54 protein-coding genes, 1 tRNA gene and 1 riboswitch (2 of these 56 cut by a window edge) are annotated in these 57,671 nt (G+C 44.0%); of the genes, 50 read left to right on the plus strand and 5 right to left on the minus strand.

Features of this window, described 5'->3' with window-relative positions; translation table 11 throughout:
• The 38 genes from putP to H8716_RS08345 form a co-directional block, all read left to right on the plus strand.
• Window positions 1–752, plus strand: the final stretch of a protein-coding gene (putP, locus tag H8716_RS08160; RefSeq protein WP_249308080.1) for a sodium/proline symporter PutP. It extends 766 nt beyond the left edge of the window; the window shows 752 of its 1,518 coding nt (coding positions 767–1,518); its start codon lies beyond the left edge, outside the window; its stop codon occupies window positions 750–752.
• An 84-nt stretch (window positions 753–836) separates the two neighbouring features.
• The gene (locus H8716_RS08165; RefSeq protein WP_249308081.1) at window positions 837–1,787 is read left to right on the plus strand and encodes a tetratricopeptide repeat protein; all 951 of its coding nucleotides are present in this window, start codon (window positions 837–839) and stop codon (window positions 1,785–1,787) included.
• Window positions 1,788–1,802: 15 nt separating this feature from the next.
• Window positions 1,803–3,062: a GTPase HflX gene (hflX, locus tag H8716_RS08170; protein WP_249308082.1), complete on the plus strand. Its 1,260-nt coding sequence runs from the start codon at window positions 1,803–1,805 to the stop codon at window positions 3,060–3,062.
• 147 nt (window positions 3,063–3,209) lie between these two features.
• On the plus strand, window positions 3,210–3,410 hold the full coding sequence (locus H8716_RS08175; protein WP_040781595.1) for a cold-shock protein: 201 nt from the start codon (window positions 3,210–3,212) through the stop codon (window positions 3,408–3,410).
• Window positions 3,411–3,570: 160 nt separating this feature from the next.
• On the plus strand, window positions 3,571–4,233 hold the full coding sequence (locus H8716_RS08180; protein ID WP_249308083.1) for an RluA family pseudouridine synthase: 663 nt from the start codon (window positions 3,571–3,573) through the stop codon (window positions 4,231–4,233).
• Between the two features lie 61 nt (window positions 4,234–4,294).
• A complete protein-coding gene (locus tag H8716_RS08185; RefSeq protein WP_249308084.1) occupies window positions 4,295–4,876 on the plus strand; it encodes a hypothetical protein in 582 nt (193 codons plus the stop codon).
• A gap of 140 nt (window positions 4,877–5,016) precedes the next feature.
• A complete protein-coding gene (locus H8716_RS08190; protein ID WP_249308085.1) occupies window positions 5,017–5,469 on the plus strand; it encodes a type 2 periplasmic-binding domain-containing protein in 453 nt (150 codons plus the stop codon).
• Window positions 5,451–5,810, plus strand: coding sequence for a response regulator (locus H8716_RS08195; RefSeq protein ID WP_249308086.1), 360 nt, complete (start codon window positions 5,451–5,453; stop codon window positions 5,808–5,810). The genes H8716_RS08190 and H8716_RS08195 overlap by 19 nt, the downstream gene beginning before the upstream one ends.
• Before the next feature lie 130 nt (window positions 5,811–5,940).
• The gene (locus H8716_RS08200) at window positions 5,941–7,122 is read left to right on the plus strand and encodes a class I SAM-dependent methyltransferase (protein ID WP_249308087.1); all 1,182 of its coding nucleotides are present in this window, start codon (window positions 5,941–5,943) and stop codon (window positions 7,120–7,122) included.
• On the plus strand, window positions 7,103–9,553 hold the full coding sequence (locus H8716_RS08205; protein ID WP_249308088.1) for a hypothetical protein: 2,451 nt from the start codon (window positions 7,103–7,105) through the stop codon (window positions 9,551–9,553). The genes H8716_RS08200 and H8716_RS08205 overlap by 20 nt, the downstream gene beginning before the upstream one ends.
• Window positions 9,554–9,564: 11 nt before the next feature.
• Window positions 9,565–10,386: an undecaprenyl-diphosphate phosphatase gene (locus H8716_RS08210; protein ID WP_249308089.1), complete on the plus strand. Its 822-nt coding sequence runs from the start codon at window positions 9,565–9,567 to the stop codon at window positions 10,384–10,386.
• A 73-nt stretch (window positions 10,387–10,459) separates the two neighbouring features.
• Window positions 10,460–11,785, plus strand: a complete 1,326-nt coding sequence (locus H8716_RS08215; protein ID WP_249308090.1) for a CCA tRNA nucleotidyltransferase — start codon at window positions 10,460–10,462, stop codon at window positions 11,783–11,785.
• 82 nt (window positions 11,786–11,867) lie between these two features.
• On the plus strand, window positions 11,868–12,845 hold the full coding sequence (locus H8716_RS08220; protein ID WP_249308091.1) for a CotS family spore coat protein: 978 nt from the start codon (window positions 11,868–11,870) through the stop codon (window positions 12,843–12,845).
• A gap of 124 nt (window positions 12,846–12,969) precedes the next feature.
• The gene (locus H8716_RS08225; protein ID WP_249308092.1) at window positions 12,970–13,242 is read left to right on the plus strand and encodes an HU family DNA-binding protein; all 273 of its coding nucleotides are present in this window, start codon (window positions 12,970–12,972) and stop codon (window positions 13,240–13,242) included.
• 6 nt (window positions 13,243–13,248) lie between these two features.
• Window positions 13,249–13,488, plus strand: coding sequence for an RNA-binding S4 domain-containing protein (locus H8716_RS08230; RefSeq protein ID WP_249308093.1), 240 nt, complete (start codon window positions 13,249–13,251; stop codon window positions 13,486–13,488).
• 107 nt (window positions 13,489–13,595) lie between these two features.
• A complete protein-coding gene (gene yabP / locus H8716_RS08235) occupies window positions 13,596–13,880 on the plus strand; it encodes a sporulation protein YabP (RefSeq protein WP_249308094.1) in 285 nt (94 codons plus the stop codon).
• A gap of 11 nt (window positions 13,881–13,891) precedes the next feature.
• A complete protein-coding gene (yabQ, locus tag H8716_RS08240; RefSeq protein WP_330606533.1) occupies window positions 13,892–14,215 on the plus strand; it encodes a spore cortex biosynthesis protein YabQ in 324 nt (107 codons plus the stop codon).
• Between the two features lie 51 nt (window positions 14,216–14,266).
• The gene (locus H8716_RS08245) at window positions 14,267–14,563 is read left to right on the plus strand and encodes an FtsB family cell division protein (protein WP_249308096.1); all 297 of its coding nucleotides are present in this window, start codon (window positions 14,267–14,269) and stop codon (window positions 14,561–14,563) included.
• A gap of 77 nt (window positions 14,564–14,640) precedes the next feature.
• Window positions 14,641–14,714, plus strand: a tRNA-Met gene (locus H8716_RS08250).
• Window positions 14,715–14,803: 89 nt separating this feature from the next.
• A complete protein-coding gene (gene trpS, locus H8716_RS08255; protein WP_249308097.1) occupies window positions 14,804–15,865 on the plus strand; it encodes a tryptophan--tRNA ligase in 1,062 nt (353 codons plus the stop codon).
• Window positions 15,866–15,902: 37 nt separating this feature from the next.
• Window positions 15,903–16,259 carry an Hpt domain-containing protein gene (locus tag H8716_RS08260; RefSeq protein ID WP_249308098.1) on the plus strand — a complete coding sequence of 119 codons (357 nt, stop codon included), beginning with the start codon at window positions 15,903–15,905 and terminating at the stop codon, window positions 16,257–16,259.
• 183 nt (window positions 16,260–16,442) lie between these two features.
• Window positions 16,443–18,125, plus strand: a complete 1,683-nt coding sequence (locus tag H8716_RS08265) for a phospho-sugar mutase (RefSeq protein ID WP_249308099.1) — start codon at window positions 16,443–16,445, stop codon at window positions 18,123–18,125.
• Window positions 18,126–18,235: 110 nt separating this feature from the next.
• Window positions 18,236–18,355, plus strand: a riboswitch (FMN riboswitch).
• Window positions 18,356–18,568: 213 nt separating this feature from the next.
• Window positions 18,569–19,186 carry an ECF transporter S component gene (locus H8716_RS08270; RefSeq protein WP_249308100.1) on the plus strand — a complete coding sequence of 206 codons (618 nt, stop codon included), beginning with the start codon at window positions 18,569–18,571 and terminating at the stop codon, window positions 19,184–19,186.
• Complete coding sequence (locus H8716_RS08275; RefSeq protein WP_249308101.1) at window positions 19,183–19,977, plus strand: creatininase family protein; 795 nt, start codon at window positions 19,183–19,185, stop codon at window positions 19,975–19,977. Before H8716_RS08270 ends, H8716_RS08275 begins: the two co-directional genes overlap by 4 nt.
• 167 nt (window positions 19,978–20,144) lie before the next feature.
• Entirely contained in the window at window positions 20,145–21,527 is a 1,383-nt protein-coding gene (locus tag H8716_RS08280) for a SpoIIE family protein phosphatase (RefSeq protein ID WP_249308102.1), read from the plus strand.
• 390 nt (window positions 21,528–21,917) lie between these two features.
• Window positions 21,918–23,000 carry an ABC transporter substrate-binding protein gene (locus H8716_RS08285; protein ID WP_249308103.1) on the plus strand — a complete coding sequence of 361 codons (1,083 nt, stop codon included), beginning with the start codon at window positions 21,918–21,920 and terminating at the stop codon, window positions 22,998–23,000.
• A 113-nt stretch (window positions 23,001–23,113) separates the two neighbouring features.
• The gene (locus H8716_RS08290; protein ID WP_249308104.1) at window positions 23,114–24,187 is read left to right on the plus strand and encodes a FecCD family ABC transporter permease; all 1,074 of its coding nucleotides are present in this window, start codon (window positions 23,114–23,116) and stop codon (window positions 24,185–24,187) included.
• A complete protein-coding gene (locus tag H8716_RS08295) occupies window positions 24,187–24,951 on the plus strand; it encodes an ABC transporter ATP-binding protein (protein ID WP_249308105.1) in 765 nt (254 codons plus the stop codon). Before H8716_RS08290 ends, H8716_RS08295 begins: the two co-directional genes overlap by 1 nt.
• Before the next feature lie 37 nt (window positions 24,952–24,988).
• The gene (locus H8716_RS08300; RefSeq protein ID WP_249308106.1) at window positions 24,989–25,333 is read left to right on the plus strand and encodes a CGGC domain-containing protein; all 345 of its coding nucleotides are present in this window, start codon (window positions 24,989–24,991) and stop codon (window positions 25,331–25,333) included.
• A 181-nt stretch (window positions 25,334–25,514) separates the two neighbouring features.
• Window positions 25,515–26,909 carry a tRNA lysidine(34) synthetase TilS gene (tilS, locus tag H8716_RS08305; RefSeq protein ID WP_249308107.1) on the plus strand — a complete coding sequence of 465 codons (1,395 nt, stop codon included), beginning with the start codon at window positions 25,515–25,517 and terminating at the stop codon, window positions 26,907–26,909.
• Window positions 26,885–27,412: a hypoxanthine phosphoribosyltransferase gene (gene hpt, locus H8716_RS08310; RefSeq protein WP_249308108.1), complete on the plus strand. Its 528-nt coding sequence runs from the start codon at window positions 26,885–26,887 to the stop codon at window positions 27,410–27,412. Before tilS ends, hpt begins: the two co-directional genes overlap by 25 nt.
• A gap of 27 nt (window positions 27,413–27,439) precedes the next feature.
• Window positions 27,440–29,254: an ATP-dependent zinc metalloprotease FtsH gene (gene ftsH, locus H8716_RS08315; RefSeq protein WP_283243044.1), complete on the plus strand. Its 1,815-nt coding sequence runs from the start codon at window positions 27,440–27,442 to the stop codon at window positions 29,252–29,254.
• Window positions 29,255–29,627: 373 nt separating this feature from the next.
• On the plus strand, window positions 29,628–31,775 hold the full coding sequence (locus H8716_RS08320) for a glycoside hydrolase family 13 protein (RefSeq protein ID WP_283243049.1): 2,148 nt from the start codon (window positions 29,628–29,630) through the stop codon (window positions 31,773–31,775).
• A gap of 70 nt (window positions 31,776–31,845) precedes the next feature.
• Window positions 31,846–32,298: a MarR family winged helix-turn-helix transcriptional regulator gene (locus H8716_RS08325; protein WP_249308110.1), complete on the plus strand. Its 453-nt coding sequence runs from the start codon at window positions 31,846–31,848 to the stop codon at window positions 32,296–32,298.
• Between the two features lie 252 nt (window positions 32,299–32,550).
• Window positions 32,551–33,186: a bifunctional 4-hydroxy-2-oxoglutarate aldolase/2-dehydro-3-deoxy-phosphogluconate aldolase gene (locus H8716_RS08330; RefSeq protein WP_249308111.1), complete on the plus strand. Its 636-nt coding sequence runs from the start codon at window positions 32,551–32,553 to the stop codon at window positions 33,184–33,186.
• Window positions 33,187–33,241: 55 nt separating this feature from the next.
• On the plus strand, window positions 33,242–34,339 hold the full coding sequence (locus tag H8716_RS08335) for a sugar kinase (protein ID WP_249308112.1): 1,098 nt from the start codon (window positions 33,242–33,244) through the stop codon (window positions 34,337–34,339).
• Window positions 34,340–34,538: 199 nt separating this feature from the next.
• Window positions 34,539–35,249 carry a FadR/GntR family transcriptional regulator gene (locus tag H8716_RS08340; RefSeq protein WP_249308113.1) on the plus strand — a complete coding sequence of 237 codons (711 nt, stop codon included), beginning with the start codon at window positions 34,539–34,541 and terminating at the stop codon, window positions 35,247–35,249.
• Window positions 35,250–35,833: 584 nt separating this feature from the next.
• Complete coding sequence (locus H8716_RS08345; protein WP_330606524.1) at window positions 35,834–36,694, plus strand: PD-(D/E)XK nuclease family transposase; 861 nt, start codon at window positions 35,834–35,836, stop codon at window positions 36,692–36,694.
• Window positions 36,695–36,763: 69 nt separating this feature from the next.
• Here the strand turns inward: H8716_RS08345 and H8716_RS08350 are convergent, their stop codons facing one another.
• A complete protein-coding gene (locus tag H8716_RS08350) occupies window positions 36,764–37,426 on the minus strand; it encodes a GntR family transcriptional regulator (RefSeq protein WP_249308114.1) in 663 nt (220 codons plus the stop codon).
• Window positions 37,427–37,769: 343 nt separating this feature from the next.
• Here H8716_RS08350 and H8716_RS08355 point away from each other — a divergent pair, with 343 nt between their 5' ends.
• The 7 genes from H8716_RS08355 to H8716_RS08385 all read left to right on the plus strand — a co-directional run bounded on the left by H8716_RS08355 (window position 37,770) and on the right by H8716_RS08385 (window position 46,237).
• Window positions 37,770–38,834, plus strand: coding sequence for an alcohol dehydrogenase catalytic domain-containing protein (locus H8716_RS08355; RefSeq protein WP_249308115.1), 1,065 nt, complete (start codon window positions 37,770–37,772; stop codon window positions 38,832–38,834).
• Window positions 38,835–38,915: 81 nt separating this feature from the next.
• Window positions 38,916–39,923 (plus strand): C4-dicarboxylate TRAP transporter substrate-binding protein, encoded by a 1,008-nt coding sequence (locus tag H8716_RS08360; protein ID WP_249308116.1) that lies wholly within the window; start codon window positions 38,916–38,918, stop codon window positions 39,921–39,923.
• 105 nt (window positions 39,924–40,028) lie between these two features.
• Window positions 40,029–40,559: a TRAP transporter small permease gene (locus tag H8716_RS08365; protein ID WP_249308117.1), complete on the plus strand. Its 531-nt coding sequence runs from the start codon at window positions 40,029–40,031 to the stop codon at window positions 40,557–40,559.
• Complete coding sequence (locus H8716_RS08370) at window positions 40,556–41,842, plus strand: TRAP transporter large permease (RefSeq protein WP_249308118.1); 1,287 nt, start codon at window positions 40,556–40,558, stop codon at window positions 41,840–41,842. The genes H8716_RS08365 and H8716_RS08370 overlap by 4 nt, the downstream gene beginning before the upstream one ends.
• 66 nt (window positions 41,843–41,908) lie before the next feature.
• Window positions 41,909–43,228 carry a nickel pincer cofactor-dependent isomerase, group 22 gene (locus H8716_RS08375; RefSeq protein ID WP_249308119.1) on the plus strand — a complete coding sequence of 440 codons (1,320 nt, stop codon included), beginning with the start codon at window positions 41,909–41,911 and terminating at the stop codon, window positions 43,226–43,228.
• A gap of 21 nt (window positions 43,229–43,249) precedes the next feature.
• Window positions 43,250–44,749 carry a tagaturonate reductase gene (locus H8716_RS08380; RefSeq protein WP_249308120.1) on the plus strand — a complete coding sequence of 500 codons (1,500 nt, stop codon included), beginning with the start codon at window positions 43,250–43,252 and terminating at the stop codon, window positions 44,747–44,749.
• 9 nt (window positions 44,750–44,758) lie between these two features.
• Window positions 44,759–46,237 carry a UxaA family hydrolase gene (locus H8716_RS08385; protein ID WP_249308121.1) on the plus strand — a complete coding sequence of 493 codons (1,479 nt, stop codon included), beginning with the start codon at window positions 44,759–44,761 and terminating at the stop codon, window positions 46,235–46,237.
• Window positions 46,238–46,331: 94 nt separating this feature from the next.
• Here H8716_RS08385 and H8716_RS08390 read toward each other — a convergent pair whose 3' ends face one another.
• The 4 genes from H8716_RS08390 to H8716_RS08405 form a co-directional block, all read right to left on the minus strand.
• Complete coding sequence (locus H8716_RS08390) at window positions 46,332–47,012, minus strand: hypothetical protein (protein WP_249308122.1); 681 nt, start codon at window positions 47,010–47,012, stop codon at window positions 46,332–46,334.
• 21 nt (window positions 47,013–47,033) lie between these two features.
• Window positions 47,034–48,752: a dihydroxy-acid dehydratase gene (ilvD, locus tag H8716_RS08395; protein ID WP_249308123.1), complete on the minus strand. Its 1,719-nt coding sequence runs from the start codon at window positions 48,750–48,752 to the stop codon at window positions 47,034–47,036.
• A complete protein-coding gene (locus tag H8716_RS08400) occupies window positions 48,749–49,492 on the minus strand; it encodes a FadR/GntR family transcriptional regulator (RefSeq protein ID WP_249308124.1) in 744 nt (247 codons plus the stop codon). Before H8716_RS08400 ends, ilvD (H8716_RS08395) begins: the two co-directional genes overlap by 4 nt.
• Before the next feature lie 227 nt (window positions 49,493–49,719).
• Window positions 49,720–51,096 carry a GntP family permease gene (locus tag H8716_RS08405; protein WP_249308125.1) on the minus strand — a complete coding sequence of 459 codons (1,377 nt, stop codon included), beginning with the start codon at window positions 51,094–51,096 and terminating at the stop codon, window positions 49,720–49,722.
• Window positions 51,097–51,654: 558 nt separating this feature from the next.
• On the opposite strand from H8716_RS08405, the gene H8716_RS08410 reads away from it, so the two are divergent.
• From H8716_RS08410 to uxuA, 5 genes are all read left to right on the plus strand, one after another.
• Entirely contained in the window at window positions 51,655–52,674 is a 1,020-nt protein-coding gene (locus tag H8716_RS08410; protein WP_249308126.1) for a zinc-binding alcohol dehydrogenase family protein, read from the plus strand.
• Between the two features lie 22 nt (window positions 52,675–52,696).
• Window positions 52,697–53,965, plus strand: coding sequence for a lactate racemase domain-containing protein (locus tag H8716_RS08415; protein WP_249308127.1), 1,269 nt, complete (start codon window positions 52,697–52,699; stop codon window positions 53,963–53,965).
• Between the two features lie 20 nt (window positions 53,966–53,985).
• Complete coding sequence (gene ilvD / locus H8716_RS08420; protein WP_249308128.1) at window positions 53,986–55,743, plus strand: dihydroxy-acid dehydratase; 1,758 nt, start codon at window positions 53,986–53,988, stop codon at window positions 55,741–55,743.
• A gap of 32 nt (window positions 55,744–55,775) precedes the next feature.
• Window positions 55,776–56,873: a sugar kinase gene (locus H8716_RS08425; RefSeq protein WP_249308129.1), complete on the plus strand. Its 1,098-nt coding sequence runs from the start codon at window positions 55,776–55,778 to the stop codon at window positions 56,871–56,873.
• Window positions 56,874–56,956: 83 nt separating this feature from the next.
• Window positions 56,957–57,671, plus strand: the 5' portion of a protein-coding gene (gene uxuA, locus H8716_RS08430) for a mannonate dehydratase (RefSeq protein ID WP_249308130.1). The gene runs 341 nt beyond the window's last position; 715 of the gene's 1,056 nt are visible here — the first part of the coding sequence; it begins with the start codon at window positions 56,957–56,959; its stop codon lies beyond the right edge, outside the window.

The raw sequence follows: 57,671 nt of genomic DNA on the forward strand, positions 1-57,671 counted from the left end.
GGCTTGGATATTTTGGAATGCCTCACATCCTGCTTCGATTTATGGCAATTGAAGATGAGAAGAAACTGACACTGTCCCGCCGTATTGCCATTGTGTGGGTAGTGATCTCTATGGCAGTGGCAGTATTTATCGGTGTGATCGGATATTCCATGAGTAAAGTGGGAGCCATTGATGTGCTGGAAGGCTCCAATTCAGAAACCATTATTGTGAGAATTGCAGATCTGCTCAGTCGTCACGGTGTGATTTTTGCACTGTTGGCAGGTGTTATTCTGGCAGGTATTCTGGCATCTACCATGTCTACCGCAGATTCACAGCTGCTGGCAGCATCATCTGCAGTGTCTTCGGATATGTTGAACCGAAATGGAAAGAGCGGTATTATTGCAGCCAGAATTACGTTGTTGCTGATTGCAGTATTTTCTGTGATTCTTGCCCGCAATCCGAACAGCTCTGTATTCCAGATCGTATCCTTTGCGTGGGCAGGGTTTGGAGCTGCTTTTGGACCGGTGGTTCTGTTCTCTCTGTTCTGGAGAAGAACGAACAAATACGGAGCACTGGCAGGAATGCTCTCCGGAGGCGTAATGATTTTTGTGTGGAAGTATCTGGTTCGTCCGCTGGGTGGAGCATGGAATATTTATGAATTGCTCCCTGCATTTATTGTGGCATGTGTGGCAATTGTAGTATTCAGTCTGGCAACACCTGCACCGGATCAGTCCATTCTGGATGAATTTGACCGTGCAGCATCAGGAAAATAGTCACTTTGCAAGAAAAGTAAAGTATGTTATGATGATGGGGATCAGGAAACTGATCCTCATTTTAGTATGGAGGAACAGATTAATATGAAAAAAAGAAATTTCTGTGTGCTGGCGGCGGTAATGCTTTTGCTCACAGGATGTGGAAATAAGACAAGAGAACAGTTGGAAAGTGATCGTGATGCAGGTATCACATATATGGATCAGGCACAGTATGAACAGGCAGTGACATCCTTTGAGTCTGCCTATGCATTATGTGACGAGAAGATGCCGGAGACCAAGACAGATATTTCACTGTACGAGGCGGCATGTCAGATGAAGCTGGAGGATTATGAAAGTGTGAAGAATACCTGCACCAGAATTCTGGAGCTTGGGGAAAACGCAGAAGCATATTATATGCGTGGAGTGGCATTTTTAAAGCTGGGAGATACGGATGCAGCTAAGGCGGATTTTGATGGCGCGGCGGTGATGGAGCCAAATGATTATGAGATGTTTCTGAACATCTATCAGCAGTATGAAGCTATCAATCAGTCTGCGGTGGGTGATCAGTATCTGCAGCAGGTACTGAATAATGAATCTACAGGTCTGGAGGATGATTACCAGAAGGGCAGTATATACTATTATCTGGGAGATTATGAGAAGGCAGCCACAGCTCTCGCCAGACCGGTGGAGGCGAAGAAAGAAGATGCCATGCGGCTGATGGGTCAGGTTTACCTGGCACAGGGAGATACCCAGTCAGCATGGGTAGTTTATCAGCAGTATAAGGAGACTTTTGGAGAGACTGCAGAGAGCTATAATGGTATTGCACTCTGCGATATTGCAGACGGAGATTATGACACAGCACTGCAGGATATTCAGCAGGGACTTTCTCTGGATGTATCGGACTCATCCAAACGGGATCTGCTCTACAATGAGATTGTAGTATATGAGAAAAAGATGGACTTTGCCACGGCAAAACAGAAGGCAGAGGAATTTATGCAGCTGTACCCGGATGATGAAGCGGGACAAAAAGAGTATGATTTTCTGATTACCAGATAGGAAAACGGAGCGTATATGACAGGATTTGAGATATTACAGGAAGTAGAAGAAAGAGTCATTCTGGTCGGTGTCAGTACAGGAGAGGGAGACGATACGGAGCAGTCTCTGGATGAACTGGAAGAGCTTGCAAAAACAGCAGGAGCAGTGACGGTTGGAAGAGTGATTCAGAACCGGGAACAGATCCATCCGGGTACTTATATTGGAACCGGCAAGATTGCGGAGGTGCAGCAGCTTGCATACGAAGTGGAAGCAACAGGCATTATCTGTGACGATGAACTGTCACCTGCCCAGCTTAAGAATCTGGAAGAGGAACTGGATCTTAAGGTGATGGACCGGACATTGATTATTCTGGATATTTTTGCATCCAGAGCGTCCACCAGCGAAGGAAAGATTCAGGTAGAACTGGCGCAGCTGAAGTACCGGCAGGCAAGACTGGTAGGCCTGGGAAGCTCACTGTCCAGACTGGGCGGCGGTATCGGAACCAGGGGACCGGGAGAGAAGAAGCTGGAGATGGACCGACGGCTGATTAAGAGCAGAATTGCCCAGCTGAACCGGGAACTGGAAGAGGTGAAGCGGCACCGGGAAGTGGCAAGAAGCCGGCGTAGCAGACAGTCTACGGCCGTGATTGCCATCGTGGGTTATACCAATGCAGGTAAGTCCACACTCTTGAATACTCTTACGGGAGCACAGGTTTTGGAAGAAGACAAGCTGTTTGCCACACTGGATCCGACGACCAGGATCCTGGAACTGCCGTCCGGTCAGGAGATTCTGCTCACGGATACGGTAGGATTTATCCGTAAACTGCCCCATCATCTGATCGATGCATTTCGCAGTACCCTGGAGGAAGCAAAATATGCAGACATTATTCTTCATGTGGTGGATGCATCCAGCCCACAGATGGATCAGCAGATGTATGTAGTTTATGAGACACTGAAGAATCTGGGAGTGACCGATAAGAAGATTGTCACTTTGTTTAATAAGCAGGATAAGATGACAGAGAATCAGTCACATCGTGATCTGAAGGCAGAAAAGACAATATGTATATCAGCAAAATGGGGAGAAGGACTGGGAGAAGTAAAACAGATTCTGGAAGACCTCCTGAATGAAAAAAATGTGTTGATTGAACGATTCTACGATTACAGAGATGCGGGCGTCATTTCTCTGATAAGAAAGTATGGACAGCTTCTGGAAGAAGAATACAGGGGAGATGGAATCTATGTAAAAGCATACGTCCCGATGGAGATCTACGGAGCCGTTACACCGGACAGAAAATGACGAAAAACTGGTGATTGTGACGAGCAAAGCGGATAAAATCAACTTGACATTTGTAGTATATTCGCATATAATTGGGGACGTAGTTATGATTTAGGCAAGGTGTCAACAGAGAAGACATTTGCTCAATATTTTTATGGAGGTACCGAAATGAACAAGGGTACAGTTAAATGGTTCAACGCAGAAAAAGGTTATGGATTTATCACAGGTGAAGACGGAGCAGATGTATTCGTACATTTCTCAGCTATCCAGGGTGAAGGATTCAAGTCTCTGGAAGAAGGTCAGGCTGTTTCTTACGATTTAACAGAAGGTGCTCGCGGAATGCAGGCAGCTAACGTAGTTAAATTATAATAGAGAGTAATCTAACGAAGCGTCGAAAGGATTCCCATTTATGGGGATCCTTTTTTCATAATATGATGTCGGGGTCAAAAGCCTCTGACTTTGATGCCTACGGATTTTATGTAAATAGTCCGGGGATATCATCCCGGACGTTGACAGGAAAGGAACGAACATGAATTATATCATATACGAAGACTCTCACATCTGTGTCTGCCATAAGCCTTCGGGCCTTGCCGTCCAGAATGCATCCTTTGGCAGAAAAGATCTGGAGAGTATACTGAAAACATATTATTTTGAGCAGACTGGCAAGTCGAACCCATATCTTGGCATTGTCCATCGTCTGGATCAGCCGGTACAGGGCCTGGTTGTCTTTGCACGTAATCCCGGGAGTGCTGCCAGCTTAAGCGCACAGGCGCAGAATGGATGCATGAAAAAATACTATCAGGCAGTGACCTGTGGCATACCGGAGAAGAAGAGTGACAGACTGATCGATTATCTGAAAAAGAATGGAAAAACGAATCTGTCTGAAGTAGTTTCCTCCAAAACTGCGGGAGCAAAAAAAGCGGAATTACAGTATCATATCCTGAAAGAAAAGGAACAGATGGCACTGGCAGAGATTGAGTTATTTACCGGACGGCATCATCAGATCCGGGTGCAAATGGCGGCAAATGGAACACCTCTTTACGGAGATCAGAAGTATAACCCGCAGGCAAAAAAAGGTGAGATGATTGCGCTCTGTGCACACCGGTTACAGTTCATTCATCCGGCGACAGGGAAACGGATGGAGTTTACCGTACAGCCATCCGGAAGTGCATTTGAACTGCTGGAAGTGTGACAGGAACCATCTTTTCTGACTGGCATATAGTGTAGGGATATGACTGAAGTCAGGAGCAGATATGAATGAAAAACAAAAAGGATGCTGTGGCCCGGAAGGATGCCCATGTTATCCTAACTGTGACCGTATGATGACAGAAAACTGGAGTCCACGAGCAGAAAAGGCGGTACAGACCGGGCGTCTGGACATGGATAACCGGGAGCTGATGCAGCTTGCAAAACAGGATGAAGAAGATCTGGCAAGGATGAAGGAACTGTATCCGGCAAGGATTCGGGAGATTCTCGCAGAAGTAGAGAGAGCCTGTGATACGATGGAGTATGAAGGCAGTATTATGTTCGATGAGATGCCGGAAAAACAGAGGATTCTGGATATGGCAGATGGAATCCGCCGCAAGATGGAAGGTCAGATGGAAAAATGGGAGCAGGAACAGAGCAGACTGCAGGAAGAGGATATCTATGTGATGAATCACGAATATGGAGTATCCCAGAGAAGACCACCGCAGCCACCGCCAGGACCATCCAGACCGCCAATGCCACCGCAGCCACCTCGTCCATCGGACTGGTTTGGGGATCTGGTACAGGTACTGCTGCAGCATGAGATGTACCACAGAAGGTGCAGGCACCGCAGCTGCCGCAGATGGTAGAGCAGAGACAGCCTGAACAGGTTGATAGCAGATAGTGTGATTGTTATGATAAAAAACAAAGGTATTGTGTAAAGAAAACATCTTAAGACAGAGAAATTGCTGACAGAAGAAACAAAGAGAGAAAGAGCAGGGAAACGGCTATGAAAAAGAAAGCAGTAATAGCGTTACTGGCAACCGTTCTGGTATTTGGCGCGACTGCACAGGCTGAGGACGCATATGATGACGGGGGAATTCTGGACCCTGAAAATCCGGTTACGCTGACAGTCTGGCATTATTATAACGGGGTTCATCAGGCTGCGTTTGATAAACTGGTAGAAGAATTTAACGGTACAGTGGGAAAAGATCTGGGAATCTATGTGGAAGAAACCAGCAAAGGATCTGTATCAGATCTGGAGAGTGCCATTCGGGATGCAGTGAATACAGAAGTTGGAGCAGAGGATATGCCGGATGTATTTTCTACTTATACAGATTCTGCTTATGTGCTGCAGAAGGATGGTGTACTTACAGATCTGACACAGTATTTTACACAGGAAGAACTGGATCAGTATGTGGATGCATACGTGAAGGAAGGATTGTGGAAGATAATGAACTGAATCTGGAGATTATTCAGACAATTTTGTCTGAATATCATATTCAGACAGACAGCGTGGTCAATGGAAAACAGGCTGTGGAACGCATGAAGGTGACGCCGGAAGGAACATATGACATGATCCTGATGGATATCATGATGCCAGTGATGAATGGACTTGAGGCAGCAGAAAATATCCGTGGTCTGGAAAGAGAAGACTGCAGAAACATTCCGATTATTGCCATGAGTGCCAATGCATTTGAAGAAGATGTGAAAAAATTTCTGGCAAGTGGAATGAACGGGCATCTTTCCAAACCGCTGGATATTGGAAAACTTGAGAAAACACTGCGAAAATATCTGAAATAAACTCAAAAGAGTGAAAGACGTCAGGCAAAAAGCCACGTTGTTCACTCTTTTTTTAGTTGAGGTTTCTGCAAAAAACGATTAATATATAACAGATGGGAGATGTGCCCGTTTTAAAGATGAGGAGTATAGAATGGAACAGTTACTGAATTTACTGAATCAGGCAATGAATGAGAATATGCTGCGCATGACCATTAGTGGAAAGCGGCACACAGAGATACCGGATAAAGTGAAGATCCGTCCAGTGCAGTTAAAAGGGCAGTTGTATTTTCAGACCTGCGTTTCAGATGGAAAAAAAGAATTTCATAAAAACTATCCCAGGGAAGAATTGCTGGAACAGATAGGAGAATGGATGAGGCAGGATTACCGTCAGCTTCAGATGGATACCACCGTGCAGTCTGTGCAGGCTATGGTGAGCAAAAAAGGAAAAGCAACGATAAAGCAGCGGATTGTGCCGCAGAAGAGGCAGGCAAAGCCGCTGGAGCATAACCGGAAAAAACGCTATCTTCTGGAAGAAGGAACACCAGTGCCATTTCTGGTAGATCTGGGCGTTATGACTCAGGAAGGGAAGATCGTAAAGTCTCGTTATGACAAGTTCCGTCAGATCAACCGGTATCTGGAATTTGTGGAGGATATCCTGCCGGAACTGAATGCAGACCGGGAACTGACGCTGATTGATTTCGGGTGCGGCAAGTCTTATCTGACTTTTGCCCTGTATTATTATCTGACAGTGAAGAAGCAGTACCGGATCCGTATGATCGGACTGGATCTGAAAAGAGATGTGATGGAGCATTGCCAGGAGTTGGCGGACCATTATGGGTATGACCGCCTGACATTTCTGACCGGGGATATTGCAGATTATGACGGTGTAGATCAGGTAGATATGGTAGTATCTCTCCATGCCTGTGATACTGCTACCGATTATGCGTTGGAGAAAGCACTGGAATGGAATGCGAAGGTAATCTTTGCTGTGCCATGCTGTCACCATGAATTGAACCGCCAGATGCACAGCAGTCTGCAGCAGCCGGTATTAAAATATGGACTGATACAGGAAAGGATGGCAGCTCTGATGACGGATGCTTTCCGGGCAGATGTACTGGAACTGGAAGGATACCGTGTGCAGGTGCTGGAATTTATCGATATGGAACATACCCCGAAGAATATACTGATCCGGGCAGTTCGACAAGAAGAGGCGACGCCGGAGAAGAAACAGCAGATGCGTCAAAAACTGCGGGAATGTATGGATGCATGGAATGTGAATCCATTGTTTTACAGACTTCGGTTAGGAGGGGAAGATGAAAAAGATACTGATTAAGATAGGAGTGCTTCTTCTGCTCTTTGTCGGTTCGCTGGCAGGATTTGCCTATATGATGGATGATGAAGTGACCGTTCAGACAGAAGATATGGAAAAAGCCACACTGCCTCTGGTATATATGAGATATAAAGATGTGGATATGAATTCTTTGCATGGATACGTAGAACCCATGGAAGTGACTATGGTCAGGGATACACTGACTCCGATCTCCACAGACAGGAATCTGTCCATCCGTGTGCAGACATTCGGCGCCAAAGTACAGGATATTTACTTTGAAGTGCTTACCATTGATGGTACAAAGTCGCTGGAAAATACCAATGTGACGGATATCACGGATGATGGGGAATATATTACGGCGAATTTCACGCTGGCTGGCAAGATCCGTATGAATCAGGAATATGTATTAAAGATTCAGCTTAAGTCAGATGGAAAAGATGTTTACTATTATACCAGACTGGTACAGCAGGACAGTCTGCATACCAGAGAATATCTGGATTTTGTGAATATGTTTTCAGATAACTGTCTGAATAAGAATGCGGATTCTCTGGCAGTTTACCTGGAACCGGAAAATGATGTGGAACAGATGAATCTTTCCTATATGGATATTCACACAACCACGGATCAACTGGAATGGGGCAATCTGAATCCACAGATTTATTACAAATCCATTCCGGCAATCAAAGAACTGAACGAGACCACGGCAACGATCACTCAGCAGTACCTGATCAGTGCGGAGGATGAAGACGGAAATGTGGAGTTATACACAGTAAATGAATATTTCCGTCTCCGTTATGCGGATGAAGTGGTGATGCTGCTTGACTTTGAACGTACGACAGATGAGGTATTTGATCCGGATAATGGCGTGATTACGGATACCGGAATTAACCTGGGCATTACCCAGAATGATATCTCATTTGCCAGTGACAGCAACCACAACTATTTTGCATTTGAACAGAGCGGAGAATTGTGGAGCTATGATGCACAGAGCGGTAAGATGGCGCAGATCTTTACATTCCGTCAGAAAGGAGACAGTGATTACCGGGATATCTACGGAGAACATGGGATCCGTGTGCTCCGTGTCAGCGAGAGTGGAAATGTATATTTTATCGTGGCGGGTTATATGAACCGGGGACGTCACGAGGGAGAATCCGGCGTGGCGCTGTATTATTACGATGCAGGTTCCGGAACAGTGGAAGAAAAGCTGTTTGTGGATACTGACCGTTCTTTCGATCTGCTGCGTATGGATGTAGAGAAGCTGGCATATGTGACAGACGACCAGTCTATGTTCTACATGCTTCTGGATGGAAGCATTTATCAGATCAATCTGATGACCATGGAAAAGAGCACCCTGATGGATGGTCTGAAGCTGGGATGTGTGGAAGGTTCCGGTTCCGGACAGTATTTTGCGTACCTGAAGGAAAATAAACCATATGATTCAACCACCATTGCCATGATGGATCTGGAGAGTGGCAAAGTAAATGAGATCAGCTGCCCGGACAGTGAACGTGTCCGTATGCTGGGATATCTGAATGAGTCTCTGATATATGGTGTGGCAGATACAGCAGATATTGATGTAACCCAGGAGGGAAATGAACTGTTCCCGATGAAGCAGGTGAATATTGTGGATGAGAATGCACAGCCGCTGAAAGAATATGCACAGACAGGTGTCTATGTCACAGGCGGAGAGATTACAGATCGTCTGCTAACCATGACGAGAGTACAGAAGTCCGGCAATGACTGGGTAGATGCAGGAGAAGATCATATCATTGATAATGTGGCAGATGATTCCGGCATCGGGCTGACTACACAGGTAACAGACCGCAAAAAGACGGAAGAGGTATTGCTTCTTGGAGATGGAGTGATCTCTCAGACGCCGAAAGTCGTGCGCAGCAGCATGCTGGTACAGAAGGAAGCGAAGAAGATTACGATTCCATATACAGCTAATGAGGAAGAGATCTATTATGTCTATGCCAAGGGAACTCTGGCAGGCATGTATGAGAATGCCAATACTGCCATTGTGAAGGCGGATGAACTGTTTGGTGTGGTGGTCAATAAGAACCAGCAGTATATCTGGGAGCGTGGAAATAAAGCAACAGAAAGTACGATCCGGCTTGCCGATATACCACAGTGTATTTTAAACGGAACCATGGACATGGATGAACTGACACAGCAGCTTTCGGATAAAATAGTGTTGAATCTGGCCGGCTGCAACATGGATGAGATTCTCTATTTTATCAGTGAAGGCAATCCGGTGATCGCAGACACGACAGATGGCGTCCGGATTCTTACCGGATATGACCAGTGGGGAAATATCAGTTTTTACAAGCCTGGTGCAGATGATACGTATCTGCTCAGTGATGAGGATTCTCTGGCATTGTTTGAAAAATCAGGAAATCTGTTTATCGGATTTCTGGATAAATATAAAGAATAAGGAGAGAAAGTATGGAAATAATTGAGATTTTAAAGGCGATTCTCTTTGGAGTCGTAGAAGGAATTACCGAGTGGCTCCCGGTCAGCAGTACCGGGCACATGATTCTGCTTGATGAACTGGTAAAACTGAATGTGTCAGAGGACTTTATGTCCATGTTTCTGGTGGTAATTCAGCTTGGGGCGATTCTGGCAGTGGTGATGCTGTATTTCCCGAAGCTATGGCCATTTTCCACAAAGGAAAAGTTCTTTATCAAAAAAGATACCTTTTCCATGTGGTTCAAGATTCTGGTTGCCTGTGTACCGGCGGCAGTCGTTGGAATCCTGTTTGAAGAGGAACTGGATCGTCTGTTTTACAACTATTGGACAGTAGCATTTGCGCTGATTGTTTTTGGTGTGCTGTTTATCGTGATTGAACATCAGAATAAGGACGTACAGCCAAAGGTAAATTCCATTGCAGAGATTACTTATCCAATGGCATTCTGTATTGGTGCATTTCAGCTGATTGCAGCAGTATTTCCTGGAACGTCCAGATCCGGTGCGACGATTCTCGGAGCGATCATGATCGGTATATCCAGAACCGTAGCGGCAGAATTTACCTTCTTTCTGGCGGTACCGGTTATGCTGGGTGCCAGTCTTCTGAAGATCGTCAAATTCGGACTGGTATTTACGTCCGGCGAGATTGTACTGCTTCTGATTGGTATGGTAGTAGCATTTGTGGTATCCATTGTGGTAATTAAACTGCTGCTGGGTTATATCCGCAAGCACAGCTTTACGGTATTCGGATGGTACCGTATCATCCTGGGAATTGTGGTACTTGCATATTTCTGGTCTTAAAGTAGATGCCGAAATGCGGAAGATAACGTGTTTCGGCATTTCCCGATTTATAAAACAAATAAGGAGAGAACGTATGAAGATACAGTTACCGGAGAAGGTAAGCAGGATTATACAGACACTGGAAGAGGCCGGCTATGAAGCTTATGCAGTAGGGGGATGTGTGCGGGACAGTGTAATTGGAAGAGAACCTGCAGACTGGGATATTACTACATCGGCATTGCCGGAGCAGGTCAAAGAACTGTTTCACCGGACCATCGATACCGGTATTGAACATGGAACCGTTACGGTCATGATGGACAGGGAAGGGTTTGAAGTGACGACTTACCGGATTGACGGAGAATACCGTGACCACCGCCACCCGGAACAGGTGAATTTTACTGGAGAATTAAGAGAGGATCTGCGAAGAAGAGACTTTACCATCAATGCCATGGCATATAATGACAGCTGTGGAATGGTGGATTTGTTTGGGGGCGTAGAAGACCTGGAAGACGGTGTGATTCGCTGTGTCGGCGTGGCAACGGAACGTTTTGAAGAAGATGCCCTTCGAATTCTCAGAGCCGTGCGTTTCGCGGCGCAGCTTGGTTTTATCATCGAAGAGCAGACAGCACAGGCTGCCAGAAAACTTGCAGGGAATCTGAAGGATATCAGTGCGGAACGAATTCAGACAGAACTGGTGAAAATGCTGGTATCACCACATCCGGAGATGATGCGTACTGCATATGAACTGGGACTCACCCGCGTTGTCCTTCCGGAATTTGATGCCTGCATGGAGACGCCTCAGCATCATCCACACCATATGTATAACGTGGGAGAACACACTTTAAAAGCACTGGAATTTACTGATCCGGATAAAGTACTTCGTCTGGCAGTATTGTTTCATGATTTCGGGAAGCCGCAGGCACGGACCACAGTAGATGGTGTAGATCATTTTCACGGACATGCCAGAATCAGCGCAGAGATGACAGGCAGGATCCTGCGCCGGCTGAAGTTTGATAATGCCACGATGGATCAGGTGAAGCGTATGGTGCTGTACCATGATGCCAGACCGCAGCCAGATGAACGTCAGATTCGCAGGCTGGTCCACAGAGCGGGAGAAGATATCTTTCCTGGACTTTTTCAGGTGATGGGAGCCGATATATTGGCTCAGAGTGAATATCGGAGGCTGGAAAAACTGCTGAATCTTGAACAGGTGCAAAAGACTTATGAAGAAATTATGCAGCGCAGAGACTGCATTTCTCTGAAACAGCTTGCAGTGACAGGAAAAGATTTGATTGATGCAGGTATGAAGCCTGGAAAAAAGATCGGCGAGATTCTGAAGAAGATGCTGGAGGATGTGCTGGAAGAACCTTCCCACAATGAGAAAGCATATCTGATGGATACTTATCTGAAGAAAAACTGATATCAGGCGCAGGTACAAAGGCTGACACATAAACTTCCCTCCCCCTGCATAGGATAGAAAGAGCGAAGGGGGAGGGGTATGAGTGAACGAAAAAAGTCTGAAGGTATTGGAAGAATATGATCTGGAGCTGATCAGTGCACGGCGTGGCAGAGGATCTTATATTTGTGAGACCTCTCTTGGAACCAAGATTCTGGCAGATTATAACGGATCAGAAAAGAAAGCTGCATTTACCAGTCAGCTTTTGCAGCATATGGAAGAAAAAGGATATCAGCCTGTGGATAAAGCAGTGGCAAACAAAGAAGGCAGACTGCTCTGCAGAGACCGGGATGAGCAGAGTTATATTCTGAAGGACTGGTATGAGGGCAGGGAATGCGATACCAAAAACAGCACAGACGTGCGCCAGGCGGTAAGCAGTCTTGCCAGGCTACATGGGTATATGGTCTGGAGACCAGAAGAAAAAACAGAATATGCCGGGGAAGATCTGCGGGATATCTGGAGGCGCCATAACCGGGAATTGAAGAAGATCTATGAATTTATTCGTAAAAGAAAGCAGAAAACAGGATTTGAGAGACTGTTCCTAAAAGAGTATGACCGTTTTGCACAGCAGGCAAAGGCAGCTGCCTGGGAACTGGAACAGTCAGGTTATGAGGAACTGTATCAAAACAGCCTGAAAATGGGACAGTTATGTCACGGGAATTACAATCAGCATAACGTATATTTTCTTGGACGAAGGCAGATTTTTACGGCTAATTTTGAAAAATGTGGGTATGATATTCAGATCAACGACCTGTATCAGTTTGTAAGAAAGATCATGGAAAAGCAGGAATGGTCACCACAGACAGGAGATCAGATGCTGGATGCTTACAGCAGAGAAAGACCGCTGGCAGACAGAGAAGTTGCCTATCTGAAAATACGGCTGTCTTATCCGGAAAAGTTCTGGAAAGTAGCAAATCAGTATTATAACTGCCGCAAGTCCTGTGCGTCCTGGAAAAGCATGGAAAAGCTGGAAAAACTGACATTTCAGGAGGAAAAACGTCGTATTTTTCTGGGATTCCTTTAACGGAACTTGACAAAACAAGGCACTCGGTATATAAATATAACAGGCATTTGAAACGGGATAGGTTCAGTGCAGCAGCCGAATCGATAGAATCGAGAAGCGAAGAGATAAGAGGAGGAATACATTCATGAACAAAACAGAATTAATCGCAGCAATTGCTGAAAAAACAGAATTATCCAAGAAAGATGCAGAGAAGGCATTAAAGGCTTTCACAGATGTAGTAGAAGAAGAACTGAAAAAAGGTGAAAAGATCCAGTTAGTTGGATTCGGAACTTTCGAAGTATCTGAGAGAGCAGCAAGAGAAGGAAGAAATCCACAGACAGGTGAGACAATGCAGATCGCAGCATCTAAGTCCCCTAAGTTCAAAGCAGGAAAAGCATTAAAGGACGCTATCAATTAATCGGATATGAGACTTGATAAATTTCTGAAGGTGTCTCGTCTGATTAAGAGAAGAACGGTTGCCAATGAAGCATGTGATGCAGGTCGTGTTCTGGTCAATGACAAGGTGGCTAAGGCATCGGTGAATGTGAAAGCCGGAGATATCATTGAGATTCAGTTTGGAACCAGAAGTGTAAAAGTAGAAGTACTGAATGTACAGGAGACCGTGAAAAAGGACGAAGCACAGGATCTATATAAGTATCTGTAAATAAGAACTCGCAATTGATCGATAATACGCATCATTTGCGAGTTTTTTCTGTTCTGAGTTTTTACGTCCGGCATACATATAAAATAAGAGTGGATCAGGGGAAACGTATGGAAGAAAAACAGTTGTCCGGTGCGCACCGGATCTGGATTGCCGGAAGGAAAAACGGAGCGGTAAGCGGAGTCAGTGATGTCCTGTCCTTTGATGAGAATGAGATTGTGATGGACACGGATATGGGGATGCTGACGATCAGGGGGAAAGGACTGCATATCAGCAAACTGAATCTGGAGAAGGGAGAAGCAGAACTGGAGGGGCAGGTGGACAGTCTGGTTTATTCTGCAAAAGGACACAAAAGAAAAAGAGAAGGAAATCTGCTTCAAAGGCTGCTGGACTGAGTATGAGTGTAATGATAAAACAGGAAGCAGTTTTTTTTATGGAAAGTTTTCTGACAGGAGCATTACTGATCTGGTGTTATCTGATCCTGGTGGGGCTGCGAAAAGTGATACGGCATGGAATGCTGGCAGTGAATATAGAAGATTTACTGTACTGGTGTGTGGCGGCACTGATTATTTTTGTGTCAGCTTTTTTGGAAAATAATGGAGAAGTACGATGGTACAGTGCAGCAGCCATTCTTCTTGGAGCCTGGGTGCAGTGGGGAGTGCTGTTTTTTTTGCGCAGGATTTGTATAAAGCTGTTGAAAAAGTTCAGAAATCGAGGTAGAATGACATAGGATAATATAGCATAATAAGATAATCGGTTCATGACTTTTTGGGAGTATAGAATGACAAAAAGAAAATATAAGGGCAGCAATCGCAGAGAGATCATCTGTATCTCGGCTGTGGTATTTATTTTACTGTGTGTCATGCTGGTGCAGAGCAGCCAGCTGAAGGATAAGAATGCAGGATATGCACAACAGGTTGAGAAACTGAGTGCCCAGCTTGAGGAGGAGAACGAACGCACCGAAGACATTGCCCAGCTTCAGGAACGAGTAAAGACAGAAGAATACGCAGGAGAAATAGCAAAAGAGAAACTGGGAATGGTAGGAGAGGATGAGATACTGTTCCGGGCGCAGAATTAGCGAGGTAATAAGATTTATAAATTCATAAGAAAATAGTTGACAACATTCAAATCATCCATTATAATACTGATTGTTGTGGCGGAATAGCTCAGTTGGCTAGAGCACACGGTTCATACCCGTGGTGTCGAGAGTTCAAATCTCCCTTCCGCTATTTGAGAAAAGCCTCGATAAACTTGAAAGTGCTGGTTTATCGAGGCTTTTGTGTTTGGTTGGAATAAATAAAGAAAGTGGGGGCAACTCGTGAAAAAAGTTATTTTAACAGGGGATCGTCCAACAGGACGTCTTCATGTAGGACATTATGTAGGATCATTAAAGGAGAGAGTCAGACTGCAGAACAGCGGCGAATACGATGATATCTATATCATGATTGCAGATGCACAGGCACTGACTGACAATGCGGAACATCCGGAAAAGGTGCGTCAGAATATTATGCAGGTGGCACTGGATTATCTGGCATGCGGTCTGGATCCTGAGAAGGCAACGATTTTTATTCAGTCCATGGTACCACAGCTTACCGAACTTACATTTTACTATATGAATCTGGTTACGGTATCCAGATTACAGCGTAATCCGACTGTAAAAGCAGAGATTAAGATGCGCGATTTTGAAGCCAGTATCCCGACCGGATTTTTCTGCTATCCGATCAGCCAGGCAGCAGATATTACTGCATTCCATGCAACTACCGTGCCGGTAGGAGAGGATCAGATGCCGATGCTGGAGCAGTGTAAGGAGATTGTACACAAGTTCAATTCCGTATATGGAGAGACGCTGACAGATCCGAGTATTATGCTTCCACAGAATCAGGCGTGCCTGAGACTGCCTGGTATTGATGGCAAGGCAAAGATGAGCAAGTCCCTTGGTAACTGTATCTATCTTTCTGAAGAACCGGAAGATATTAAGAAGAAGGTTATGTCCATGTTCACAGACCCGAATCATTTGAGAGTACAGGATCCGGGTAAGGTAGAAGGCAATCCGGTATTCATCTATCTGGATGCATTCTGCAGAGATGAACATTTCCGGGAATTCCTTCCGGATTACCAGAATCTTCAGGAATTAAAAGACCACTATCAGCGTGGTGGCCTGGGAGATGTGAAAGTGAAGAAGTTCCTGAATGCAGTTCTCCAGGCAGAACTGGAACCGATCCGCAACAGACGTAAGATGTGGGAACAGAGACTTCCGGAGGTATATGAGATCTTAAGAGAAGGAAGTAAAAAGGCAGAAGCGACAGCGGCGGCTACACTTCAGGAAGTGCGCCATGCCATGAAGATTGACTATTTTGAGAATGAGAATCTGCTTAAGTAATTCTTGAACACGGAGAAAACAGAAAGGATGAAAAGTTATGACACTGCAGGAATGTTATGCCATGATGCATGGAAATTATGAGGATGCCAGATCCAGATTGGCAATGGACAAACTGATTGAAAAATTTATGCTGAAGTTTCTGGATGATACTTCCATGGATCTGTTGAATAAATCTGTGGCAGCGGGAGATGTACAGGAATCTTTTCGTGCAGCACATACTTTGAAAGGCGTGGCAGCCAATCTGGCATTTACAGAACTGATGGAGAGAGTGTCAGAGCTGACAGAGCAGCTTCGTCCGTGCAGTGCACCGGCAGATGAAGCATTGTATCAGAAAGTAAAAGAATCTTATGATCTGACAATTCATGCGATAGAAGCATATAAGGCTCAGATATAGCAGGCAATAGAATAAATGATTTGGAAAGGATCTTTCTACAGAAATGTGGAGGGATCTTTTTTGTTCCCTTATGCATAGTTTTGCAGAACTAATTGACAGGACTATGGAAAAGAGGTATATTTATATTGGGAATTTGTCATATTGAACAAATTTTGAAGAAAAAACAAGGTAGGAGTGGTAAAAATGTATCGAAATGAATACGAGCGTTGGCTTGTTGCGGACTTGGAAGATGCTGACTTAAAGCCAGAACTTACAAAAATCAAAGACAATGAAGATGAGATTAAAGAACGGTTTGCCGTTGCCTTAAAGTTTGGCACGGCAGGACTGCGCGGAGTACTGGGTGCAGGAACGAACCGAATGAATATTTATGTAGTACGTCAGGCAACACAGGGGCTGGCTAACTGGGTAAAGACACAGGGTGGCAATCAGACTGTAGCGATCAGTTATGACAGCCGTCTGAAAAGTGATGTATTTGCGAAGACAGCCGCAGGTGTGCTGGCTGCCAATGGAATTAAGGTGAGAATCTATGATGCACTGATGCCGGTACCGGCACTGTCCTTTGCGACACGTTATTATCAGTGCAATGCAGGTATTATGGTGACTGCATCCCATAATCCGGCACAGTATAACGGATATAAGGCATATGGACCGGACGGATGCCAGATGACTGATGATGCAGCAGCGATTGTATATGAAGAGATTCAGAAGACAGATGTGCTGACAGGTGCAAAATATATATCCTTTGCAGAAGGCGTAGAGCAGGGACTGATCCGCTTCGTAGGAGATGACTGCAAGAAAGCACTTTATGAAGCAATCGAATCTCGTCAGGTTCGTCCGGGATTGTGTAAGACTGCAGGACTGAAGCTGGTATACAGTCCACTGAATGGATCCGGGCTGGTGCCGGTAACACAGGTATTAAAGGATATCGGCATCACAGACATTACCATCGTACCAGAACAGGAATATCCGAATGGATATTTTACCACATGCAGCTACCCGAACCCGGAGATCTTTGCAGCACTGGAAAAAGGTCTGGAACTGGCAAAAGAGACTGGTGCTGACCTGATGCTGGCTACTGACCCGGATGCAGACCGTGTAGGTATTGCCATGAAGTGCCCGGATGGATCTTATGAACTGGTAAGTGGTAATGAAGTGGGAGTTCTTCTTCTGGATTATATCTGCGCAGGAAGAATCGAAAAAGGAACACTGCCGGAAAAGGCAGTTGCAGTAAAATCCATCGTATCGACACCGTTGGCTGACGCAGTAGCAGCACATTATGGGGTAGAGATGAGAAATGTCCTCACAGGATTCAAATGGATCGGAGATCAGATCGCACAGCTGGAAGCAGCAGGCGAAGTAGACCGTTTTATCTTCGGATTTGAAGAAAGCTACGGATACCTGGCAGGTCCATACGTACGTGACAAAGATGCCGTTATCGGTTCTATGCTGATCTGCGAAATGGCAGCATATTACCGCAGTATCGGAAGTTCCCTGAAGCAGCGTATGGAAGAGATCTATGCTCAGTACGGCCGTTACCTGAACAAGGTAGACAGCTACGAATTCCCGGGTCTGACCGGAATGGACAAGATGGCTGGCATTATGCAGCAGCTTCGTGATAACCCACCGACAGAATTCGCAGGTTACGCAGTAACAAAAGTTACAGACTACAAGAAACCGGAAGAGACCGGACTTCCTGCAGCCAATGTACTCATCTACGCACTGGAAGGCGGCGCAACTGTAGTAGTTCGTCCATCCGGAACAGAGCCAAAGATCAAGACCTACTTTACTACGTTAGGTAAAGATCTGGCAGAAGCACAGGCACAGAAAGACAAACTGGCAGAGGCATTAAAACCACTGTTTGCGTAAAATATAGAAAAAGCAGATTGACGGACAAGAGCTAAAATCTGAACTTTAAAAACAGGTTGACAGATCTAACTCATTGTGCTATCTTAAGTGCAGAACAGAATAGAATAGAATAAATTCTTCGGGGCAGGGCGTAATTCCCTACCGGCGGTATAGTCCGCGAACTGCGATGAAGCAGCTGAACCGGTGAGATTCCGGTACCGACAGTATAGTCTGGATGAGAGAAGATGATTCAAGCATGGATGCGTGGCCGGGAAGCCACGTGATATCAGAATTGAAATTAAGATCTCAGGTTTCGAAGAACCTGAGATCTTTTATTTCTTTTATTCTGACAATCCATACATCTTTCCGGAATTTATCATTGATTACAGTGTCAAAAGTGCGTAGCATAGAGAAAAACGTGTAATCAGGAATTCTGCTCAAATAATATTCTGGAGGAAAAAGAAATGGAAAAGAAAAAATGGAGCACACAGAAAATGATTTACACAGCTATGCTGGCTGCACTGGCGGGAGCGTTGATGTCCCTGGAAATATCCGTACCGATGATGCCGCCGTTTTACAAGCTGGATTTCAGTGATGTGCCGTCAATTATTGCCCTGTTTCTTATGGGACCGGCATCCGCGGCAGCGGTGGAAGTGATCAAGATTCTGATCAAGCTGGTGACAGTAGGTACCAACACCATGTATGTGGGTGAATTTGCTAATCTGATTGGTATTGCCCTGTTTGTCATTCCGATGTGGATTGTTTACAAAAAAATGGGAAAGAGCAGAAAAGCTGCTGTAGTTTCTATGGTATCCAGTGTAGTGATTCGTACAGCATTTGCCTGCTTCTGTAATGCATGTATTACCCTGCCGCTGTATGCGAAGGCAATGGAACTTCCGCTGGATCAGGTAATCCAGATGGTGGCATCCGTGAATCCATCCATTACCAATCTGACTTCTTTTATCATCCTGGCGACGATTCCGTTTAACGTAATCAAGATCGGACTGAACTGCATTGCCGGATATATTCTTTATGAGAGAATTCACAAAGTCAGCTTTGTAAAGAGGGCAGTAGAGGCATGATTCGTAATTACAGAGACCTGACCCGTCTGGAGATGGAACAGGTAGATAAAAAAGAAACGATTATCCTGATTCCCCTTGGCGCATTGGAGCAACATGGCAATCAGGCGCCACTGGGAACCGACGATATCATAGCAGAAGCTATGGTAAAATATATAGGGGAAGAACTGGAAGCAATCGGTGAAAAAGATTTTCCGATTCTGGCTTTTCCGGTGATTCCGGTGGGCTTAAGCACCGAACATAAAAATTTTTGCGGTTCCATCACATTTAAGCCAGATACCTATTATCATATACTTTATGATATCTGTGTCAGCCTGGCACACCATGGATTTCAGAAAATTGCATTTCTTGTATGCCATGGAGGAAATGCACCGGTGGTACAGATTTTAAGCCGGGAACTGCGCAGTGAACTGGGAATTTCTCCGTTCATCCTGTCATCAGGTGCGTTTAGCCATCCGGATGTGAAAGCCACCATATCAGAAGGAAATATCTGGGATTTCCATGGAGGCGAGATGGAGACCTCTATGGTCATGGCAGTGGATGAAAGTCTGGTAAAACTGGACACTTCAGAAGCCGGACAGCCGGAAGCGTTTATGAACAATCAAACATTACTTCCCTATGGGCAGGTATCGATCGGATGGGTGTCCGAGGACTGGAAGACAAAAGATGGAAAGCCAATCGGGATCGGCGGGGACCCTTCGGGAGCCACCGCGGAAAAAGGTGAAATCATCCTGCGCACCAGTGCACGGGTACTGGTACCCGGACTTCTTGAGATTCGCAAATGGAAAGGATAAAATATAATAGGATATAGATTCCCACAGAGTTTTGACAAATTCTGCGGGAATTTTTTTATATACTAGAGATGCCAGGGTCAAAAGTCTGAAATCATGAAGTACGGAACAATCCGTGTGACATCTTTTGATTCTGAAGTGGAATTATAGAAAGATTAGGCGGGATCTCTATGGATGAGTGGACAAGTTTAATCGAAAGAGACAGAATAGAAAGATACGCAGAATCTTTTCGCCAGTTAGCAGAGATTTTCCGACAGATGCCGGAGAAAAAAGAGCGGCTGAGTGAAGAAGATATAGAAGAAATTTTTGTAACCGTTCAGGAAAATATCTGTGCTCAGTGTGGAAGAAGAACTGTCTGCTGGATCCGGGAACAGGAGAAAAGCTATCGTCTTGCCTATGGATTACTGGAATCCATCGAGGAAGGAACTGAGCAGATCTCTGAAAAAGAAAAAGAATTCTACCGGTTCTGTGTCAGGGGCAGGACGTTTAAAGAAGCATTGGAAAGGGGATTCCTGAGGGCAAGACTGAATATGATGTGGGTAAACCGTATGATGGAGAACCGGGCGGCCGTGGCAGGGCAGCTTCAGCAGACGGCACAGATTATCCGGGAGATTGCCTGCACGGCTTATTGTGCACAGCCGCTGCAGGGAAACCTGGAAAGAAAAGTGAAAATGAACCTGAAAATGCATCATGTGACGGTAAAGGATATCGGGATCATAAGAAATGTTACCGGACACCCGGAAATGATCCTGACATTGTTGTGTCGCCGGACGGCGGTTCCGGTCAGCTTGATATCTGATATTCTGACGGAAGTCTATGGAAGACCCATGGTACCGGAAAAAGACAGCAGAGTGCTGGTGGGAAGAGATCTGTGCAGCATTCATTTTGTAGAAGAAACAAGGTATTATATGTTGACGGGATGTGCCTCTGCCAAATGCAGCGGTCAGGTATCTTCCGGGGATAATTATGCGATTCTGAACAGCAACCATGGTCAGGTGGTAATGGCAGTCTCAGACGGCATGGGCAGTGGTGTGCGGGCAAATCAGGAAAGTCAGGCAGTGATTGAACTGGTGGAACAGTTCCTGGAGGCAGGATTTACCGCAGAAACAGCAGTGAAAATGCTACATTCTTCTATGGTGCTGGAACGTGGTGTACGCCAGTATTCTACGCTGGATTTGTGCGAGGTGGATCTGTATAGAGGCAAGTGTCAGATCTTAAAACTGGGAGCAGCTGCGACCTTTATTCGCAGGGAGGAAGGAGTTGAAGAGATTATATCTACCAGTCTCCCTGTCGGAATGCTGGAAGCGGTGGATGTAGAGACAAGGCAGATCCGGCTGGAAAGCGGAGACATGATTTTTATGATATCGGATGGAGTGCTGGATGCCCTTCCGCCAGGTGAAGGAGAAAAGCTTCTGATGTATTTTATAGAGAATCTGACCAATGATAATCCGGCAGAATCTGCACAGAATCTTCTGGAACAGATTCTGGAATTCTGTCAGGATGGCGTGCCGGATGATATGACCATACTGGCAGGCGGTTTCTGGAAAAAATAGGAAGAATTGCTTGCTTTTACAGTCAATAAGGATATAATAAAATATGTATTCGAAGTGCACTCGATATAAAATTGAATAATAGTCTTCCTTGCCGTTAGTTCGGAACATAGAAAGGGGTAAGAACCCACGAGTCGGTCACTGTGCGCTTATTATAAGCAAGTCAGATATATGATGGGAGGCTGCATTTTATGCCTGAACCGTATTATGCAAATAGTAAATTTGAAAATAAAAGTATTAGGGCATGGTTTTTCATGCCCATTTTTAATGCAAACTGAAAAATTTAATACTGGCAAAGATGAGCTTCGCAGAATGAACTAAACTATAATAATGAAACTGTTATTCTAAAAGACACATTATAAAACATGCAGAATTGAAAGGATAGAATAACCAATGAAAAACAAAAAATTATTATTAGGGATCGCAGGATGTGCGTTAGTAACCATTATGTCATGCCCTGCATATGCAGAGGATATCAAAGTAGTAGATGGAGATGGAATGGAATATACATTCACAGAACCGATCAAAAGTGCAGTTGTGTATGACAGATATAATACGGAATTATTCCGTGCAGTAGGGGCTACAGATCTTATGGTCGGCGTTGATCAGAACGCAGTTGATACATATCCACAGTATTGGGATGGTGTGGGAAAAACATTAGATATTGTCGGACAGAACTGTACAGACTTTAATGTTGAAAAGATCGTTACACTTAATCCGGACGCAGTATTTACAAGCAGTCTTGGCGAATATGAAAATATGAGGGAGCAATTAGCTGATTTTGATATTCCGGTACTTGTTGTTAATGCATGGATACCTTCTGAGTATTACGACTATATACAACTTGTTGGTGATGTTACAGGCAATTCAGAACAGGCGGAGGAATATATTGATTTTTGTAAATCAGCAATGGAAACAGTAACAACAGGTTTGGAGAATATTCCGGAAGAAGAAAGAAAGACGGTATATTTTGAAAATAATGGTGAAAATAAAACGTGTCTTCCAGGCTCTGGATGGAATGATATGATTGTAAGTGCCGGTGGAATCAATATCTTTGGTGACATCGATTATGAAACAGCAGATCAGACAAAGGGTAATACAAGTGCCTATGAAATTGATCCTGAAGCTATACTTGATGCAAATCCAGACGTTATTATTGATAATATTTACAGCACGAAAGTTCACGGAGAGCTTGAAGCTGTAGTTGATCTTGAAGAAGGAGAATTGGAAGATGAACTTGCTTCGTTTGTTGACAGAGCCGGATGGGATGAACTGACAGCTGTAAAGGATAAACAGGTATATGGATTTACTAGTTTTGTTGGCAACGCTAACAGTAAACTGATTGCTATCAATTATATTGCAAAATGGCTCTATCCGGAAAAATTTGAAGAACTTGATCCGGATGCATTTTTCAGCCAGTGGTGTGAATATATGGGATTTGACCAGCTGGAAGGATATGTCGCTCAGTTACAGTAACTATATCAGAACTATACCTAAATGAAAAAGAAAAGCGATTTTTCACTTTTCTTTTTCATTTAAATAAGACATGTTGTTTGAATTAGTATGAAATAGTTTGGTGCGAGGGATAAATGAATAAATCGGAATTACAGAGAAAATATGATAAAATGATTTTGCATAAAGAAATATTGCTTTTTATTTGTGCGGCAGTTGTTTTTATTCTTGCGATATTTTCAATATGCATAGGTGTTGCTGACTTAACTCCTAAAGATGTTTTTCATGCCTTTTTTGCCAGCAAAGAATTGCGAAATAGTGATGGTTATAAGACCATGCATGATATTATATGGCTATTACGTTTGCCAAGAATTGTTATGGCATTTCTTTCCGGTGCAGGATTAGCTCTTTGCGGAGTAGTTATGCAGGATATAACCAATAATCCACTTGTATCTCCATATACGGTAGGTATCTCAAATGCAGCTGCGTTTGGTGTTGCGTTTGTTGTTTTATTTTCTTCCAAAATGAACCTTCCGTTTGCTGGGAATAATCTTCTGCTTCAAACAATTGGAGCATTTGTGATGGCTCTTTTATGCACCATCATGGTGTATGGCGTAGCAGCAGCAAAAAGAATGAATGTTACTACACTTGTATTAATGGGGACGGCATTATCCTATCTGTTTAATGCTTTGACAAACACGATGCAGTATTTGGCAAATGAACAGGAATTAAATACCATTGTACGGTGGACGTTTGGAAGCATGCAGAAAGCAACCTGGATTCAGATTGGTATTACAGCATTTCTTCTAATGATTGGTTTTATTATTACAATGTTAAATGCCAGAAATCTGAATGCCATGGCAGGCGCATCAGAGGATGTGCCAAGGGCCTTGGGGATTAATGTAAAAAGAGTGCGTATTGTAATCGGACTGGTTTCTGTAATATTAACAGCGGTGATTATAAGTTTTGTTGGTGTAATTGGTTTTGTTGGAATTGTTGCTCCGCATATCGCAAGAATGGTTATTGGATCTGATAACAGATTGCTCATACCGTTTTCATGTATTTGTGGGAGCATTTTGATGATCATGTCTGATACTATCGGCAGAACGTTATTCAGTCCTATTACAGTTCCAGTCGGTATTGTAGTTGCATACATAGGTGTGCCTGTCTTTGTACATTTGATAATTAAGGGAAAGGAAGGTGGATTTTGATGATAGAAGGAAAAAACCTGGCTTTTTCTTACAGGAAAGGGAGACAGATCTTTTCCGATATTAATTTCCGCTTTTCAGACGGGGAAATGATCAGTATTATGGGACCAAATGGGGCTGGAAAATCGACTCTTCTGAAATGTATAAATAAGATCAATAAACCGACACAAGGACAGATACTGATTGATGGTAAGAATACGATACAATTCTCAGACAGAGAACTCAGCAGACTGATTGGATATGTACCACAGGATATCGGAAAAGGTTTCGCCATTTCCGTGACAGAAGCTGTAATGCTCGGAAGAACTCCGTATATTCGTTTCAAAGCATCAGATAAAGATAAAGAACTGGTTTTTGAAATGATTGAACGTTTTGGACTTGAAAAATATGCATTTACTAATCTGAACGAATTAAGTGGAGGAGAAAGGCAGAGGGTTTTTCTTGCAAGGGCATTGGTACAAGATCCGAAAATTATGTTGCTTGATGAACCAATTAGTAACTTAGATATACGTTATCAAATAGAGACGTTGGATTTGGTTCGAGATATCGTAAAGTCCAGAAATTTGATTTCTATTATGGTTATACATGATCTGTCATTTGCATATAGATATTCGGATTCTGTTATTTTGTTAAAAGATGGAAAAGCAATGGTTGGCAAACGTGAAGATGTACTTACATCAAGCAATATTGCGGAGCATTATCATGTGAATGCAGAAATTAATGATAATCAGAAATATCCATATGTGAATCCAAGATATACATTGTGATATTATAGAAATCTAAGGGTCATTAAAAGGAGAAAAAATGTCAAAAAAGATTGCGATGTTAAATTGCCTGAAATCAAACCGTGTATGTACAGGTGCAGCATGTTTAAAAGCGTTTAATGAAAGAACAGATGCGTTTGCTATGTATCAAGGGGAAGAGGCTGTGGTATCTGCATTTATGCGATGCAATGGATGCGAAGCTGATCCGGATGATGATGCCGGTATTAAAGAAAAAATAGAAAGACTGTCACAGGAAGGCATTACAACAGTTCATGTTGGAATATGTACTAAAAAAGATGGCAGTCGTTGTAAGGTAATTGAGAAAATGATCAATATGATTCAGGCAGAAGGTATCCAAATTATTGATGGTACACATGGATCCTGAATGGATAAACTACAAGTTTTTTGAAAAAGTAAACAATAATTTAGAGCCATTGAAAACACTAAGGAATAAGAACTCCACGTTTTTAATGGCTTTTTTATGTAATAGCAGCAAACAGGAAGGTTGCATTTTTTTGGAAAATTCATTATAGTGATGAGGAGACTAAGAATATAACAGGAGAAGAATGATGCAGAAAGCATGGAATGCAATCAGGACCTGGCACATGATACAGCCGCAGGACCGGGTGTTGGTTGGAGTATCCGGTGGTGCAGATTCGGTATGCCTTTTTATGGTGCTTCTGGAATTTCAAAAACAGATGACATTTGAAATCAAAGTCGTCCATGTGGAGCATGGAATTCGAGGCGAAGAGAGTCTGCGGGATGAACGATATGTCAGAGAACTCTGTGAAAAATATCAGGTAGAGTATGAATGTGTATCTTGCGATATACCTGCTATGGCAAAAGAAAAGAAGATATCCATAGAAGAAGCGGGAAGAAATGCCAGATATGAGGCCTTTGACAGAATCGGAGAAAAATGGAGAGCGAACAGGATTGCTGTTGCCCATAATCAGAATGACCAGGCGGAAACGATTTTGTGGAATCTTGCCAGGGGAAGCGGCTTGGATGGTGCAGCGGGAATTCGACCGGTGCGAGGAAAAATTATCCGTCCTCTTTTGGAATGCAGCCGGACAGAAATTGAAGCGTTTTTAAAGAAAAAAAACATACAGTGGTGTGAGGATGGTACGAATGATGAACTGGATTATACCAGAAATATCATACGCAACCGTTTACTGCCAGAGATGAAAGAACAATTGAATACCAGGGTGATTACTCATTTGGCAGAATTTGGTACTGAGATGCGCAGAACAGAAGAATTCCTGGATATACTGGTAAAAGAAGCATGCCAGAAGATGGCAGTGATAAAAGACGGAAAGGCACAGCTAGAGGTAACCTGTCTGGAGCAGGAAGCGGAACTTCTACAGGAAAGAATTTTACGCAGATGTTTGAAAGAAGCAGGGTGTGGACTGAAAGATTTGCAGAGGGAACACATACAGAGTATGAAAGAACTGATGCATATGCAGTCCGGAAAAAAAATCCAGCTTCCGTGTGGATGGGTGGCGGAAAGAGTATTTGATACCCTGGTTATTCAGAAAAAAGAAGAGGATCGAATATTACCGGAATTGCAGCTCAGAATTCCGGGAGAAACAAGAACAGAACATGGCTCTTTTTTTACCAGAATTATTTCAAACGAAAATCAGCCAATTGAACAAAAAAAGTATACGAAATGGCTGGATTATGATAAAATAACCGCAGGTATTCTGCTTCGTGGAAGAAAACCGGGAGATTATTTGACCGTAAACCGTCAGGGCGGAAGAAAAAAGCTGAAAACCTATTTCATGGAAGAAAAAATACCGGTAGATCAAAGAAAAGGGGTATGGCTTTTAACGTGCGGCGAAGAAGTGATCTGGGTAGTAGGTCACCGGATCAGTGAAGCATACAAGGTAGAAAAGAATACCAGAGAAATACTGGAGATTACGTATAAGGAGGCAGCATCATGGCAGAACATATCAGTGTGTTGATAGAAGAAGAGAAAGTTGATAAGAGAATTGAAGAACTGGGAAAGAAGATCAGTGAAGAATATGCAGGAAAAGAAGTACATCTGATCTGTATTTTAAAGGGAAGTATTTTCTTTACCTGTGAACTGGCAAAGAGAATTACAGTTCCGGTGACGATTGATTTTATGTCTTGCAGCAGTTACGGAGCCGGAACCAAGTCCAGTGGTGTGGTAAAACTGGTAAAAGACCTGGATGAACCACTGGAAGGAAAGAATGTTATCGTGATTGAAGATATCATTGACTCAGGAAGAACCTTAAGCTATCTGCTTGAGATCTTGAGCGCCAGAAAACCGGCAAGCTTAAAGCTGTGTACTCTGTTGGATAAACCGGACAGAAGAGTGATGCCGGTACATGTGGACTACACCGGATTTGAGATTCCGGATGAGTTTGTAGTTGGATACGGACTGGATTATGACCAGAGATACCGTAATCTGCCGTATATTGGTGTGCTTTCATTTACAGAGTAAGGAAGGCACGGAAAGGAGACTATATTTTTGAACAGAAATTCAAGAGGGATTGGCATTTATTTTTTAACGATTGCCATTGTACTGCTCCTGCTGTATGCATTTCGCGGGGGATGGTCTGATACCCAGACGATTACGCAGCAGGAGTACAGTGAAGAGGTGACAGGAGACAAGATTGCAAGGGCGGACATTTATCAGAACAGTCAGGTGCCGACAGGACGAGTGGAGCTGACTCTGACGGATGGAAGCCGGCAGCAGCTCAATGTCAGTGATGTGAATACAGCACAGACCGAATTAAACGATGCAGGTGTGACTACCTACCTTCATGATGTGGAACAGACCAGCATTTTTATGACCAGTATACTTCCTACGCTGATAATGGCAGTTGTGGTGATTTTCCTGTTTATGATGATGAATCGTCAGGCAGGTGGCGGCAACAGTAAGATGATGAATTTTGGCAAGAGCCGTGCAACCATGATCATGCCGGATGCCAGAAGAAAAACATTTAAAGATGTGGCAGGACTTCAGGAAGAAAAAGAAGACCTGGAGGAACTGGTGGATTTCCTAAAAGAGCCACAGAAGTATACAAAGATGGGTGCAAGAATCCCAAAAGGAGTGATTCTGGTGGGACCTCCCGGTACAGGTAAGACTTTGCTTGCAAAAGCAGTAGCGGGAGAAGCGGGCGTACCGTTTTTCAGCATTTCCGGTTCTGATTTTGTAGAGATGTTTGTCGGCGTGGGAGCTTCCCGTGTCCGTGACCTGTTTGAAGATGCCAAGAAAAATGCACCATGTATTGTCTTTATCGATGAGATTGATGCAGTGGCAAGAAGACGTGGAACCGGTATGGGAGGTGGACACGATGAGAGAGAGCAGACTCTGAATCAGCTACTGGTAGAGATGGATGGATTCGGTGTAAATGAAGGTATCATCGTGATGGCAGCAACCAACCGTGTGGACATTCTGGATCCGGCTATTTTAAGACCGGGACGTTTTGACCGCAAGATTGGTGTAGGCAAGCCGGATGTAAAGGGAAGAGAAGAGATCCTGAAGGTACATGCCAAGGAAAAACCGCTGGGAGACGATGTAGATCTGGAAAATATTGCCAGAACAACAGCGGGATTCACCGGTGCAGATCTGGAGAACCTGATGAACGAAGCGGCAATCTGGGCTGCCAAGTCCGGACGTACCTATATTCAGCAGCAGGATATCCAGCAGGCATTTATTAAAGTAGGTATCGGAGCGGAAAAGAAGAGCCGTCTGATCTCTGACAAAGAAAAACGGATTACCGCATACCACGAAGCGGGTCATGCACTTCTGTTCCATCTGCTTCCCAATGTGGGACCGGTGCATACCGTATCCATTATACCGACCGGCATGGGAGCTGCAGGTTATACCATGCCTCTGCCGGAAAAAGATGAGATGTTCATGACCAGAGGCAAGATGCTGGATACGCTCATGGTCGATCTGGGAGGTCGAATTGCAGAAGAACTGATTATCGAAGATATTACTACTGGTGCATCCCAGGACATCAAGCAGGCAACTCAGCTTGCAAGGGCAATGGTGACCCAGTATGGTATGTCTGAACGGGTAGGTCTGCTGGATTATGGCACAGATGAGAACGAGGTGTTTATCGGAAGAGATCTGGCACATTCCAGAAGCTTCAGTGAGGCTACAGCAGCTGTCATCGATGAGGAGGTAAAGCGTCTGGTGGATGAAGCACACACAAAAGCAACCGCTATCATCAAAGAACATATGGATGTTCTGCATAGCTGTGCTGCGCTTTTGATCGAGAAAGAAAAGATCGGGCAGGAAGAATTTGAAACTCTTTTTGGCAATAATGCATAAAAAACAAACTCTTTTTTTGTGAAGTTTGTGCACACGGATTCAAAAAGATATGCTATATTAAATATCGTAAAAACCCCCCAATACATTATATAGTTTTTGCAACACCCATAAGAAGAAATACCTTCTCTAAAAAGGACAGCGCGAGCTGTCCTTTTTACGTTACTTACGGCATTCTTGAACACAGAAATATATGCACTTGTAAGAAATGAAGAATTAGGATACAATAAATGAATGGGATTGTGAGAGCAAAAAGTAAAACAATCGTTACTGGTCACGGAGTGAACAGTAACAAACAATCTGCATGATAATGCAATGGAGACGATAGTAGAGGTAGAAGATAGTGGAATGGGAAAAAATAGAACTGCTGATAAAAATGCAATACTATATTCTGGGGATGCGGCCGGTGTTCCGGCCCAGTGCACTATTTAGCGATGAGACAGAGAATTATGTAACACCTGCCCAGCCGGAAGTCGGCGAGACAGTGACGATTCGCTTCCGCACCAAGAGAGACAATGTGGATGCGGTGTATCTCTGTCACGGGGAAGAATCTCAGCTTATGGAGCTGGATTATAATGATAAAAACTTTGATTACTATAGGGCGGAGGTACCGCTTGGAATTCGGCAGCTCCGTTACTGGTTTCAGGTAAAGGCAGGACGGCTTACCTGCTATTACGACAAATGTGGATTGAGCAATGAATTGCGTCCGGACTGCTGCTTTTGTGTCACCCCTGGTTTTCATGTGCCGGAATGGGCAAAAGGAGCGGTCATGTATCAGATCTTTGTAGATCGTTTTTATAACGGAGATTTGTCAAATGATGTGGAAGACCGGGAGTACTTCTATATCGGTGACACCACAGTAAAGGTTAAGGACTGGAATAAGTGTCCGGCATTTATGGGAATCCGGGAGTTTTACGGAGGAGATATCCAGGGAGTTTGGGATAAGCTGGATTATCTGCAGGATCTTGGCGTGGACGTGATATATTTTAATCCTATTTTTGTATCGCCTTCTAATCATAAGTACGATATACAGGATTATGATTATATTGATCCTCACTATGGAAAGATTGTAAAAGACGGTGGAGAAGTGCTGGCACCGGGAGATCAGGATAATTCCCATGCGACAAAATACATCCGTCGTGTGACAGATAAGGAAAATCTAGAAGCCAGCAACCGCTTTTTTGCAGAATTTGTGGAAGAGGTACACCGTAGGGGGATGAAGATCATTCTGGACGGTGTGTTTAATCATTGCGGTTCCTTTAACAAGTGGCTGGATCGTGAGCGGATTTATGAGAATGAGCCAGGATATGAAAAAGGCGCATATGTTTCCGCAGACAGTCCTTACCGTAATTTTTTCAAATTCAACAATCAGGATGCATGGCCATACAACCCAAATTACGATGGATGGTGGGGACATGATACCCTTCCGAAGCTGGCGTATGAGAATTCAAAAGAACTTCATGACTACATCCTTGGGGTGGCAAAAAAATGGGTCTCCCCTCCTTATAATGTGGACGGCTGGAGACTGGATGTGGCTGCAGACCTTGGATTTTCCAATGAATATAACCATCAGTTCTGGAAGGAATTCCGGGATGTGGTGAAAGAAGCCAATCCGGAAGCGCTGATTCTTGCAGAGCATTACGGAGATCCAAAGTCGTGGCTGCAGGGGGATCAGTGGGATACGGTGATGAATTATGATGCCTTTATGGAGCCGCTTACCTGGTTCTTTACCGGAATGGAAAAGCACAGCGATCAGTACCGGGAAGATATGCTGGGAAATGGACTGCATTTTCAGTGGGCAATGGGGCATTATATGAACAGTTTCCAGGCACCGTCACTGGAAGTGGCAATGAATGAGCTGTCCAATCATGACCATTCCAGATTCCTGACAAGAACCAATCACAGGGTGGGGCGTGTGGCACAGCTTGGCTATGATGCTGCTTCCCGGGATGTGGACAAGGCAGTGCTTCGCAGTGCAGTGGTGATGCAGTTTACCTGGCCCGGGGCACCGACGATCTATTATGGAGATGAAGCAGGGGTGTGCGGATTTACTGATCCGGATAACCGAAGAACCTATCCATGGGGACATGAAGATCATGACCTGATAGATTTTCATAAAAAAATGATCCGTATTCACAAAGCCTGTCCAGCCATTATGAAGGGGTCTGTTAAGATCCTCTGGGCAGATTATAATTATCTGGCATACGGAAGATTTACCGAAGAGGATCAGGTTCTGGTTGTATTCAATGCAGGAAAGGATACGATAGAACGTACGGTAAGAGTCCGTGATATCGGCATTGGGGCAGGTGATAATCTGATACAGTTGTTGATGACAGACGGGGACGGTTATCACACAGATGCAGTAGTATATCAGATGAATCAGTATGATGTAACGGTAAAACTTCCACCGACGTCAGCAATTGTGCTTCACGCACAGCAGAGCGGCGAGGATGAACTGTTCTGGAAAAATGGAAATATTGGTCAAATATCCGAAATTCACACCTCGTGGACAGATAGTATTTGACATAAGTACACAATTTTTGCTATAATTTTTCTGTTGATTATTAATGAACAATTGAAAAGGGGGGACAGATATGCCTGGGAAAAGTGTTTTCTGGAAATTACATTTCAAGGAATTATATCATCTGGTTTATTCAGAATATGGCGAAATGTATCATCTGACGGAGACAGAGATGGAAATCTTACTTTTCTTGAGAGACGACAGCGCGTATAATACAGCACGGGATATCTGTATGATGCGAGGAATTGCAAAATCTAATGTATCGAATGGGATTCGAATGCTTGAGAGAAAAGGCTATGTCAGAATCCAGATTGATGAAACAAACAAAAAAATCCACCGTCTGTTTCTGACAGAAAAGTCCAGAATAATTGCGGATGTGCTATACAAGGCGCAGAAGGATTGTTTGGCTAAGATTCTGGATGGAATCTCAGAAGAAGAGTTAGCTGGCATATATCGTTTTTTTGAGAAATGTGATGCCAACATCCAGAAAGAACTAAGTCGCTTAAAAAGTAAAGACAACCAGTAATGTGCATAAAGATTTTTGCTGAGTACAGAGAAAGAAGGAACGGGAAGAAACCAGTTTTCGTTCTTTTTTTCTGCCAAAATTTCGAAATGTATCGGTTTATATACAAAATAATATCAATTTGTATCTGAATTTATACCGAAAACTTTGATTTTAGGGTTTACTTTAGATAAATTTTCAGTGTATAGTAAGAATGTAAAATGCATGTGCTTCGATAAAGAAGCGATCAGAAGCAAGTTAAAAGGAGAGATTAAAATGAATATTGCAGAACAGTTTGCAGCACTGGGCGTCGTACCAGTAGTAGTATTAAATGATGTGAAGGATGCGGAGCCATTGGCAGATGCTCTGGTAAAAGGCGGACTTCCTTGCGCAGAGGTAACATTCCGTACAGACGCAGCAGAAGAATCCATCCGTGTTATGGCACAGAAGTACCCGGATATGCTGGTTGGAGCAGGAACAGTTCTGACGATTGAACAGGTAGACAGAGCAGTAGCAGCAGGCGCCAAGTTTATTGTAAGCCCTGGATTTGATCCTGAAGTAGTAGATTACTGTATCGAAAAACAGATTCCGATCTTCCCAGGTATCATTACTCCTTCAGAAGCAGCTCAGGCTGTAAAGAGAGGGCTTAAGGTAGTAAAATTCTTCCCGGCAGAACAGTTCGGTGGAGTAGCTACAATCAAAGCAATGGCAGCACCTTATACAATGCTCAAATTCATGCCTACAGGTGGTGTAAGCCTGAAGAACCTGAAGGACTACTTAAGCTGTGACAAGATCCTTTGCTGCGGCGGAAGCTGGATGGTAAAAGGAGATATGATCAAAGCCGGAGAATTCGACAAGATCAGTGAGATGGCAAAAGATGCAGTAGCACTGGCAAAAGAAATCAGAGGTTAATACTGTCAGGTAACAAAAGATAATATATCCAGGATGTGTTAGGAGAATAACAAGAATGAATTTGAATTTAAGACCAGCTAACGAATGTAAATATGATGCAGTTTCTCTGGGCGAAGTTATGCTTCGTCTGGATCCGGGAGAAGGCCGTATCCGTACCGCAAGATCTTTCCGTGCGTGGGAAGGCGGCGGAGAATACAACGTAGTACGTGGACTTCGCAGATGTTTCGGACTGAATACCGGCGTGATTACTGCATTTGCAGATAACGAAGTAGGTATGCTGATGGAAGACTTTATCCTTCAGGGCGGCGTGGATACATCTCTGATCAAATGGATGAAGACAGACGGTATCGGACGTATCTGCAGAAACGGTATCAACTTCACAGAAAGAGGATTTGGTATCCGTGGAGCAGTAGGATGCTCAGACCGTGCCAACACAGCTATTTCAAAAGCAACACCGGAAGACTTTGATTTTGACTATATCTTCGGTGAGCTGGGAGCACGCTGGCTGCATACAGGCGGAATTTACGCAGCACTTTCCGAACAGTCCTGCGAGACCGTTCTGGCAGCAATTAAGACAGCTAAGAAATATGGTACAGTAGTATCTTATGACCTGAACTACCGTCCATCTATGTGGAGCGCCATCGGCGGACAGGCTAAGGCTCAGGAAGTGAACAAAGAGATCGCAAAATACGTAGACGTAATGATCGGTAACGAAGAAGACTTCACAGCATGCCTTGGATTCGAGATCGAAGGAAATGATGCGAACTTGAAGGAACTGAATCTGGACGGATACAAGAAGATGATCAACGAAGCAGCTAAGACCTACCCGAACTTCAAGGCAGTTGCTACCACACTGCGTACTGTAAGAACCGCTACGGTAAACGACTGGAGTGCAATCTGCTGGGCAGACGGAGAGATCTACAAGGCAAAAGACTACAAGGGACTGGAGATCATGGACCGTGTAGGCGGAGGAGATTCCTTTGCATCCGGACTGATCTATGGTCTGATGACTACAGGTGATGCAGAAGCAGCTGTGAATTACGGAGCAGCTCACGGCGCACTTGCCATGACCACACCTGGTGATACCACTATGGCAAGCAAGAAAGAAGTAGAAGCAATCATGGGCGGCGCTGGTGCACGTGTACAGAGATAATCTGTATCATAAAGCAGGAACAACCGTGATAACAGAATGAAGTGACAGGGTATCTGTCTGAATAAGTAACTGCCGCAAAAGGGGCAACTCCCTGCGGCAGTTTTTTCGAACATAAAAGACAGAGAGCGGAAAAACAGAAGGGTATTTAAAAAAAGCTGCAGATGCGGATTAGGCAGCAGGTATGATGGGGGAAAAGTACATGGATGGACTACAGAAAATCAACAAAGGACTTCTGACTGCAAAGGTGGAAGAAAAACTGATGGATTATATTCTGCGTGAACCGATTGAGGTGGGGGAAAAGATACCGAATGAATTTACACTGGCAGAAATGTTTGGAGTGGGCAGAGGAACGGTGCGGGAAGCTGTGAAAAGCCTGGCGTCTAAAGGCGTTCTGGAAGTACGCAGAGGCCTGGGAACTTTTGTAATCAGTACCAGTACGCTGGAACAAGATCCGCTGGGACTGGCAAATGTGTTGGATGACCAGTATGAACTGGCACTTCAGCTTTTTGAAGTCCGGCTGATGTTTGAACCGGAAATCGCAGCATTGGCGAGTGTGAAGGCAACAGAAGAAGAAAAAGAAGAGCTGGTTCGGCTGTGTGATGCTGTTGAAGAAGTGTTCCTTAAAGGGAAAGAACATCTGAAATTGGACATCGAATTTCATACCCATATTGCAAAATGTAGTAAAAATAAAGTGACAGAAGTGTTAATGCCGGTTATCTATTCGGCCGTCTATGCTTTTACGGGTGTTGCCAGTAACAAGCTGAAAGATGAGACTGTTTCCACACATCGTGCAATTACAGATTCCATTCTCAATGGAGACAGTATCGGTGCCCGGAATGCCATGATCATGCATCTGAATTATAACCGGCAGATGATTCTGGAACTGGAGAAAGAAAGAGAAAAGAAATAAGAAGACGCAAAGTAATAACGGAAGAAGAAAAGAAGAGGGGGCATGTGATAAAACATGTTTCCGATGATATACAGATGGTCTGGGAATATAAAACCTCTTAGACCATTTTTGTTACAAATTTATAGATAAAAAGTGATAATTAATAAATAAAAAACAACACTTGAAAACGAAGAAGATACATGATAATATTTGATTATAAAGATGTTTTGTAACTGTTCAGAACCCACTGTCCCGCGAGGTGTTTTGGCATGAATATGCCAAAATCCCGAGACATGCATGCCAAAATTCTATCGCCAAAGGCGATTTTATTGAATTTTGGCATCGTATCTGTGAAGGTACTGAACAGATACGATGCTTTACGGATTGCTACGTACTTCGTACTTACGCAATCATGACATCCTATAAAGCATATATTTTCGATTCGTAGTGCGCAGCACTGTCAGAATATCTAATCTCAATTCAGAAATCGTATGCTTTTCTAAGAACAGAATAGGCAGAAGAGGACTGGAGTGAGAGGCGTTGGTAATACGAATCAACGGCATTTCTGTACACGGAATCCTCTTCTTAAAAGAAGGGGGAATTATGTGGCAGAGAAGAGAGCACAGATAAAGAAGAAAGAAGGAAAACTGACACAGAAAAATGAAAAATCACATCAGGATATGGAAGAACGTCATCAGATATACCGGGAGATATTGAAGAATTTCACGATCATGAGTGATGCATTTATGAGAAACGTTTTAAAAGAAAAGGCATGTACGGAATATATTCTTCAAGTCATCATGGGAGAAAGTGAACTAACTGTAGAAGATCAGGTGATCCAGCATGACTATAAGAATCTGCAGGGAAGATCAACCATAATGGACTGTGTTGCCACGGATCAGAAGAAGCGGCAGATGAATATCGAGATCCAGCAGGAAAGTAAAGATGCATCACCACAGCGGAGTCGATACAACAGTGCACTGCTGGATATGAATACCCTGAATCCGGGACAGAGTGTAAAAGAACTTCCGGAAAGTTATGTGATCTTTATCACCAGAGAGGATGTGATGAAAGAGGGACTGCCAATTTATCATATTCAAAGAAATGTGAATAATACCAACAGGGCATTTGGAGATGGCAGTCATATCCTGTATGTCAATTCCCAGATTCAGGATGATACAAAGCTGGGGCGTTTGATGCATGACCTGCATTGCAAAAATGCAGATGAAATGTACAACGAGTTGCTGGCGGCCAGAGTCAGGCAATTAAAAGAAACACCAGAGGGGGTAGAATACATGTGTAAAGAGATGGACAGAATCTATGGAATGGGAGAAGAACAAGGAAGAGCTATGGAACGGAAGAATACTGAACGTGAAAGAAAAAAAGCCGAAAGAGAAAAAAATAGGGCAGATAAACTTGCAAAAGAATTAGAAAGATACCATGAAAAGTATGGTGTTCTTGCGTAGGGATGGATTGATAGAATTTGGCATAACAATGCCAGTATGAGAAAAGGGGCGTGCGTGTGGCATACCCCTTTACTGCGTAGATAAAAAGTTTTGCTGCTTCATCATATATTCGAAATAAGAACTCTTAGATGCCTGAAGATGCTGTTCCATTGCTTGGGCGGCGGCGTCCCAGTTATTGGACAACACATGTTTTACAATATCCAGATGTTCGCGTGTAGAGTAAAATAATCGATCCTGAGAAGCACGACCGGAAAGAATACGTGTTCTGGAGATCTGACTGTTTACGGTTTGGTAGGTATTGATTAGGTAAGAATTCTCGGTTGCATCAATGAAAAGCTGGTGAAACTGTTCGTCGACTTCATAATAGGCGGTTTCTTCTACCGGTTCAGTCTGATAAGACTCGAATATTCTATAAAAATGCAGATACTGTTGTTGTGATATTTTACATCCGTGTTTCAGAATAGCATAAGGTTCAATTAATAAACGTGTTTCATAGATCATATTTAATTCATTTAGCGAAATATTGGTAACTTCAATACCGCGTTTTGGAAGGACTGTTACCAGACGTTCTGTTTCCAGACGGTTTAATGCCTCGCGGATTGGAGTGCGGCTGACTTCCAACTCTTGGCATAAAATATCTTCGGTGATAATGGTGCCGGGTGGGTATACGCAATTGATGATGTTGGACTTAATAAGTTCATAAGATTGCTGTTTTAAAGATTGCTTTGCCATAGTAAAAACTCCCTGTTTCGAATTTAGATTCAGTTTATTAAAATCAGTATAACAGAAAGAAAATGAATTTACAAATAATTATTTTATGTTGTATACAACAAGACTACAAAAACTGGAAAATGACAATATTGTACAAGAAAAAACATGATAATTATGAAAAATATATAAATTAATAAAAATGATATTTGGCAAAAATAATAAAAAAACAATGATCAAATTGTGAAAAAAGATGAAAAGAACGTGAAAACAAGATCGTGGGAAATAAAATATTGACAAAAAGATAAAAAAGAGTTATGTTGTATACAACAAAAGGAAAACGAAAGAGACAAGGGAGGAATTTTGGATGAAAACAATCAGAATACCGGAACCTGGAAAGGTTGAGATCATTGAAAGCGAGACGCCGATTCGCAAGAAAGGTGAAGCATTATTAAAGCTCCTTTACGGCGGAATCTGCGGAAGTGATCTTGGTACATACAGAGGAACATTCGCATATGCAAGTTATCCACGTATTCCGGGACATGAATTTTCAGCACAGATTGTTGAGATAGATGAAAATGACAGAGGACTGAAGCCTGGAATGGTAGTAACCTGCAATCCATATTTTAACTGTGGACACTGCTATCCATGCCAGAGAGGTCTGGTAAACTGCTGTGAGACCAATGAAACAATGGGAGCACAGAGAGACGGAGCATTTTCCGAATACATTACCATGCCGATCGAACGTATCTACGAAGGCAAGGGACTGACACCAAAACAGCTTGCACTGATCGAACCGTTCTGCATCAGCTATCATGGCGCATCCCGTGCAAATATCAAGAAAGGTGATAAAGTTCTGGTAGTAGGAGCAGGAACCATCGGTGTGCTGGCAGCCATTGCAGCAAAGGCAAAAGGCGGAGAAGTATACATGTGTGATGTAGCGGAAGAAAAATTGAACTACGCATACAACACATTTGGTCTTGCAGGCAAGATCTTGAATGATAACCCAGATACCTTTATGGATAAAGTAAACGAGATTACAGGCGATCATCACGGATTCGATGTTTGTATCGAAGCAGTAGGCCTTCCATCAACTTTCCAAAACTGTATTGATGCAGTAGTGGTTGGCGGAAATGTAGTACTGATCGGCGTAGGCAACAGAAATCTTGATTTCTTCTTTACAATTATTCAGAAGAAGGAACTGAATATCTTCGGTTCACGTAATGCACTGAAGAAAGACTTCCTGGAACTGATTGATCTGGTAGACAGCGGAGAAGTAGATCTGGAAAAGATTGTTATGAACCCAACATCCGATGATCCGACCAAGAGATCTGAATATTCTATGGAAGAAGCAGCAGAAGCATTTGAAGAATTTAGTAAATATGGCGGAAGCAAATTGAAAGTGGTTATCCACTTTGCAGATCCGGAATAAGGAATTTTAAACAAAAGGGCGTAACTTCACAGATGAGTGAAGACGAGTATAAAACAAAAACAATATGGAGGGTAAGAATTTATGAAAACAAGAAATTTAGTAGTGATGGGACTCGTAGGAGCAATGGCTATGGCAATGGGAGCGAATGCAATGGCAGCAGATGTTGAAATCAACGTTGGTTTTGAAAATGCTGTTACAGAACCTTGCTCTATCGCAGTTGAAAAATGGGCTGAATTGGTAGATGAAAAATCTAATGGAACTATGAAGTTAAACACATTCCCGAACTCAGGACTTGGTAAAAAAGTTGACCTGATCGACCAGATGGTAATGGGACAGAATGTTATCACAGTTGCTGACGGTGCTTTCCTTGCTGAGTATGGAGTACCTGATTTTGGTATCTTCTACGCACCATTCATGTTTGATTCATGGGATGAAGAATGGAGAGTTGTTGATTCAGACTGGTATCAGGGACTGTGCGATGAACTGGCAGAAAAAGGAAGAATCCGTGTACTGGCATCTAACTGGATTTACGGAGCACGTGATATTTTATCCACAAAGAAAGTAGTATTACCGGAAGATTTGGATTCCTTAAAACTGCGTGTATCTTCTAATGACTTATCCATTACATCTTTCACAGATTTGGGAGCAAATGCTCTTGGTATGGATATGGGTGATGTATATCAAGCACTTCAGGCTGGTACCATCGATGCAGTAGAAAACCCAATCACATCACTGGCTAACAGATCTTTCCAGGAAGTTGCTAAATACCTTGTAAAAGATGAACACATTCTTGCAACATCTATGTGGATCTGTGGTGAAGACTTCTACTCAACATTGACAGACGAGCAGAAACAGATCCTGACAGAGTCTGCAGAAGAAGCAGGTCTGGTAAACAACGATCTGTATGATCAGGCAACAGAAGAAGCAGAACAGCTTCTGGTAGATGCTGGCGTAGAAATCACAGAACTGACAGATGAACAGAAAGCTGCATGGATCGAAGCGGGACAGAAGTTCTACAACGAAGATGCTGCAGGTCTTGGATGGTCAGAAGGATTATATGACACTGTAAAAGCAGCTGGACAGGAATAAGATAAATAAGAAATAATATTACTTGAGTTTAGAAGGCTGCTGGCTAGTTAGCCGGTAGCCTTTTTACACAAGAGCAGGTGAAAACTGCAAATTTGGAGGACATAAATGAAAAAAACAGATAAAAAGGCAATGTTATTAAACATTGATGTTGTCATAGCCTCAGTTGCAATGTGTGCATTGGTTCTGGCTACCTTTGCCGGAGTTATTGCCAGATACATACTGAGCAAGCCGTTTGGCTGGACAGAGGAAGTACAGGCTTCCCTGATCGTCTGGGTTATTTTTGGAGCTGCTGGAGCAGCATTCAGAACAGGAAACCATGCAGCAATCGAGATCTTTTATGATATGTTCCCAGCTGCTATTCGAAAAATCCTGAACGTTATTATTCTGGCAATTACTGTAATTACCATCTGTTATCTCGGATATGCAAGTCTGGAATATTTAAAACTTTTTGCAACAACCGGAAGAAAAACATCGGTATTACATTGGTCTTATATTACGATTTACTGTATTGTACCGATTTCATGTCTCTGGCAGATCTTCAATTTTGTGTTAACCACAATTTTTGGATATTCAGAGCAGGAAACGATTGAGTCTATTACAGATGAAGAATTCGAGGAGGCAAAGAAAAAAGGATGAAAACAGTCGTTATTATTTCTGCCATCTGCCTGCTGATTATGTTGTTTATGAAAGTGCAGGTTTATGTAGCAGTATTAGCAGCTTCTGCGATCTACTTTATTTTTGCAGAAGGTACCAACCCGGCAATGTTTGCCCAGCTGACCATTTCTGGTGCATCGGGAATTTCCCTGCTGGCAATTCCATTCTTCGTAATGGCCGGTGTATTTATGAATTATACAGGTGTAACAAGGCGAATTATGGAATGTTGTAGTGTGCTGACCTCACGAATGTATGGTGGTCTGGCACAGGTAAATATTCTTCTTTCCACACTGATGGGTGGTCTGTCGGGCTCTTCGCTGGCTGATGCAGCTATGGAATGTAAGATGCTGGTACCTCCTATGGAAGCAGAAGGATATACAAAAGCTTTTTCTACTGTTATTACAGCAGCCTCAGGAATGATCGTTCCGTTGATTCCACCTGGAACAGGACTGATTATCTATGCATGTATTAACAATATTTCTGTTGGAAAACTGTTCGTTGCAGGTATCGGACCTGGTCTAGTACTGAGTGTAACCTTGATGATCTTTACCCGTTTTGTTGCAAAGAATCGTGGTTACATGCCAAAGAGAACAGAAAAGATCCCTGCATCTGAAAAGATCGCAGCCATCAAACCGGCAATTCTGCCAATGTTACTGCCGATTATCATCATCGGTGGTGTACGAATCGGTATCTTCACAGCTACAGAAGCAGGTACCGTAGCCATCGTATATTCTCTGTTACTTGGCATTCTTTACCATGAAATGAAAGCAAGTGATTTCTTAAAAGGCTGTAAAGAAACTGTTACTACAACAGCATCTATCATGATGATCGTAGCGGCAGCATCCTGCTTCTCCTGGATTTTGACAAAAGAGCAGATTCCGCAGACGATGGCAGCATGGATGACTGGTCATATTGCGAATAAATATATATTCTTGATCATCTGTAATATTTTTCTGATCGTTGTAGGTATGTTTATTGAAGGAAATGCATCCATGATCGTTCTTGGACCACTCCTTCATCCAATTGCAGTTGCATTTGGTATTGATCCAATACACTTTGCAATGGTTTATATTTTCAACTGTACCATCGGTGCATTTACACCACCTATGGGAACTCTGATGTTTGTTACCTGTGGTATTACAAAGTGCCCGACAAAAGAATTTATTAAGGAAGCAATTCCGTTCTATATCCTTTTTGCAGTAGATATGCTGGTACTTACATATTTCCCGCCACTGACAACATTCTTGGTTGATTTGGTATACTAACAATAATGTCTGGCCTGCTCTCTGTAAAAAGGGGGCAGGCTAGAAAACTTATAAAGAGGTAGAAAAATGAGAGAAAGACAATTTGTTGCAGATATTGTAAGCGGAACAAAATTACCAAAGATGTTTCGTGCAAGACAGATATTCCCAGATGATAAACTTGAAGTAGAAAAGATTCCACAGATCATTCATGATCTGTTATCAGAACCGAAGTTTAAAGACAGAGTGAAACCTGGTATGCGTATTGCCATTACCGCAGGTTCCAGAGGTATCTCAAATGTGGCATTAACAACAAAATGCATCGTAGATTTTTGTAAGGAACAGGGTGCACAGCCGTTTATTGTACCTGCAATGGGAAGTCACGGTGGAGCAACAGCTGAAGGACAGAAAGAGATTCTGACCGGATATGGTATTACAGAAGAATATTGTGGATGCCCAATTATTTCGTCAATGGAAGTGAAATGTATTGGCAAGAATGCAGAAGGCGTAGACGTTTACATTGATAAGAATGCTGCCGAAGCAGATGGAATTATTCTCGGATGCCGTATCAAACCACACACTGCATTCCGAGGACCTTATGAGAGCGGCATGATGAAGATGATGGCAATTGGTCTTGGAAAACAGTATGGAGCAACTATCTGCCATGCGGCCGGATTCCAGAATATGCATAAGAACGTGCCGTCCTTTGGACGCGCGATTATTGCAAATGCACCAGTGCTGTTTGCAGTACCAACGATTGAAAATGCATTTGAAGAGACCTGCTGGATCGGAGCAGTTGCAGCAGAAGAGATCAATGACAAAGAACCGGCTCTTCTGGAATATGCAAAATCTCTGATGCCACGTATCTGGGTTGATTCCTGTGATGTGCTGGTGGTAGATCAGATTGGTAAGAACTTCAGCGGAGACGGTATGGATCCAAATATTACCGGAACGTTTTGTACCAACTGTGCCAGTGGGGGAATTGATGCACAGAGAGTAGCTGTTCTGAACTTAAGTCCTGAGACTCACGGGAACGGAATTGGACTTGGATATTCCAGTGCAACCACAGCACGAGTATACAAGCAGCTTGATCTGAAATCCATGTATCCAAATGCGATTACCTGTACTGTACTTGGTGGTGTACGTATTCCGATCGTTATGGAAAGTGATAAAGAATGTATCCAGTGCTGCCTGCAGACCTGTAATGAAATCGACAAAGAACATGCAAGAATTGTCCGGATTCCAAATAGTCTGAATATTGGTGAAATTTTATTATCAGAAGCATATCTGGATGAAATTAAAGATAACGAAGCATACAAAGGCAAACTGGAAATTATTTCAGAGCCGGAAGAATGGAACTTTGATGAAAATGGTGATCTGCCAATGAAAGACGGAAGCCTTGTATTTTAATAAAAAGTGGAGGATAAAGAAATGGATAGACTGAATTATGACGTATTAGCAAAATCTGGTTATGACGGATATGTATTAAAAGATGCACCTGTAAAGGTATTACAGTTCGGAGAAGGTAACTTCCTTCGTGCATTTGTAGATTACTGGTTTGATCTTGCCAATGAAAAAGCTGACTGGAACGGTAAATGCTGTCTGGTACAGCCAATCGCTCCTGGTCTTGCAAAGATGATCAATGAACAGGAAGGTCTGTATACTTTATATCTTCGCGGAAGTGAAAACGGACAGAAGGTAGATGCAAAACGTGTCATCTCCAGCGTAAAGAACTGCCTGAATCCATATGAAAAAGCAGATTATGAAGCAATGATGGAAGTAGCAGCAAGCGATGATCTGGAAATTATCGTTTCCAATACAACAGAAGCCGGTATTCAGTATGATCCATCCTGCCAGCAGGATGACTGCCCGCCATCCAGCTTCCCTGCAAAACTGACACAGGTTCTGTATCACCGTTATAAAGCAGGCAAAAAAGGCATCATCATGCTTGCATGCGAACTGATCGACAACAACGGTAAAGAACTGTTGAAATGTGTAAACCAGTACATTGAACAGTGGGGAATGGAAGACGGATTCAAGAAATACGTTAACGAAGAATGTACTTTCTGTGGATCTCTGGTTGACCGTATCGTACCGGGACGTATCCGTGACGAAAAAGAAGTAGCAGAACTGGAACAGAAGCATGGTTATGCTGATCCATTGCTGGATGTTGGCGAAGTATTCGGTGTATGGGTTATCGAAGGAGATCCGAAGCTGAATGATGTGCTTCCATTCAAGAAAGCAGGACTGGAAGACAGAGTATTTGTAGTGCCGGATATGAGCCCATACAAGAAGCGAAAAGTACGTATCCTGAATGGTGCACACACAGGATTTGTTCTTGGTGCATATCTTGCCGGAGAAAATATCGTACGTGACTGTATGCAGGATGAAACCATCAAAGGATTCATGAACAAGATGCTCTATGATGAAGTAATCCCGACTCTGCCATTGGACAAACAGGATCTGCTGAACTTTGCGGCTGCAGTTTCAGACCGTTTCAACAACCCGTTTGTTAATCATGAACTGATGAGCATTTCCCTGAACTCCACATCTAAGTGGAAAGCAAGAAATATGCCGTCCTTCCTGGAATATGTGAAAGAAAAAGGTGAGCTTCCGGTATGCCTGACCATGTCTCTGGCTGCATACATTGCATTCTACAGCAATGATATTCAGGAACTGAATGAAAAAGGTCTGGTATGCAAGCGTCCGGCAGGAAATGAATATGTGGTAAGTGATGACCGCTGGGCACTGGATTTCTACTATGAACACAGAAATGACAGCCCGGAAGATCTGGTACATGCCGTTTTGACAAATGAAAAGATGTGGGATCAGGATCTGACACAGATCAAGGGTCTGGAAGAAACTGTAGTAGCTGATCTGAAGAAGATCCGTGAGGAAGGAGCAAAGGCTGCTTACGCAAGCTGCCTGTAAGATAAAGGTATGAAAACAATTCAGATTAATCCACTTGATAATGTGGCAGTAGCGCTTACCCCGATTGCAAAGGGGGAGAGCGTCACTGCAGGTGAATATACTGTAATTGCAGGCGGGGATATTCCGCAGGGGCATAAGATCGCCCTGAAAAAGATTGAAAAAGATACAAATATCATCAAATATGGTTTTCCAATCGGACATGCGACAGAAGAAATCGAGGCAGGAAACTGGGTGCACAGCCATAACATGGCAACCAATCTGGAAGGGGAAGTAGAATATACTTACCAGCCGGCTATTACACCGGTAACACCTGCAGAACCGGAAACTTTCAATGGTTTCCGCAGAAAAGACGGCCGTGCAGCAATCCGTAATGAGATCTGGATCATCCCGACCGTAGGCTGTGTGAATGATGTGGCAAAACGTATGGTACAGATGAATCAGGATCTGGTAAAGGGTACCATCGATGGACTGTATACTTTCGATCATCCGTTTGGATGCAGCCAGACCGGTGCAGACCATGCCCAGACAAGAAAGCTTCTTGCAGCGCTGGTTCGTCATCCGAATGCGGCAGCGGTACTGGTTCTTGGACTTGGCTGTGAGAATCTGACTCACGAACAGTTCCTGGAAGAACTGGGCGACTATGATTCAGACAGAGTGAAGTTTCTCACCTGCCAGGAAGTGGAAGATGAATTCGAAGAGGGAAGAAAGCTTCTGGAACAGTGCGCAGAATATGCAGGACAGTTCCACAGAGAGCCGATTCCGGTCAGTGAACTGGTTGTCGGTATGAAATGCGGCGGATCAGATGGACTGTCAGGTATCACGGCGAACCCGACGGTAGGCCGTTTTAGTGATATGATGGCAGCAAGAGGAGGATCAACCGTCCTGACAGAAGTGCCGGAGATGTTCGGAGCGGAAGGATTCCTGATGAACCGCTGTATCAATAAAGAAGTCTTTGATAAGGCAGTCAATATGATCAATGGCTTCAAAAATTACTTTATCAGTCACCATGAAGTGGTATATGATAATCCAAGTCCAGGAAATCGCCAGGGTGGTATCACCACACTGGAAGATAAGTCTTGTGGATGCGTTCAGAAGGGCGGAAGTGCACCGATTATGGACGTCATAGGTTACGGCGACCCTGTTGTAACCAAGGGACTGAACATGCTGTATGGACCGGGAAATGATCTGGTATCTGCTACAGCTATGACAGCAGCAGGTGCACACATGATCCTGTTTACCACAGGACGAGGAACGCCGTTTGGCGCACCGGCTCCAACACTGAAACTGGCTACCAACAGCCAGCTGGCAGCAAACAAGAAGAACTGGATCGACTTCGATGCAGGTCCAATCGTAAACGGAGAATCTATTGACGACGCTGCAAAACGTCTCCTGGATCTGGTGATTGAGACCGCCAGTGGAAAAGAAACCCAGACTGAACGCCGTGGTTACAGAAGTATCTCCATCTTCAAAGACGGTGTCGTATTATAAATAAGGTAACATGATAACTAATGTTATAATCAAAAACTCCTAAAAAGACAGGCTGTGTGCGAGATTCGTACACAGCCTGTCTGATTTGTAAATCTTATTTTTTCTGTAATTGTTTTTCCAGATAATCAAAATCTGCTTTATACTGTGGACCGTACCATTTCTTTCTTGCTTTGGCATACAGTTCCCGGGCTTCTTTTTTCTGATGTTTTTCCAGATGATAGAAAATCATCAGAATAGCAGGTGCAGCACCCAGATGATTCAGCCTTGGGTTGTCCATAAAGTCTTTGCCGCGCTTGTCGATGATACGGCAGCCGTCTTCCGTCTGTCCCAGATAGAAGCAGGTGAGTGCGAATGTGGACCAGTAAACAGCTTTGTTTGCAATGGAAAGATTACCCGGCTGTACCTGGTTCAGGGTTTCCTGAGCTTTTTTGTGGTTCCGTTTCCGGCAGTATGCAACTGCCAGATTCAGCAGTCCAACCTGGAAAATCATTCCGGAAGAAGTCTGCTCCAGAAAGGCTGTCAGTTCACGGATGTACTGGTCTGGATTTGTGTCCAGAAGCGGCATCATGGCATCCAGCTTTTTGCCTTCTTTTCCATAAGGAACGAAGAACACGATGATGGCGCCTGCCAGCAGAACCAGAACCCAGATGGTTACATAGCGGAAAACCAGATTTTTGGGAACGGACTGCATCAGGCAGTATAATATGAGAAGGATACTTCCTGCTATCAGAACTGCCCAGTAGGCAGTTCCGGCAATATTTTTCTTTTTCTTCATGAATGATTCTCCCTTGAACTCTTAGTTCAGACCGGCACCCTGCATAGCACTGAGTGCGTGATCTGTATATCTCTTATAGAAGCCTTTTCTGGCAGGTCTTGGAATAATACCTTTTTTGCTTCGTTCTTTCAAAATGGCATCAGCCTCTTCCGGAGTAACTTCTTTTCCGGCTGCACCAACCAGATCCAGACGACGGTTCTCGATATCATAGCGGATCAGGTCACCTTCTTCGACAAAGGCAATTGGACCGCCTGAGGCAGCTTCCGGGCTGATATGACCGATAGCAGCACCTCTGGTAGCTCCGGAGAAACGACCGTCAGTGATCAGGGCTACATGTCCGTTCAGTTCCTCATCACACACGATAGCTTCTGTGGTCATAAGCATTTCCGGCATACCGCATCCTCTTGGACCCTCATAACGGATGACAATGATATCGCCAGGCTTGATCTGCTTGTCTACCACAGCCTGATAAGCATCTTCTTCTTCGTTGAAGACTCTGGCAGGACCGGTGAAGACACGCTGGGACTGTGCAACAGCGGAGTATTTTACCACGCTTCCTTCCGGCGCGATATTACCTTTCAGAATGGCAACGCTTCCTTTTTCGGTTACTTTTTCAGGAGGAATGATCACATCATCACGGTTAATATGATAGTTGTTCAGATAACCTACGTTACGTTCAAAGAAATTGTCCTTCTGCAGATCCTCCAGGTTTTCACCCAGTGTCTTGCCGGTAACAGTCATGACATCCAGATCCAGCATATCTTTTAACAGTAACTGTACATATGGAATACCACCTGCGAACCAGAAACATTCGGTCAGATACTGACCGCTTGGGAAGATATTTCCGATATGTGGTACCTGATGATTGATCTCATCAAACATCTCAATTGGAAGGTCAATACCCAGTTCTCTGGCAATACTTGGCAGGTGAAGGGTAGCATTGGTGCTTCCGCCGATGGCACTGTGAATGATAATCGCATTCTTAAAGGCAGCCGGTGTCAGAATATCGGATACCTTGATATCACGTTCTACAAGTTCCATAATTTTGCGCCCAGCCTGACGGGCGTAACGCTGGATATCCATCATAGTAGCAGGAGCGAGAGCGGAGCCTGGAAGAGCAAGGCCCAGAGCTTCTGCCATACACTGCATGGTGCTGGCAGTTCCAAGGAAGGTGCAGGCACCAACGGAAGGGCATCCGGTGAGATAGTAGTCGCGGATCTCCTGTGGGGTTACGGCATCTTTTCGTTTCTGGCGAAGAGAGATGTCACCGGCAACCAGACTGGTGGTCATATTTGGACCCGGACGCATGCTTCCGCCTGGCATAAAGATGGTCGGGATATCCATACGTGCGGCAGCTTTTAAGTGTGCCGGAATGGACTTGTCACAGCTGCTGGAGAGAATCATGCCATCCCATGGTACAGCGCTTGCATGAACTTCCACCATATCGGCAATGGCTTCTCTGGAAGCCAGAACAATGTTCATGCCGTCATGTCCCTGAGCGCATCCGTCACAGACATCGGTAGTATGATAGTGAGCCGGGAAACCGCCTTTTTCATAGACACCATATCCTGCCTGAGTGGATAACTGGTGGAGATGGACACTTCCTGGATGGGAATCTCCGTATACATCTTCAATCATAATCTGCGGTTTGGCGATATCGGTATCATCCCATCCGCTTCCCATTTCCAGGGCATTAAACTGAGCCCACCATAAACGTTCTTTTTCACTTTTCTGTCTCATATTGAAGTGTTCTCCTTTTCTTTTGATTGATTAAGTTTTTCTTTTATTAACTGCAATGAGTCACGGTTCTGCTGCAGGTGAAGAATCATGGCATCCCTGGCAGCATCTGGATCATGACGCATAATTGCCTCTGTGATAGCGCGGTGCTGAATGATAGTTTCATTTTTCAGAGATCGTCTGGTCAGAGCTCCGAAGAGATCGACGGAATAGACGATGACCGGAATCAGTTTCGGCATCACAACATTGTGGGTACAGCTGGCAATGGCGCGGTGAAATGCCTTATCACTGTCCAGATGATTGATACCCATACGAATATTATTTTCCACATCCTGGCATTTGTCCAGCAGTTTTTTACAGTCTTCTTCTGTTGCATGCTGCGCAGCATTGGCAACCACCCACGGTTCCAGCTGCATGCGCACTTCCAGAAGGTCAAAAGCAAGCTGAAACTGATCGCTGCAAAAGGCGAGGCCAAGAGGATCCTGAATTTCCCCGGTATGCTGGGCAATATAAGTACCCTTTCCCCGTTTGATTTCCAGAATATTGCGGGCAACAAGAAGCTTTACTGCTTCCCGGATACTGCCCCGGCCGACTTGAAGCTGTTCTGCCAGTTCGAATTCATTGGGAAGTTTGTCACCTGCCTGAAGTTCCTGTGTGCGGATCAGATTCATAAGCTGGTCTGCTACACGCTCCGGCAGAGATTTTTCGCCGTTATGTACAAGTTTTAAATCAGTCGTAGCCATAAGAAGTCCTTTCGGGAAGACAGATACATTCTGCAAAAGAGCAGGCAGCAGCTTCCGATGTGGTTGATTTGTTTTAAAAGGAAATTATAAAACAGACGGGAGTTTTACAATTTCCTTTTAAAACAAAATCGGCAGACCGGATAGAAGTCCGATCTGCCGGTTCTTAAAAAATTATGATCCTGTATGGATAATTCCGTGCAAGCGCTAATGCTGTGATACAGGAATCATTACATCAGTCCTGGTAATACTCCCTGGAAGATGCTCAGGATCGCTACGAAGATCAGGATTGTTACACCTGCTACGAAACCACCCAGTGACCATCCAACGATGGTGTCTCTGAAGTCGATGTGGAAGAATCTGTTGATTGCCCAGAATCCAGAGTCGTTTGGAAGGGACAGACCGATACCACCTGCACAAACAGCGATTGCACACAGGATTGGTGACACACCGCTGGTTGCAACTGCTGTTGCAACGATAGAGGAAGTAACAGTAAGTGCTGTGGTTGTAGAACCGGTAGCAATACGAAGTACCTGTGCGATCACGAAGCACATCAGCAGCATTGGCATATGGAATCCCATAAGTGTGCTGGTAACGACATCTGAAATGCCACAAGCCTTCAGGATTCCGCCGTAAGCTCCGCCGGCACCTGTGATCAGAAGGATACTACCAACAGCGTCAGCACCTTCGGACATGATCGTCGTGATAGAACGTTTCAGGTAAGGTCTGGAAATAAATGCTCCGTACAGAACACCAAGCAGCATGGCGATGTTCTTATCACCAAGGAAGGTAAGAACTGTCAGAACAGTACCTTCTTTTAAGAAGAAGGATGAGAAGCTTCCCAGAAGAATCAGTACGATAGGAACAAGAAGAATGGACAGAGCCATCATACCACTCATGCTCTTGCCGCCAGCTTCTTCTTTTTCTTCTTCCTCAAGATCTGAGAAATCCCATGTTTTACCATTTTTACGGTCAATTTTGTTGATAAATCCGCCATATACGATACCACCAACAAGCATACCTACGAATGCACTGATCAGTGCGTATGGGAAGAACAGACCTACGTTGATTTCCATGTTAGCAGCTACAGCCAGAGGCGGTGCAGTAGGAAGTACCAGAGCGAATGTACATGTGGTTGCTACAGAGATTGCTCCTGCATAAGCTGCCATGGAGTAACCTGTTTTCTTGGAAAGTGCACGAAGCATTGGAGCGAACATGATATATACAACGTCGCCGAATACCGGGATACCGGTAATGAAACCTGCACATGCAACAGCATACTGAGATTTTTCTTCTCCGAGAACTTTCAAGATTGCGTTACAGATGTTATTGATACCGCCGGATTCATACATGAACATACCCAGCATAACACCAAGTCCGGTTACCATACCGATGGAACCAAGTGTAGAACCAAAGTTATTCTGAATTACAGTACCGATACCAAGTACCTGACTGCCATCTTCCAGTGTCTTAGTGGCAAGTGGCATTCCGGTAGCAAGACCGGTCAGTGCAGCTACAACCAACAGTGCAACAAATGGGTTTAATTTAAACTTCATGATGCAGAGCAGAAGAACTGCGATGGAGATGATAAAGATAAGAATCATCATAATAATTTTCCTCCGTTCCTTTATTTGGATAAAAAATTCCGGTTTTGTACATATTAAAACCGGAAAGATGAACGGTAGCGCTAACCCGCCCATCAATCATCACAATGCAAATGCCGTTCCTGAAGCATTTACATATGTATCTCACATATATGACCATAACACGTGAGACGTCGCACGTCAAACACATTTTACAAAATCGGAATGGTGCACAGAAACAAGACTTAAAATTGTGCAATATTGACAATGAAATGAGCAGAAAAAATAGAGAATAGAAAAAAGTAACAACTGGGAAAATTCAGAAAAAGAAAACGAACAAAAATGTGACGGGGTATACAGAACTTTTTCATAAAAAAAAAGATTCAAATTTATTCATTCTGATGATTGAAACATATGACGTCGTATGGTATATTACAAATAGCATCTGGTTATGGTCACGGGAGAAGATCTCACAGCGCTCTATATAATATTAAGAAGAAAGTGGCCGTTCCTGAGACCAGAAGTGTACGAAAAAATGACAAAATGACAACATGATGTGAAAATCACAGGAGGATGTAAGAAATGAAAGCAATTAAGTATGAAAAACCATGGGATGTAGCTTGCGTAGAGATGGACAAACCGGTGCGTAAAAAAGGTGAAGCACTGATCAAGATCATGACAGCAGGAATCTGCGGAAGTGATATCGGAGCTTTCCGCGGAACAAACGGACTTGTTTCCTATCCTAGAGTTATCGGACATGAACTGGCTGGTATCATCGAAGAGATTGATGAGGACAATCCAAAGGGATTTAAAGTAGGTGACCATGTTATCGTGGATCCATATCTTTACTGCGGACATTGCTATCCATGCTCCATCGGACGTACCAACTGCTGTACAGATCTGCACGTTCTGGGCGTACATGTAGACGGCGGTATGGCGGAATACTTCTGTCATCCGGCTGATATGCTGGTCAAGATGCCGGAAGGAATGGACTGGGTACTGGCAGCTATGGCTGAACCACTTACAATATCTCTTCACGGAGTACACAGAGGCGGACTGAAAGCCGGTGAATTCTGTGCCATCTACGGAGCAGGCCCAATCGGTCTTCTGGCAGCAATGGTTGCAGAAGCATACGGCGCACATGCAATTTTGATCGATGTAGTACAGGAACGTCTGGACTTTGGTAAAGAACTGGGAGTAGAATACATCATCAACTCTGCAAATGAAGATCCGGTAGCAGCAGTTGCCAAGATCACAGATGGTACAATGGCTCAGCTTGTTATGGAATGTACAGGAGCAAACGTATGCATCCGCGGCACACTGGATCTGGTATCCAATGCAGGACGTATCACATTTACAGGATGGCCAAAGAAAGAAACATCCCTTCCTACAGATCTGTTTACAAAGAAAGAAATTGATATCCGCGGTGCACGTACTTCCGCAGGCGAATTTGAAGAAGCAATCGAACTGATCACATCCGGTAAAGTAGATGTGAAGAAGATCCTGACCAAGACGGTTCCTATGGACGAAGCTCCGGAAACCATCATTGATATCGAAAAGAATCCTGGAAACTACATGAAAGTTGTTGTTGATTTAAGATAATAAGCAGGAGGAGCCTATTATAATGAAAGAACTCTATTTGACAGAAGAAGAGAAGGGGATCTCAGGAGAACAGCTGGAAAAGATGCTGGATGATCTCCTGGTACAGTACCCGGATGCAAAGAAGGTACTGATCATTCCTCCTGATTATACAAGATGTTATTCTTATGCAGGCGAGATTACTCAGCTTCTTTATAAGAAGCTGAGCCCGTCAGCCCAGATTGATGTGATGCCGGCACTGGGAACCCACATGGCAATGAATGAAGACGAGATGCAGAAGTTCTTTGGTGATGTGGTACCAAGAGACCGTATTATCGTACACCACTGGCAGACAGATACCGTATGCCTGGGTTATGTTCCGGCAGAGGTCTGCTCAGAGATCAGTAATGGTCTGTTCCCGGAACAGATCGATGTAGAGGTCAACCATCTTCTGGTAGATGGAGGATATGATCTGATTCTCTCAGTCGGACAGGTCGTCCCTCACGAAGTAGTAGGTATGGCGAATTATTCTAAGAACATTTTCGTAGGTACCGGCGGACGTGAGATGATTAACAAGTCTCATATGCTCAGTGCCATCTGCGGAATGGAAAAAGCACTGGGTGTCATAGACAGCCCGGCAAGAAAAGTATACGATTATGCACAGCAGCATTTCATCGATGGCAAGTTGCCTCTGGTATATCTGCAGACGGTTACCACAAGAGAAAATGATACCTTAAAGCTTCATGGACTCTATATCGGTGAATCCAGAAAGCCATTTGAGAAAGCAGCTGAGCTGGCTCAGAAGCTGAATATCGTACATGTAGATCATCGTGCAAAGAAAGTAGTTACGTATCTTGACCCGGAAGAACTGAAGACTACATGGGTAGGAAACAAAGGTATTTACCGTACACGTATGACAGTAGCCGACGGCGGAGAGCTGATCGTTCTGGCACCTGGCGTAATCGCATTTGGTGAGAACGAAGAGATGGATAAGATGACCAGAAAATACGGCTATACCGGAACAGAACATATCCTGGAGCTGTACCGTCAGGGCGTATTTGAAGGAAGACTGATGAGTGCAGCACATCTGATGCAGGGCTCTACAGAAGAACGTTTTACCGTAACCTACGCAACCAAACCGGAAAATCTTTCTAAAGAAGAAATTGAAAGTGTAGGATATCAGTGGGCAGACTATAACGAGATTACCAAACGTTACAATCCGGAAACACTGAAAGAAGGATGGAACGTACTGCCGGACGGTGAAGAAGTTTACTTTGTGGGAACACCGGCACTTGGATTATGGAAGGTAGATTAATTGCAAGAAAGGAAAAATTTATGGAATTAGCGAGTCAGAAGTTTCGTGCAAACTCACCTGAGCTGGATCCGCTTCGTATCGGAACTGGCTGGAAAGAAGAAGACCTTGGAAAGGTACAGATCTTTATTCAGAGTACTTTTGGAGACAGCCATCCAGGATCCGGACATCTGGATAAACTGGTAGAAGCTGCAAGAGAAGGTGTAGCAGCTGCAGGTGGTTTTGGAGCAAGATATTTTACAACAGATATGTGTGATGGTGAGAGCCAGGGTAATGACGGAATCAACTACTCCCTTGCCAGCCGTGAGATGATTGCTAATATGATTGAAATTCAGGCAAATGCAACACCGTTTGACGGTGGTGTATATATTGCCAGCTGCGATAAAGGTATGCCTGGCAACCTGATGGGCCTTGCCAGAGTCAACATCCCATCTGTTATGGTAACAGGTGGTACGATGGCAGCAGGTCCTGATATGCTGACACTGGAACAGCTTGGCATGTACTCTGCTATGTACGAACGTGGTGAGATCGATGAAGCAAAACTGAACTGGGCAAAATGCAATGCCTGCCCTAGCTGCGGAGCATGCTCCTTCATTGGAACAGCATCCACCATGCAGATCATGGCAGAAGCACTTGGCCTGACACTTCCTGGAAGTGCACTGCTCCCTGCAACCAGCCCGGATCTGCTTGAATACGCAAGAAAATCCGGAGAACAGGCAGTAAAACTGGCTCAGATGGAAAACATGAGACCATCCGACATTGTCACTCTGGAAAGCTTTGAAAATGCTATTATGGTACATGCAGCAATTTCCGGATCTACCAACTCTCTGCTGCATCTGCCGGCAATCGCACATGAATTTGGTATTGAGATTGACGGTGATACCTTTGATCGTCTTCACAGAGGGGCACATTATCTTCTGGATCTTCGTCCAGCAGGACGCTGGCCGGCTGAGTTCTTCTATTATGCAGGCGGCGTTCCGGCTATCATGGAAGAGATCAAGAGCATGCTTCATCTGGATGTTATGACCGTAACAGGCAAGACTCTGGGAGAAAACCTGGAAGAACTGAAACAGAATGGATTCTATGAGAGATGCCAGAAGTGGCTGGATCAGGCCAATGAAAAATATGGTATCCACATGACAAAGGAAGATATCATCCGCCCATTTGATAAAGCAATCGGAACAGACGGTTCTGTTGCAGTATTAAAAGGAAACCTTGCCCCGGAGGGCGCTGTTATCAAACATACAGCATGCCCGAAGGAAATGTTCAGCGCAGTATTAAATGCACGCCCATTCGACTCCGAAGAAGAATGTATCGATGCAGTACTTCATCACAGAGTAAATCCTGGTGATGCCGTATTTATTCGTTACGAGGGACCTAAGGGAACCGGTATGCCAGAGATGTTCTACACATCAGAAGCGATTTCTTCTGATAAAGAACTTGGAAAGAGTATTGCACTGATCACAGACGGACGTTTCTCAGGAGCATCCACAGGTCCTGTAATCGGACACTGCAGTCCGGAAGCACAGGCAGGTGGTCCAATCGCTCTGGTAGAAGAAGGCGACCTGATCCATCTGGATGTAAAAGAACGTGTTCTGGAAATCGTTGGTGTAAAGGGTGAACGCAAGACTCCGGAAGAGATCGATGCAATTCTTGCAGAACGTAAGAAACACTGGCAGCCAAAGCCGCCAAAATATACACGCGGTGTACTGAGACTGTTCTCAGACCTGGCAGCATCTCCGATGAAGGGTGCTTATCTGGATTACGATAGCCACAAATAGGATACAACAGTGAATAGATAAGGAGCAGAGTCATGAATTTAAATTTAAGACCAGCTAATGAATGCAAATATGATGCAGTCTCTCTGGGCGAAGTTATGCTTCGTCTGGATCCGGGAGAAGGCCGTATCCGTACCGCAAGATCTTTCCGTGCATGGGAAGGCGGCGGAGAATACAACGTAGTACGTGGACTTCGCAGATGTTTCGGACTGAATACCGGCGTGATTACTGCATTTGCAGATAACGAAGTAGGTATGCTGATGGAAGACTTTATCCTTCAGGGCGGCGTGGATACATCTCTGATCAAATGGATGAAGACAGACGGTATCGGACGTATCTGTAGAAACGGTATCAACTTCACAGAAAGAGGATTTGGTATCCGTGGAGCAGTAGGATGCTCAGACCGTGCCAACACAGCTATTTCAAAAGCAAAACCGGAAGACTTTAATTTTGACTATATCTTCGGTGAGCTGGGAGTACGCTGGCTGCATACAGGCGGAATCTACGCAGCACTTTCCGAACAGTCCTGCGAGACCGTTCTGGCAGCAATTAAGACAGCAAAGAAATATGGTACAGTAGTATCCTATGACCTGAACTACCGTCCATCTATGTGGAGTGCAATCGGCGGACAGGCTAAGGCTCAGGAAGTGAACAAAGAGATCGCAAAATATGTAGACGTTATGATCGGTAACGAAGAAGACTTCACAGCATGCCTTGGATTCGAGATCGAAGGAAATGATGCCAACCTGAAGGAACTGAATCTGGACGGATACAAGAAAATGATCAACGAAGCAGCTAAGACCTACCCGAACTTCAAGGCAGTTGCTACCACACTGCGTACCGTAAGAACAGCTACGGTAAACGACTGGAGCGCAATCTGCTGGGCAGACGGAGAGATCTACAAGGCAAAAGACTACAAGGGTCTGGAAATCATGGATCGTGTAGGAGGAGGAGATTCCTTTGCGTCTGGACTGATCTATGGTCTGATGACAACAGGCGATGCAGAAGCAGCTGTGAATTACGGAGCAGCTCACGGCGCACTTGCCATGACTACACCGGGCGATACCACTATGGCAAGCAAGAAAGAAGTAGAAGCAATCATGGGCGGCGCCGGTGCACGTGTACAGAGATAAGTAAATAACTGCCATATATCCGGAATCTCCTGACAGTTTTCTGTCAGGAGATTCTGAAAAGACAAAACATAAAGGAGACAGACATGAAAAGTTCATTTCGTTGGTATGGTGACAGTGACCCTGTCAAACTGGAACAGATCCGCCAGATCCCTGGCATGCGTTCCATCGTATCTGCCGTATATGATGTAAAACCGGGCGAAGTATGGCCGGAAGAGAGCATCAAGCATCTGGTAGATGAATGTGCGGCAAACGGGTTGGTATTCGATGTAGTAGAATCCATTCCGGTTACAGAAGAAATCAAACTGGGTAAACCAGAGAGAGACCTTCATATCGAACATTACTGTGAAAATATCCGCCGTTGTGCAAAATACGGCATCAAATGTATCACATATAACTTTATGCCGGTATTTGACTGGACCAGAACACAGCTTGACAAAGCAGCAGAAGATGGCTCTACAAGTCTTGTAATGTACTGGGATCAGTTAAAGGGACTGGATCCGTTAAAGGATGATATTCATCTTCCGGGCTGGGATTCCAGCTACACCCAGGAAGAAGTACGTGACCTGATCCGTGCTTACGGAGAACTGGGAGAAGAAGGACTGTGGGCAAATATCGAATACTTCCTGAAACGTGTGATTCCGGTTGCAGAAGAATGCGGCGTAGTGATGGCACTTCATCCGGATGATCCTCCATATCCGATTTTCGGACTGCCAAGAGTGATCACCTGTGAAGAAAATCTGGACAGATACTTAAGTATTGTGGACAGCCCTGCAAACAGTCTGTGCCTGTGTACAGGAT

The organism is Jingyaoa shaoxingensis, assembly GCF_014385005.1.
Classification (GTDB): domain Bacteria; phylum Bacillota; class Clostridia; order Lachnospirales; family Lachnospiraceae; genus Marvinbryantia; species Marvinbryantia shaoxingensis.

What these genes read in the sequence shown, in the direction of transcription:
- H8716_RS08290 (WP_249308104.1), top strand. Translation starts at nt 23,114, where the DNA reads ATGAATAAATCGGAATTACAGAGAAAATATGATAAAATGATTTTGCAT.
- ilvD (WP_249308128.1), top strand. Translation starts at nt 53,986, where the DNA reads ATGGAATTAGCGAGTCAGAAGTTTCGTGCAAACTCACCTGAGCTGGAT.
- hpt (WP_249308108.1), top strand. Translation starts at nt 26,885, where the DNA reads ATGGCAGAACATATCAGTGTGTTGATAGAAGAAGAGAAAGTTGATAAG.
- H8716_RS08180 (WP_249308083.1), top strand. Translation starts at nt 3,571, where the DNA reads ATGAATTATATCATATACGAAGACTCTCACATCTGTGTCTGCCATAAG.
- H8716_RS08360 (WP_249308116.1), top strand. Translation starts at nt 38,916, where the DNA reads ATGAAAACAAGAAATTTAGTAGTGATGGGACTCGTAGGAGCAATGGCT.
- H8716_RS08185 (WP_249308084.1), top strand. Translation starts at nt 4,295, where the DNA reads ATGAATGAAAAACAAAAAGGATGCTGTGGCCCGGAAGGATGCCCATGT.
- H8716_RS08270 (WP_249308100.1), top strand. Translation starts at nt 18,569, where the DNA reads ATGGAAAAGAAAAAATGGAGCACACAGAAAATGATTTACACAGCTATG.
- H8716_RS08265 (WP_249308099.1), top strand. Translation starts at nt 16,443, where the DNA reads ATGTATCGAAATGAATACGAGCGTTGGCTTGTTGCGGACTTGGAAGAT.
- H8716_RS08165 (WP_249308081.1), top strand. Translation starts at nt 837, where the DNA reads ATGAAAAAAAGAAATTTCTGTGTGCTGGCGGCGGTAATGCTTTTGCTC.
- H8716_RS08245 (WP_249308096.1), top strand. Translation starts at nt 14,267, where the DNA reads ATGACAAAAAGAAAATATAAGGGCAGCAATCGCAGAGAGATCATCTGT.
- H8716_RS08285 (WP_249308103.1), top strand. Translation starts at nt 21,918, where the DNA reads ATGAAAAACAAAAAATTATTATTAGGGATCGCAGGATGTGCGTTAGTA.
- H8716_RS08415 (WP_249308127.1), top strand. Translation starts at nt 52,697, where the DNA reads ATGAAAGAACTCTATTTGACAGAAGAAGAGAAGGGGATCTCAGGAGAA.
- H8716_RS08365 (WP_249308117.1), top strand. Translation starts at nt 40,029, where the DNA reads ATGAAAAAAACAGATAAAAAGGCAATGTTATTAAACATTGATGTTGTC.
- H8716_RS08425 (WP_249308129.1), top strand. Translation starts at nt 55,776, where the DNA reads ATGAATTTAAATTTAAGACCAGCTAATGAATGCAAATATGATGCAGTC.
- H8716_RS08370 (WP_249308118.1), top strand. Translation starts at nt 40,556, where the DNA reads ATGAAAACAGTCGTTATTATTTCTGCCATCTGCCTGCTGATTATGTTG.
- H8716_RS08200 (WP_249308087.1), top strand. Translation starts at nt 5,941, where the DNA reads ATGGAACAGTTACTGAATTTACTGAATCAGGCAATGAATGAGAATATG.
- yabQ (WP_330606533.1), top strand. Translation starts at nt 13,892, where the DNA reads ATGATAAAACAGGAAGCAGTTTTTTTTATGGAAAGTTTTCTGACAGGA.
- H8716_RS08230 (WP_249308093.1), top strand. Translation starts at nt 13,249, where the DNA reads ATGAGACTTGATAAATTTCTGAAGGTGTCTCGTCTGATTAAGAGAAGA.
- H8716_RS08385 (WP_249308121.1), top strand. Translation starts at nt 44,759, where the DNA reads ATGAAAACAATTCAGATTAATCCACTTGATAATGTGGCAGTAGCGCTT.
- H8716_RS08210 (WP_249308089.1), top strand. Translation starts at nt 9,565, where the DNA reads ATGGAAATAATTGAGATTTTAAAGGCGATTCTCTTTGGAGTCGTAGAA.
- H8716_RS08340 (WP_249308113.1), top strand. Translation starts at nt 34,539, where the DNA reads ATGGATGGACTACAGAAAATCAACAAAGGACTTCTGACTGCAAAGGTG.
- H8716_RS08410 (WP_249308126.1), top strand. Translation starts at nt 51,655, where the DNA reads ATGAAAGCAATTAAGTATGAAAAACCATGGGATGTAGCTTGCGTAGAG.
- H8716_RS08260 (WP_249308098.1), top strand. Translation starts at nt 15,903, where the DNA reads ATGACACTGCAGGAATGTTATGCCATGATGCATGGAAATTATGAGGAT.
- H8716_RS08390 (WP_249308122.1), bottom strand. Translation starts at nt 47,012, where the DNA reads ATGAAGAAAAAGAAAAATATTGCCGGAACTGCCTACTGGGCAGTTCTG.
- H8716_RS08320 (WP_283243049.1), top strand. Translation starts at nt 29,628, where the DNA reads ATGCAATACTATATTCTGGGGATGCGGCCGGTGTTCCGGCCCAGTGCA.
- H8716_RS08405 (WP_249308125.1), bottom strand. Translation starts at nt 51,096, where the DNA reads ATGATGATTCTTATCTTTATCATCTCCATCGCAGTTCTTCTGCTCTGC.
- H8716_RS08295 (WP_249308105.1), top strand. Translation starts at nt 24,187, where the DNA reads ATGATAGAAGGAAAAAACCTGGCTTTTTCTTACAGGAAAGGGAGACAG.
- yabP (WP_249308094.1), top strand. Translation starts at nt 13,596, where the DNA reads ATGGAAGAAAAACAGTTGTCCGGTGCGCACCGGATCTGGATTGCCGGA.
- ilvD (WP_249308123.1), bottom strand. Translation starts at nt 48,752, where the DNA reads ATGAGACAGAAAAGTGAAAAAGAACGTTTATGGTGGGCTCAGTTTAAT.
- H8716_RS08280 (WP_249308102.1), top strand. Translation starts at nt 20,145, where the DNA reads ATGGATGAGTGGACAAGTTTAATCGAAAGAGACAGAATAGAAAGATAC.
- H8716_RS08355 (WP_249308115.1), top strand. Translation starts at nt 37,770, where the DNA reads ATGAAAACAATCAGAATACCGGAACCTGGAAAGGTTGAGATCATTGAA.
- H8716_RS08225 (WP_249308092.1), top strand. Translation starts at nt 12,970, where the DNA reads ATGAACAAAACAGAATTAATCGCAGCAATTGCTGAAAAAACAGAATTA.
- H8716_RS08335 (WP_249308112.1), top strand. Translation starts at nt 33,242, where the DNA reads ATGAATTTGAATTTAAGACCAGCTAACGAATGTAAATATGATGCAGTT.
- hflX (WP_249308082.1), top strand. Translation starts at nt 1,803, where the DNA reads ATGACAGGATTTGAGATATTACAGGAAGTAGAAGAAAGAGTCATTCTG.
- H8716_RS08215 (WP_249308090.1), top strand. Translation starts at nt 10,460, where the DNA reads ATGAAGATACAGTTACCGGAGAAGGTAAGCAGGATTATACAGACACTG.
- tilS (WP_249308107.1), top strand. Translation starts at nt 25,515, where the DNA reads ATGATGCAGAAAGCATGGAATGCAATCAGGACCTGGCACATGATACAG.
- H8716_RS08350 (WP_249308114.1), bottom strand. Translation starts at nt 37,426, where the DNA reads ATGGCAAAGCAATCTTTAAAACAGCAATCTTATGAACTTATTAAGTCC.
- H8716_RS08380 (WP_249308120.1), top strand. Translation starts at nt 43,250, where the DNA reads ATGGATAGACTGAATTATGACGTATTAGCAAAATCTGGTTATGACGGA.
- H8716_RS08275 (WP_249308101.1), top strand. Translation starts at nt 19,183, where the DNA reads ATGATTCGTAATTACAGAGACCTGACCCGTCTGGAGATGGAACAGGTA.
- H8716_RS08325 (WP_249308110.1), top strand. Translation starts at nt 31,846, where the DNA reads ATGCCTGGGAAAAGTGTTTTCTGGAAATTACATTTCAAGGAATTATAT.
- H8716_RS08190 (WP_249308085.1), top strand. Translation starts at nt 5,017, where the DNA reads ATGAAAAAGAAAGCAGTAATAGCGTTACTGGCAACCGTTCTGGTATTT.
- H8716_RS08175 (WP_040781595.1), top strand. Translation starts at nt 3,210, where the DNA reads ATGAACAAGGGTACAGTTAAATGGTTCAACGCAGAAAAAGGTTATGGA.
- H8716_RS08205 (WP_249308088.1), top strand. Translation starts at nt 7,103, where the DNA reads ATGAAAAAGATACTGATTAAGATAGGAGTGCTTCTTCTGCTCTTTGTC.
- H8716_RS08330 (WP_249308111.1), top strand. Translation starts at nt 32,551, where the DNA reads ATGAATATTGCAGAACAGTTTGCAGCACTGGGCGTCGTACCAGTAGTA.
- H8716_RS08300 (WP_249308106.1), top strand. Translation starts at nt 24,989, where the DNA reads ATGTCAAAAAAGATTGCGATGTTAAATTGCCTGAAATCAAACCGTGTA.
- H8716_RS08400 (WP_249308124.1), bottom strand. Translation starts at nt 49,492, where the DNA reads ATGGCTACGACTGATTTAAAACTTGTACATAACGGCGAAAAATCTCTG.
- H8716_RS08375 (WP_249308119.1), top strand. Translation starts at nt 41,909, where the DNA reads ATGAGAGAAAGACAATTTGTTGCAGATATTGTAAGCGGAACAAAATTA.